52 protein-coding genes (1 of these 52 only partly in view) are annotated in these 56,739 nt (G+C 72.3%); 29 read left to right on the top strand and 23 right to left on the bottom strand.

Going from position 1 to position 56,739, the window contains the following annotated elements; genetic code table 11:
* Positions 1–154: the 5' end (the start) of a succinate dehydrogenase cytochrome b subunit gene (locus ASF37_RS16540; protein WP_055969297.1), read on the bottom strand. The gene continues 563 nt to the left of window position 1, outside the view; only the first 154 of its 717 coding nucleotides appear in the window; it begins with the start codon at positions 152–154; its stop codon lies off the left edge, out of view.
* A gap of 92 nt (positions 155–246) precedes the next feature.
* Between ASF37_RS16540 and ASF37_RS16535 the strand changes: the two genes are divergently transcribed.
* Positions 247–1,140, top strand: coding sequence for a LysR family transcriptional regulator (locus ASF37_RS16535; RefSeq protein WP_055969299.1), 894 nt, complete (start codon positions 247–249; stop codon positions 1,138–1,140).
* A gap of 24 nt (positions 1,141–1,164) precedes the next feature.
* On the opposite strand, the gene ASF37_RS16530 is transcribed toward ASF37_RS16535, so the two are convergent.
* Both ASF37_RS16530 and trpS read right to left on the bottom strand, forming a co-directional pair.
* Positions 1,165–1,713 (bottom strand): 2'-5' RNA ligase family protein, encoded by a 549-nt coding sequence (locus ASF37_RS16530; protein WP_055969301.1) that lies wholly within the window; start codon positions 1,711–1,713, stop codon positions 1,165–1,167.
* Entirely contained in the window at positions 1,706–2,728 is a 1,023-nt protein-coding gene (gene trpS, locus ASF37_RS16525) for a tryptophan--tRNA ligase (RefSeq protein ID WP_156364671.1), read from the bottom strand. The genes ASF37_RS16530 and trpS overlap by 8 nt, the downstream gene beginning before the upstream one ends.
* 43 nt (positions 2,729–2,771) lie before the next feature.
* On the opposite strand from trpS, the gene galK reads away from it, so the two are divergent.
* Genes galK through purU form a run of 5 tightly spaced genes read left to right on the top strand, consistent with a single transcriptional unit; the run spans position 2,772 to position 8,410 of the window.
* A complete protein-coding gene (galK, locus tag ASF37_RS16520) occupies positions 2,772–3,893 on the top strand; it encodes a galactokinase (protein ID WP_055969304.1) in 1,122 nt (373 codons plus the stop codon).
* 48 nt (positions 3,894–3,941) lie between these two features.
* Positions 3,942–4,787 carry a prephenate dehydratase gene (locus ASF37_RS16515; RefSeq protein ID WP_056581744.1) on the top strand — a complete coding sequence of 282 codons (846 nt, stop codon included), beginning with the start codon at positions 3,942–3,944 and terminating at the stop codon, positions 4,785–4,787.
* Positions 4,788–4,800: 13 nt separating this feature from the next.
* Positions 4,801–5,943 carry a GNAT family N-acetyltransferase gene (locus ASF37_RS16510; protein WP_056581743.1) on the top strand — a complete coding sequence of 381 codons (1,143 nt, stop codon included), beginning with the start codon at positions 4,801–4,803 and terminating at the stop codon, positions 5,941–5,943.
* Positions 5,944–5,997: 54 nt separating this feature from the next.
* Positions 5,998–7,533 carry a DHA2 family efflux MFS transporter permease subunit gene (locus tag ASF37_RS16505; protein ID WP_055969314.1) on the top strand — a complete coding sequence of 512 codons (1,536 nt, stop codon included), beginning with the start codon at positions 5,998–6,000 and terminating at the stop codon, positions 7,531–7,533.
* Between the two features lie 10 nt (positions 7,534–7,543).
* Positions 7,544–8,410, top strand: coding sequence for a formyltetrahydrofolate deformylase (gene purU / locus ASF37_RS16500; RefSeq protein ID WP_156368234.1), 867 nt, complete (start codon positions 7,544–7,546; stop codon positions 8,408–8,410).
* Between the two features lie 16 nt (positions 8,411–8,426).
* On the opposite strand, the gene ASF37_RS16495 is transcribed toward purU, so the two are convergent.
* Entirely contained in the window at positions 8,427–9,314 is an 888-nt protein-coding gene (locus tag ASF37_RS16495) for a hypothetical protein (RefSeq protein ID WP_055969317.1), read from the bottom strand.
* A gap of 352 nt (positions 9,315–9,666) precedes the next feature.
* On the opposite strand from ASF37_RS16495, the gene ASF37_RS16490 reads away from it, so the two are divergent.
* The 4 genes from ASF37_RS16490 to ASF37_RS16475 are packed head-to-tail and all read left to right on the top strand — an operon-like array spanning position 9,667 to position 13,417.
* Complete coding sequence (locus ASF37_RS16490) at positions 9,667–10,749, top strand: sulfate ABC transporter substrate-binding protein (protein WP_056552619.1); 1,083 nt, start codon at positions 9,667–9,669, stop codon at positions 10,747–10,749.
* 3 nt (positions 10,750–10,752) lie between these two features.
* A complete protein-coding gene (cysT, locus tag ASF37_RS16485; protein ID WP_056581741.1) occupies positions 10,753–11,601 on the top strand; it encodes a sulfate ABC transporter permease subunit CysT in 849 nt (282 codons plus the stop codon).
* Complete coding sequence (locus tag ASF37_RS16480; protein WP_055969327.1) at positions 11,594–12,424, top strand: sulfate ABC transporter permease; 831 nt, start codon at positions 11,594–11,596, stop codon at positions 12,422–12,424. The genes cysT and ASF37_RS16480 overlap by 8 nt, the downstream gene beginning before the upstream one ends.
* A gap of 36 nt (positions 12,425–12,460) precedes the next feature.
* On the top strand, positions 12,461–13,417 hold the full coding sequence (locus tag ASF37_RS16475; protein WP_055969330.1) for a sulfate/molybdate ABC transporter ATP-binding protein: 957 nt from the start codon (positions 12,461–12,463) through the stop codon (positions 13,415–13,417).
* Here ASF37_RS16475 and ASF37_RS16470 read toward each other — a convergent pair.
* Positions 13,414–14,595: an MFS transporter gene (locus tag ASF37_RS16470; protein WP_156368233.1), complete on the bottom strand. Its 1,182-nt coding sequence runs from the start codon at positions 14,593–14,595 to the stop codon at positions 13,414–13,416. The two genes, ASF37_RS16475 and ASF37_RS16470, sit on opposite strands and share 4 nt — an antisense overlap.
* 23 nt (positions 14,596–14,618) lie before the next feature.
* Here ASF37_RS16470 and ASF37_RS16465 point away from each other — a divergent pair, with 23 nt between their 5' ends.
* Positions 14,619–15,176: a TetR/AcrR family transcriptional regulator gene (locus ASF37_RS16465; RefSeq protein WP_055969336.1), complete on the top strand. Its 558-nt coding sequence runs from the start codon at positions 14,619–14,621 to the stop codon at positions 15,174–15,176.
* Here ASF37_RS16465 and ASF37_RS16460 read toward each other — a convergent pair.
* The 3 genes from ASF37_RS16460 to ASF37_RS16450 form a co-directional block, all read right to left on the bottom strand.
* The gene (locus tag ASF37_RS16460; protein WP_056574632.1) at positions 15,173–16,414 is read right to left on the bottom strand and encodes an MFS transporter; all 1,242 of its coding nucleotides are present in this window, start codon (positions 16,412–16,414) and stop codon (positions 15,173–15,175) included. The genes ASF37_RS16465 and ASF37_RS16460 overlap by 4 nt on opposite strands.
* 302 nt (positions 16,415–16,716) lie before the next feature.
* Entirely contained in the window at positions 16,717–18,933 is a 2,217-nt protein-coding gene (locus tag ASF37_RS16455; RefSeq protein ID WP_055969343.1) for an NADP-dependent isocitrate dehydrogenase, read from the bottom strand.
* Between the two features lie 114 nt (positions 18,934–19,047).
* Complete coding sequence (locus ASF37_RS16450; RefSeq protein WP_055969346.1) at positions 19,048–19,605, bottom strand: hypothetical protein; 558 nt, start codon at positions 19,603–19,605, stop codon at positions 19,048–19,050.
* 123 nt (positions 19,606–19,728) lie between these two features.
* Between ASF37_RS16450 and ASF37_RS16445 the strand changes: the two genes are divergently transcribed.
* The 3 genes from ASF37_RS16445 to ASF37_RS16435 all read left to right on the top strand — a co-directional run bounded on the left by ASF37_RS16445 (position 19,729) and on the right by ASF37_RS16435 (position 24,175).
* A complete protein-coding gene (locus ASF37_RS16445) occupies positions 19,729–21,375 on the top strand; it encodes a LuxR family transcriptional regulator (RefSeq protein ID WP_156366829.1) in 1,647 nt (548 codons plus the stop codon).
* A 66-nt stretch (positions 21,376–21,441) separates the two neighbouring features.
* The gene (locus ASF37_RS16440; RefSeq protein WP_056574637.1) at positions 21,442–23,040 is read left to right on the top strand and encodes a catalase; all 1,599 of its coding nucleotides are present in this window, start codon (positions 21,442–21,444) and stop codon (positions 23,038–23,040) included.
* Positions 23,041–23,188: 148 nt separating this feature from the next.
* Entirely contained in the window at positions 23,189–24,175 is a 987-nt protein-coding gene (locus tag ASF37_RS16435; RefSeq protein WP_056574640.1) for a malate dehydrogenase, read from the top strand.
* A 95-nt stretch (positions 24,176–24,270) separates the two neighbouring features.
* On the opposite strand, the gene ASF37_RS16430 is transcribed toward ASF37_RS16435, so the two are convergent.
* Positions 24,271–24,555 carry a DUF3017 domain-containing protein gene (locus tag ASF37_RS16430; RefSeq protein WP_055969355.1) on the bottom strand — a complete coding sequence of 95 codons (285 nt, stop codon included), beginning with the start codon at positions 24,553–24,555 and terminating at the stop codon, positions 24,271–24,273.
* Between the two features lie 7 nt (positions 24,556–24,562).
* Entirely contained in the window at positions 24,563–25,426 is an 864-nt protein-coding gene (locus ASF37_RS16425) for a bifunctional methylenetetrahydrofolate dehydrogenase/methenyltetrahydrofolate cyclohydrolase (protein ID WP_055970272.1), read from the bottom strand.
* A gap of 159 nt (positions 25,427–25,585) precedes the next feature.
* Here ASF37_RS16425 and ASF37_RS16420 point away from each other — a divergent pair, with 159 nt between their 5' ends.
* Together ASF37_RS16420 and ASF37_RS16415 are read left to right on the top strand one after the other, a co-directional pair.
* Positions 25,586–26,239 carry a TetR/AcrR family transcriptional regulator gene (locus tag ASF37_RS16420; protein ID WP_055969358.1) on the top strand — a complete coding sequence of 218 codons (654 nt, stop codon included), beginning with the start codon at positions 25,586–25,588 and terminating at the stop codon, positions 26,237–26,239.
* A gap of 91 nt (positions 26,240–26,330) precedes the next feature.
* Positions 26,331–26,951, top strand: coding sequence for a TetR/AcrR family transcriptional regulator (locus tag ASF37_RS16415; RefSeq protein ID WP_055969360.1), 621 nt, complete (start codon positions 26,331–26,333; stop codon positions 26,949–26,951).
* An 18-nt stretch (positions 26,952–26,969) separates the two neighbouring features.
* Here the strand turns inward: ASF37_RS16415 and purH are convergent, their stop codons facing one another.
* Genes purH through ASF37_RS17300 form a run of 3 tightly spaced genes read right to left on the bottom strand, consistent with a single transcriptional unit; the run spans position 26,970 to position 30,305 of the window.
* Positions 26,970–28,541, bottom strand: coding sequence for a bifunctional phosphoribosylaminoimidazolecarboxamide formyltransferase/IMP cyclohydrolase (purH, locus tag ASF37_RS16410; RefSeq protein ID WP_055969365.1), 1,572 nt, complete (start codon positions 28,539–28,541; stop codon positions 26,970–26,972).
* Complete coding sequence (gene purN / locus ASF37_RS16405) at positions 28,538–29,173, bottom strand: phosphoribosylglycinamide formyltransferase (protein WP_055969366.1); 636 nt, start codon at positions 29,171–29,173, stop codon at positions 28,538–28,540. The genes purH and purN overlap by 4 nt, the downstream gene beginning before the upstream one ends.
* A complete protein-coding gene (locus ASF37_RS17300; RefSeq protein ID WP_055969369.1) occupies positions 29,079–30,305 on the bottom strand; it encodes a DUF6350 family protein in 1,227 nt (408 codons plus the stop codon). The genes purN and ASF37_RS17300 overlap by 95 nt, the downstream gene beginning before the upstream one ends.
* Positions 30,306–30,375: 70 nt before the next feature.
* On the opposite strand from ASF37_RS17300, the gene ASF37_RS16395 reads away from it, so the two are divergent.
* Positions 30,376–32,196, top strand: coding sequence for a sigma-70 family RNA polymerase sigma factor (locus ASF37_RS16395; RefSeq protein ID WP_055969372.1), 1,821 nt, complete (start codon positions 30,376–30,378; stop codon positions 32,194–32,196).
* A gap of 208 nt (positions 32,197–32,404) precedes the next feature.
* On the opposite strand, the gene sucD is transcribed toward ASF37_RS16395, so the two are convergent.
* From sucD to ASF37_RS16380, 3 genes are all read right to left on the bottom strand, one after another.
* Entirely contained in the window at positions 32,405–33,298 is an 894-nt protein-coding gene (gene sucD / locus ASF37_RS16390) for a succinate--CoA ligase subunit alpha (protein ID WP_055969374.1), read from the bottom strand.
* A gap of 10 nt (positions 33,299–33,308) precedes the next feature.
* Positions 33,309–34,475, bottom strand: a complete 1,167-nt coding sequence (gene sucC / locus ASF37_RS16385) for an ADP-forming succinate--CoA ligase subunit beta (protein WP_055969377.1) — start codon at positions 34,473–34,475, stop codon at positions 33,309–33,311.
* A 141-nt stretch (positions 34,476–34,616) separates the two neighbouring features.
* Complete coding sequence (locus ASF37_RS16380) at positions 34,617–34,940, bottom strand: hypothetical protein (protein WP_056574662.1); 324 nt, start codon at positions 34,938–34,940, stop codon at positions 34,617–34,619.
* A 142-nt stretch (positions 34,941–35,082) separates the two neighbouring features.
* Here ASF37_RS16380 and ASF37_RS16375 point away from each other — a divergent pair, with 142 nt between their 5' ends.
* Positions 35,083–35,865, top strand: a complete 783-nt coding sequence (locus tag ASF37_RS16375; protein WP_055969383.1) for a M23 family metallopeptidase — start codon at positions 35,083–35,085, stop codon at positions 35,863–35,865.
* Between the two features lie 350 nt (positions 35,866–36,215).
* On the opposite strand, the gene pcrA is transcribed toward ASF37_RS16375, so the two are convergent.
* Positions 36,216–38,591, bottom strand: coding sequence for a DNA helicase PcrA (gene pcrA, locus ASF37_RS16370; protein WP_082480525.1), 2,376 nt, complete (start codon positions 38,589–38,591; stop codon positions 36,216–36,218).
* Between the two features lie 165 nt (positions 38,592–38,756).
* On the opposite strand from pcrA, the gene ASF37_RS16365 reads away from it, so the two are divergent.
* The 3 genes from ASF37_RS16365 to ASF37_RS16355 are packed head-to-tail and all read left to right on the top strand — an operon-like array spanning position 38,757 to position 40,371.
* A complete protein-coding gene (locus ASF37_RS16365) occupies positions 38,757–39,578 on the top strand; it encodes a hypothetical protein (protein WP_056581734.1) in 822 nt (273 codons plus the stop codon).
* Entirely contained in the window at positions 39,575–39,931 is a 357-nt protein-coding gene (locus ASF37_RS16360) for a GntR family transcriptional regulator (protein ID WP_082480526.1), read from the top strand. Before ASF37_RS16365 ends, ASF37_RS16360 begins: the two co-directional genes overlap by 4 nt.
* On the top strand, positions 39,928–40,371 hold the full coding sequence (locus ASF37_RS16355; RefSeq protein ID WP_056552647.1) for a GNAT family N-acetyltransferase: 444 nt from the start codon (positions 39,928–39,930) through the stop codon (positions 40,369–40,371). The genes ASF37_RS16360 and ASF37_RS16355 overlap by 4 nt, the downstream gene beginning before the upstream one ends.
* A gap of 35 nt (positions 40,372–40,406) precedes the next feature.
* On the opposite strand, the gene zwf is transcribed toward ASF37_RS16355, so the two are convergent.
* Positions 40,407–41,840 (bottom strand): glucose-6-phosphate dehydrogenase, encoded by a 1,434-nt coding sequence (zwf, locus tag ASF37_RS16350; protein ID WP_056581732.1) that lies wholly within the window; start codon positions 41,838–41,840, stop codon positions 40,407–40,409.
* Positions 41,841–42,002: 162 nt separating this feature from the next.
* On the opposite strand from zwf, the gene ASF37_RS16345 reads away from it, so the two are divergent.
* Together ASF37_RS16345 and ASF37_RS16340 are read left to right on the top strand one after the other, a co-directional pair.
* Complete coding sequence (locus ASF37_RS16345) at positions 42,003–42,932, top strand: ABC transporter ATP-binding protein (protein ID WP_056581731.1); 930 nt, start codon at positions 42,003–42,005, stop codon at positions 42,930–42,932.
* Positions 42,929–43,738, top strand: coding sequence for an ABC transporter permease (locus ASF37_RS16340; RefSeq protein ID WP_056581730.1), 810 nt, complete (start codon positions 42,929–42,931; stop codon positions 43,736–43,738). Before ASF37_RS16345 ends, ASF37_RS16340 begins: the two co-directional genes overlap by 4 nt.
* A gap of 6 nt (positions 43,739–43,744) precedes the next feature.
* On the opposite strand, the gene ASF37_RS16335 is transcribed toward ASF37_RS16340, so the two are convergent.
* The 3 genes from ASF37_RS16335 to ASF37_RS16325 all read right to left on the bottom strand — a co-directional run bounded on the left by ASF37_RS16335 (position 43,745) and on the right by ASF37_RS16325 (position 48,239).
* Positions 43,745–45,454, bottom strand: coding sequence for a sodium:proton antiporter (locus ASF37_RS16335; protein ID WP_056581729.1), 1,710 nt, complete (start codon positions 45,452–45,454; stop codon positions 43,745–43,747).
* A gap of 764 nt (positions 45,455–46,218) precedes the next feature.
* Complete coding sequence (locus ASF37_RS16330) at positions 46,219–46,905, bottom strand: response regulator transcription factor (RefSeq protein ID WP_056581728.1); 687 nt, start codon at positions 46,903–46,905, stop codon at positions 46,219–46,221.
* Positions 46,902–48,239 (bottom strand): ATP-binding protein, encoded by a 1,338-nt coding sequence (locus ASF37_RS16325; RefSeq protein ID WP_235500019.1) that lies wholly within the window; start codon positions 48,237–48,239, stop codon positions 46,902–46,904. Before ASF37_RS16325 ends, ASF37_RS16330 begins: the two co-directional genes overlap by 4 nt.
* A gap of 145 nt (positions 48,240–48,384) precedes the next feature.
* On the opposite strand from ASF37_RS16325, the gene ASF37_RS16320 reads away from it, so the two are divergent.
* Positions 48,385–49,656 carry a PspC domain-containing protein gene (locus ASF37_RS16320; protein ID WP_056581727.1) on the top strand — a complete coding sequence of 424 codons (1,272 nt, stop codon included), beginning with the start codon at positions 48,385–48,387 and terminating at the stop codon, positions 49,654–49,656.
* Between the two features lie 41 nt (positions 49,657–49,697).
* Complete coding sequence (locus ASF37_RS16315; protein ID WP_055969411.1) at positions 49,698–49,994, top strand: hypothetical protein; 297 nt, start codon at positions 49,698–49,700, stop codon at positions 49,992–49,994.
* On the opposite strand, the gene ASF37_RS17525 is transcribed toward ASF37_RS16315, so the two are convergent.
* Positions 49,952–51,019, bottom strand: coding sequence for a glycerophosphodiester phosphodiesterase family protein (locus ASF37_RS17525; RefSeq protein ID WP_056552654.1), 1,068 nt, complete (start codon positions 51,017–51,019; stop codon positions 49,952–49,954). The genes ASF37_RS16315 and ASF37_RS17525 overlap by 43 nt on opposite strands.
* A gap of 50 nt (positions 51,020–51,069) precedes the next feature.
* Entirely contained in the window at positions 51,070–51,711 is a 642-nt protein-coding gene (locus ASF37_RS17520) for a hypothetical protein (protein WP_056552657.1), read from the bottom strand.
* Between the two features lie 134 nt (positions 51,712–51,845).
* Between ASF37_RS17520 and eat the strand changes: the two genes are divergently transcribed.
* From eat to ASF37_RS16285, 4 genes are read left to right on the top strand one after another with little or no spacing between them, the layout of a single operon-like run.
* Positions 51,846–53,279: an ethanolamine permease gene (gene eat / locus ASF37_RS16300; protein WP_056581726.1), complete on the top strand. Its 1,434-nt coding sequence runs from the start codon at positions 51,846–51,848 to the stop codon at positions 53,277–53,279.
* On the top strand, positions 53,276–54,715 hold the full coding sequence (locus ASF37_RS16295) for an ethanolamine ammonia-lyase subunit EutB (RefSeq protein WP_369815241.1): 1,440 nt from the start codon (positions 53,276–53,278) through the stop codon (positions 54,713–54,715). The genes eat and ASF37_RS16295 overlap by 4 nt, the downstream gene beginning before the upstream one ends.
* Complete coding sequence (gene eutC / locus ASF37_RS16290; RefSeq protein ID WP_056574682.1) at positions 54,712–55,506, top strand: ethanolamine ammonia-lyase subunit EutC; 795 nt, start codon at positions 54,712–54,714, stop codon at positions 55,504–55,506. Before ASF37_RS16295 ends, eutC begins: the two co-directional genes overlap by 4 nt.
* A 28-nt stretch (positions 55,507–55,534) precedes the next feature.
* Entirely contained in the window at positions 55,535–56,374 is an 840-nt protein-coding gene (locus ASF37_RS16285; RefSeq protein ID WP_055969425.1) for a DMT family transporter, read from the top strand.
* Positions 56,375–56,739: the final 365 nt, after the last annotated feature.

Below are 56,739 nucleotides of genomic sequence, written 5' to 3'. Positions count from 1 at the left end.
AGGAGTCGAAGTACTCCTTGCCCTGGAAGAACTTGAGGTTGCCGTACATGTGGACGAGCAGGTAGCCGAGCATGATCAGCCCGGACACGGCCATCGTGTACTTGAGCACGACGGTCGACCTGCGCGCCGACGCGCGAGTCAGAGTAGTGGCCACGCACGCACCGTAACCCTGAAGCACACCTGAGCGCTAAGTCATGATGAGGGCAACCTTCATAGCCTCCGGCTATCACGTTGTAGGCTCGGCCCGTGCAGTTCCAGCAGCTCTCCTACTTCGTGGCGGTGGCGCGCACGCGCAACTTCACGCGCGCTGCCGAGCTGGTCGGGGTGGCACAGCCCAGCCTCTCCAAGCAGGTCCGCGTCCTGGAGAACTCCCTGGGCACGCCGCTGTTCGTCCGCCAGCCCGGCGGCATCGAGCTCACGAGCGCCGGCGAGGCGCTCCTGCCCCATGCCGAGCGCATCCTCATCGACGTCGAGTCGGCGCAGCGTGCGGTGCACGAGGTCGCCGGTCTGCGGCGCGGACGGGTGCGGCTCGGCGCCACCCCGTCGATCTGCGACGGGCTCCTGCCGGAGGTGCTCACACGGTTCCACGAGACCCACCCCCTCATCGAGCTCGAGGTCCACGAAGGGGGTTCACGGGTCCTGACGCACGAGCTGGCGCAGGGGCGGCTCGACCTCGCCCTGCTCATCACGCCGCTGTCCGAGACCCGCCCCGACATCGAGACGGTGCCCCTGCGGCGCGACCGGCTGGTGCTCGCCGCACCCTCCGACGAAACCGCCGACGACGCGCTCCCGTCCGCGGTCGACGTCGCGGCCCTGCGGGACCTGCCCCTCGTCATGTTCCGGACCGGCTACGACCTGCGCGAGACGACGCTGACGGCGTGCGCGCAGGCGGGCTTCTCCCCGCACATCTCCGTCGAGGGTGGCGAGATGCTGTCGGTCCTGCGGTTCGTGGAGTCCGGTCTCGGCTACGCGGTCGTCCCCGAGATGGTGCTGGCCAACCGACCGGGCCTGCGGCCCGTGGCGCTGCGCAACCCGTCCCTGTCGCGCCAGATCGCCCTGGCCCACCGCCGCGACACCCTCCAGCTCGCCGCGCTGGCCTTCCACGACGAGCTGCTGCTGTCGCTGCAGCAACCCGGCTGACGCTCGCCCGCGCACGGGCGGCGGTCAGTCCTGCGAACCGGTGAGCGGGAAGGACAGGTACGTCGACCAGCCCGCGTCCGGCTCGTGGAGGTACAGCGCGATCTCGCCCACCGTGAAGGTGCACGCGAAGTGCTCGAGCGTGGCGTAGGCGCGGTCGAGCGCCGCGTCGTCGAGGTGGTGGGCGACGGTGACGTGCGGGTGGTACGGGAACTCCGGCTCCGGCGCCGCGAGGGCCTCGCGCAGCTCCGCGACCAGCAGCTCCGCCTCGGAGATGCCTCGGCTCACCGCCACGAAGACCACGGGCGAGACCGGCCGGAAGGTGCCCGTGCCCTTGAGGTCGACCTCGAACGGAGCCGTCCGGGCGGCCACCGCGGAGAGCCGACCGGCGAGTCGGTCCAGCTCGTCACCGGCCACGACGTCGGGCGGCAGCAGCGTGATGTGGCTCGGGATCTGCTCCGCGAGCGGATCGCCGAACGCGGCCCGGTGCGCGCGCAGCTCCTCGCCGTGCGGCTCCGGGACCGAGATCGCGACCCCGAACGTGCGCGACGCGCCCGCCCCGCCCCGCTCAGGCACCGCGGACGAGCCCGACCTTGTCGTACACGTCGGCCACGACGGGCGCCGCCACCTCACGCGCCCGCGCCGCGCCCCGGGCGAGCACCCGGTCCAGCTCGGCCGGGTCGTCCAGGTACGCCCGCGTGCGCTCGCCGAAGCCGGCCACGAAGTCGGCCACCACGTCCGCGAGGGCCACCTTGAGGTGTCCGTACTGGCGACCCTCGAACTCGGCGACGACGTCGTCGACCGACGTGCCGGTCACGGCCGAGTACAGGGTGAGCAGGTTGGACACGCCGGGCTTGCCCTCGGGGTCGAACCGGATCTCGTCGCCGGAGTCGGTGACGGCCGAGCGGATCTTCTTCGCCGCCTTCTTCGGGTCGTCGAGCAGGTCGACGATCCCGTTGGGCGAGGAGCCGGACTTGCTCATCTTCGCGGTCGGGTCCTGCAGGTCGCCGATCTTGGCGGCGTCCTTGAGGATGTACGGCTCGGGCTGGCGGAACGTCTCGCCGTAGTGATGGTTGAACCGCTGCGCGAGGTTGCGGGAGAGCTCGAGGTGCTGGCGCTGGTCCTCACCCACGGGCACGTGGTGCGGGTTGTAGAGCAGGATGTCGGCCGCCTGCAGGATCGGGTAGGTGAACAGCCCGACGCTGGACTTGTCGGTGCCACCCTTGGCGCTCTTGTCCTTGAACTGCGTCATGCGACCCGCCTCGCCGAAGCCGGTGAGGCAGTTGAAGATCCACGCCAGCTGCGTGTGCTCGGGCACGTGGCTCTGGCAGAACAGTGCCGACCGCTCGGGGTCGACGCCGGCTGCGAGGAGCTGGGCCGCCGACGCGTGGGTCCGTGCCCTCAGGGCTGCCGGGTCCGGCTGCACCGTGAGCGCGTGCAGGTCGGCGATGAAGTAGAACGCGTCGTGGTCGTCCTGCAGGCCCACCCACTGGCGGATCGCCCCGAGGTAGTTCCCGAAGTGGAACGACTCGGCCGTCGGCTGGATGCCGGACAGCGAGCGGGGACGGGTGCTGCTGGACATGCTGTGCATTCTGCCAGTGAGGTTCTGCCGGTCAGGTCCTAGGCTCGGGCGGGTGGACGACGTACGCACGTGGCAGGTTCCGGGTCGGGTCAACCTCATCGGGGAGCACCTCGACTACAACGGGGGCCCGTCGGTCCCCTTCGCGATCGACCGCTTCCTCACCCTGAAGGTGCGCCGCCGTGACGACGACGCGGTCAACGTGTGGAGCACCCTGCCCGACGGTCGCCGTGAGCGCGCGGCGTTCACGGTCGACGTCGCACCGGGCGACGGCGCCGTCGCGGCGGACGGGTGGGCCGCCTACCCCGCGGGCGCGGTGTGGGCGCTGCGCTCCCAGGGCTCGCTGCCCGGCTGCGACCTGGTGCTCGAGTCGTCGCTGCCCCTCGGTGCCGGTCTCTCGTCGTCGGCCGCGCTCACCGTGGGGGTCGTGTCCGCCCTCGCCGACCTGGCCGGTCTCGACCTGGACCCGCTCACGGCGGCCCGCCTCGCCCAGCGCGCCGAGAACGACTTCGTGGGGGCGCCGACCGGCCTCATGGACCAGCTGGCCGTCACGTTCGGCCGTGAGGGCCAGGCCGTCGTGACCGACCCGCTCGGCGACGCCGAGCCCGAGCGCGTCCCGTTCGACGTGGCCGCGGCCGACCTCTCGCTGCTGGTCATCTCCACGGGCGTGGACCACTCGCACGTGGCCGCCTCCGGAGGCGGGGGGTACGCCGAGCGGCGCGCCCAGTGCGAGGAGGCCGCGTCGGCCCTGGGGCTCGACCACCTCGCGAAGGCCGGGCTCGACGCGCTCGTCCGGCTCGACGACCCCGTGCTGCGTCGTCGCACGCAGCACGTCTTCACCGAGACGGCTCGCGTCAAGGCCGCCCTGCGCACGCTGCGCGAGCAGGACTGGGAGCAGCTCGGGACGGTCCTCACCGCCTCGCACACCTCCCTGCGCGACGACTTCGAGGTCAGCTGCGCCGAGCTCGACGTCGCGGTCGAGTCCGCCCTCGAGGCCGGCGCCCTCGGCGCCCGCATGACCGGCGGCGGGTTCGGCGGCTCGGCCATCGCCCTGGTCCCGCAGGCCAAGGCGGGACCGGTGCGCGAGCTCGTGGAGCAGCGCTACGACGCCCTGGGCTGGAAGACGCCCGAGGTGTTCGCGGTCCGTGCCGCCGACGGGGTCCACCGCACCGCCTGAGGTCCCTCCTGGCCGCCTCGCGCCCACACGGGGTGGAAGACTGTCGGGGTGACCGTCCGCCGCATCGCGTACCAGGGGGAACCCGGCGCGAACTCCCACATCGTCTGCCAGCAGCACCACCCCGACGCCGAGGCCGTGGCCTGCGCGTCGTTCGAGGACGTGTTCGCGGCCGTCACCGGTGGTGACGCCGACCTCGCGATGATCCCGATCGACAACTCGATCGCAGGCCGGGTGGCCGACATCCACCACTTCCTGCCCACGTCGGGCCTGCACATCGTCGGCGAGCACTTCCTGCGGATCCAGTTCATGGTCATGGGCGTCCCGGGCACCACCCTCGACACCGTGCGCACGGTCCACAGCCACGTGCACGCCCTCGGGCAGTGCCGCAAGATCATCCAGCAGCACGCCTGGACGCCTCTCGTCTCCGGCGACACCGCCGGTGCCGCACGCGAGATCGCCGAGGCCCGCGACGTCAGCCAGGCGGCGATCGCCCCGCCGCTCGCCGCGCAGATCTACGGACTCGAGATCCTGGCGCGCGACGTCGAGGACGAGGACCACAACACGACCCGCTTCGTGGAGCTCTCGCGCGAGCCCGCCGTCCCGGCCGCCGGCGCGGGACCAGTCGTGACGACCTTCATCTTCAACGTGCGCAACCTGCCGGCGGCCCTCTACAAGGCCCTGGGCGGCTTCGCCACGAACGGCGTCAACATGACCAAGCTCGAGAGCTACATGGTGGGGGGCGAGTTCACCGCCACCCAGTTCCTCGCCGAGGTCGACGGGCACCCGGACGACCCGCACGTGGCGCGCGCCCTCGAGGAGCTCACGTTCTTCACCACCGAGACCCGCGTGCTCGGCGTCTACCCGGCCGACCCGTTCCGGGCCGAGTCCGCCTGAGCCGAGCCGACCGATGGACTCCCTGAGCTGGCCGCTGTCCGTGCCCGTCCTCTCCGACGGCGTGGTGACCCTGCGCGCGGCCACGCCGGCCGACGTCGCGTCGATGCACGAGATGACGCAGGACCCCGACATGCAGCGGTGGACCGCGGTCCCGGTGCCCAACACACCCGAGATGAGCGAGGCGTTCGCCCTGCAGATCGGCGCCGAGGCGTGGGACCAGGGCACGGCGCGGATGTGGGTGGTCGAGGCCGCCGACGACTCCGGACGGGCCCGGTTCGCCGGCAACGTCGACGTCCGGGGCGGACCGGTCGCCGACCTCGGCTTCTCCCTGCACCCGTGGGCGCGCGGCCGCGGACTGATGACCCGGGCCGTGCGCCTCGCCGTCGACCACGTGTTCACCGAGTGCGCGGTGGAGTCGGTCCACTGGCGGGCGCACGTCGGCAACGAGGCCTCCCTGCGGGTGGCGCACGCCTGCGGCTTCCAGCTCGTGGGCTCCTCGCCCGCCCTGCTGCACGAGCGGGGTCGCACCCTCGACGCCTGGACGGCGGTGCTGCGCTTCGGCGACGCCCCCGTGCCCAGGGGGCGCTGGCTCGACGCGCCCGTGATCGAGACGGACCGGTTGCGGCTGCGACCCTTCGCGGAGTCCGACGCCGCCCGGGTGGCCGAGGCGTGCGGCGACGAGACCGCGGGGCACTGGTTGAACACCCTGCCGCGCCCGTACACGCTCGACGTCGCGCGCGCGTACCTGGCCGACTGCACCTGGCAGGCGGCCATCGGGTCCAAGCTCACCTGGGCCGTGGCCGACCGCGAGACCGACGCGCTCGTCGCGAACCTCGCCCTCATGCACCTCGACGGCCCCAACCCCGGGACGGCCGAGGTCGGCTACTGGGCCCACCCCGACGCGCGGGGTCGAGGGTTCATGACCGAGGCGGTCCGCGCGGCCGTGCGCCACGCCCTCGCCGCCGACGGGCCCGACCACGAGCCGCTCGGCCTGCACCGCCTCAGCCTGCGGGCAGCAGCCGGCAACGTGGCCAGCAACCGGGTGGCCGAACGGGCGGGCTTCCGGCGCATCGGGGTCGAGCGCGAGGCCGAGCTGCTCGGCGACGGCTCGGTCGACGACCTGGTCTCCTACGACCTGCTGCGCGACGAGGTCTGAGACCTTCGCCACGAGACGGCGGTTCCGTCGGCGTCGACCTGCACACTTGGTTGCGTGACCCAACCGACACGTGCCCCCGTCGACGCCGCGACCTCCCCCTGGCCGGCGTTGTGGGCCATGGTCATCGGGTTCTTCATGATCCTCGTCGACAACACGATCGTCTCGGTCGCGACGCCGGCGATCATCGAGGACCTGCAGACCGACTACAACAGCGGCATCTGGGTCACGAGCGCGTACCTGCTGGCCTACGCCGTGCCCCTGCTCGTCACCGGACGGCTCGGCGACCGGTTCGGGCCCAAGCGGGTCTACCTCGTCGGACTCGCGATCTTCACCCTCGCCTCGCTCTGGTGCGGCCTCACCGACTCCATCGGCGGGCTCATCGCCGCGCGGGTCGTGCAGGGCGTCGGCGCGTCGCTCATCACGCCGCAGACCATGTCGGTCATCACCCGCACCTTCCCCGCCGCCAAGCGCGGCAGCGCCATGGCGCTGTGGGGAGCGACCGCGGGCGTCGCGACGCTGGTCGGCCCCATCCTGGGTGGCGTGCTCGTCGACGCGGCCGGCTGGGAGTGGATCTTCTTCGTCAACGTGCCGGTCGGGATCGTGGGGTTCGTGCTCGCGATGCGGCTCGTGCCCACCCTCGAGACGCACGCGCACAGCTTCGACTGGCTGGGCGTGGCCCTGAGCGCGGCCGGCATGTTCCTGCTCGTGTTCGGGATCCAGGAGGGCGAGCGGTACGACTGGGGCACGATCGCCGGTCCGGTCAGCGTGCCGCTGCTCATCGGCGTCGGGGTCCTCGTGCTCGGGCTCTTCGTGGTCTGGCAGAGCCGGGTGCGCACCGAGCCGCTCGTGCCGCTGGGCCTGTTCCGCGACCGGAACTTCTCGGTGGGCAACCTGGGCATCGCCATGGTCTCGCTCGCCATCACCGCGATGAGCCTGCCGTTCATGTTCTACGCCCAGGGCGCGCGGGGCTGGAGCCCCACGGAGGCCGCGCTGTTCATGGCGCCCATGGCCGTGGTGCTGCTCGCGCTCTCGCCCGTCGTGGGCAAGCTGTCCGACCGCGTCCACCCGCGCATCCTCACCCTCGTGGGGTTCGGCACGGCCGCCGTCGCCATGCGCTGGCTCGGCTCGCTCGTCGACCCGACCACACCCGGGTGGCAGCTGTTGCTGCCGATGGCCCTGTTCGGCGTCTCCAACGCCTTCCTCTGGGCTCCGCTCAGCGCCACCGCGACCCGGAACCTCCCCCTGGCGTCCGCCGGCGCGGGCGCGGGCGTCTACAACACGACCCGACAGGTGGCCGCCGCGCTCGGCAGCGCGGCCGTGGCCGCCCTGATCGGTGCGCGGCTCTCGGCCAACGGTCTCGACGGCGACGCGGCGGCGTTCCAGTCGGCGGGCGGCGCGGCGATGCCGGCGCAGGTGGCCGATGCGTTCTCGCGCGCCATGTCCGAGGCGTTCTGGCTGCCCACCATCGCGTTCGTCGTCGGGCTCGTCGTCGTGCTCTTCTTCGAGCGGCCGCGGCACCAGGGGGCCCCACCGGCGACGGCTGCGAGCGCTCGGGCGACCGCGGAGCCGGCGACGCCGCCCGCTGCCTAGACTTCGGCAGGTGACCAGCACCCACGTCCTGACGCTGTCGTGCCCGGACCGCCCCGGACTCGTCTTCGCCGTCACCCGGTGGATCCACGAGACCGGCGGCAACATCCTGGACTCCCAGCAGTACACCGACCCCAGTGATGACGCGGACGCGAGCGGTGAGTTCTTCCTGCGCCTCCACGTCGACTTCGGCCCCGGTCGCGACGCCGGCGAGCTCACGCTGGGCTTCGCCCCCGTCGCGGCCGAGCTGGCGATGGACTTCCGCCTGGTCGAGGCCGAGCGCCCCGCCCGCACGCTGGTGCTCGTGTCCAAGGAGGGGCACTGCCTCAACGACCTGCTCTACCGGCAGAGCTCGGGGAGCCTGAACATCGAGGTGCCGGCCGTGGTGTCCAACCACCGCGACCTCGAGCGGCTCGCCTCGTCCTACGACGTGCCGTTCCACCACCTGCCCGTCACCCGCGAGACCAAGCCCGACGTCGAGGCCCGCGTGCTGGACCTGGTCGACGAGCTCGACATCGACCTCGTGGTGCTCGCGCGCTACATGCAGATCCTGAGCGACGACCTCTGCCGCGCGCTCGCCGGCCGGGCGATCAACATCCACCACAGCTTCCTGCCGAGCTTCAAGGGCGCCCGGCCGTACCACCAGGCCCACGACCGCGGGGTCAAGCTCATCGGCGCCACCGCGCACTACGTGACGGCCGACCTCGACGAGGGGCCGATCATCGAGCAGGGCGTGCAGCGGGTGGACCACCGGATGAGTCCGGCCGACCTCGCCCGCGTGGGGCGCGACGTCGAGGCCCAGACGCTCTCGCGGGCGGTGCGCCTGCACGCCGAGTCGCGGGTGCTCATGAACGGTCCGCGCACCGTCGTCTTCGCCTGACGCACGGTCGGTCGGGTCACCACTCCCAGCGAGCGGTGCACAGCCCGGGACCGAAGTCCGTCTGCCGGTGCAGGAGCCCGGTGGCCCCGTCGAGGGCCACGGGCCACTCGTGGCCGAGCCCCGCCTCCTGGAAGCCGACCCAGCACCTGCTGGGCAGCTGGTCGGGGTGGAAGCGGACCCACACCATGCACTGCTCGAGACGCTGCTCGGCCACCGCGCCCCACTCGGAGTCGAGAGCCGAGTCGTCCGTGACCGGGCACAGGACGATCTCGGTCACCACCGATTCCCCCAGCGAGAGGGGTCGGTCGAACCTCAGGCGTGCGGCACTGATCCCGTCGATGATGTCGACCACGCCGTCGACCGAGCAGCCCGAGACGGCTCGCATGACCGTGTCGGTGGCGAAGTCCGTCAGGCCCTCGAACTCCGTCGTGCCCGTGCCGACGCCCGGCGCCACGAACATCGTGACGCCAGCAGCGCCCTCGACGGCCGCCACGAAGACCTGCGTCACCCGCACCTGGCTGATCCGACGGTCGGCGTCGACGTCCACGACGAGGTCGAACGCGATGCGGTCCACCTCGTCCTCGCCGACGAGGCCACGGTCCCTGCCGACCTGACGCGCCAGGCCCACCAGGTCGTCGAACGGTGCCGGTCCGGTCCGCCCACGACGACGCAGGTGCGATGACAACGCACCCGGGTGGAGGCCGAGCAGCTCCTCGATCGCCACGAGCGCCTCCAGGGAGATCCTCCGTTGGGGCTCCCGCTGACCGGAGCGCCAGTAGGACAGGGCGGCCAGCGACACCGCGTGCCCGCGGTCTGCCAGGCGCGACCGGAGCCACGACAGGCCGACCCCGCGCGCGTCCAGCGCGTCGGAGAAGGCGTCGGCGAACCGCCGGCTCTCGGTCATGCAGGGATCGTGGCATGCGCAGCGCCGGGTGTCCGACGGACGGTCCGATGGCGCGGGCTCGCGGGTGAGGCGTGATTCACATGCAATCTTCACACCGTTGGGAGCGCTGTGTGAAGCGCGGAGTCCTAGGGTTGATTCCAAGAGCCGCGGTTCCGTTGCATCCAGGGGGTGACGGGCCGCGGTTCTCGTCCGTGTGCGTGTCCCGGGTCCCGCACGACGCTCGCCCTGGCACGACGTCTCACTCCTCGGCCGAGAAGTCCGGATGTTGAGACCAGCGATCCTGGCCTGGAAATGTCCCTACGGTCGTCCCGACGCACGCCACACGCAGACGTGCCCCGACCCGAGGACGACCATGACGACCACCCCCCGCCGACGACTCACCGCCACCGCGCTCGCCGCCGCTGCCGCCCTGGTGCTGGCGGCGTGCGGCTCCGGCGGAGGTGAGAGTGACGAGACCATCAGCATCGTCGGCTTCGCCGTGCCCGAGGCCGCCAACAAGGCGATCGCGGAGAAGTTCAACGAGACACCCGAGGGCGAGGGCGTGCGGTTCAAGACGTCCTACGGTGCTTCGGGCGACCAGAGCCGCGCCGTCGTCGACGGCCTGAAGGCCGACTACGTGCACCTGTCCGTGGCGACCGACGTCGACCGGCTCGTCGACGCGGGCCTCGTCGAGGACACCTGGGACGACGGCGAGAACAAGGGCATCGTGTCGACCTCGATCGTGGTGCTCGGCGTCCGCGAGGGGAACCCGAAGAACATCCAGGGCTGGGACGACCTCGTGAAGCCCGGCGTCGAGATCGTCACCGCCAACCCCGCCTCCTCCGGCGCGGCCCGCTGGAACGCCCTCGCCGCCTGGGGCAGCGTCACCGAGAACGGCGGCAGCAAGGCCGAGGCCACCGAGTACATCGACCGGCTGTTCAAGAACGTGGTGTCGCTGACCAACAGCGGCCGTGACGCGACCCAGAGCTTCCTCGGGGGCACCGGCGACGTCCTGCTCGCGTACGAGAACGAAGCCATCCTCGCCGCGCAGCAGGGCCAGGGCTTCGACTACGTCATCCCCGAGACCACGCTGCTCATCGAGAACCCTGGCGCGCTCCTGACGAAGCACACCCCCGCTGCCGAGTCCTGGCTCGACTTCGTGCTCGGCGAGACCGGTCAGCGCGAGTTCGCCCTCAAGGGCTTCCGCCCGCTGAACCTCGAGGAGCCGGGCACCGCCGACCTCGAGTCGGTCGGCCTCGAGGCGTCCGACATCAAGGGCGCCCCCGACCCGGCCGACCCGTTCCCCGCCGTGAAGAACCTGCTCACCCTCACCGACAACTTCGGCGGCCCGGGCTGGGGCGGTGTGAAGGACGAGCTGTTCGGCGACGGCAAGGACGGCGCTCCCGTCGGCATCGTCACCGACGCCATCTCGAAGTCCGGCAAGGCCTCCCAGTAGTCCATGACCAGCACCCGCACCCCGACGGGCCGGCCGGAGCGACGACTCCGGCCGGCCCTGCCGAGCACCCTCACCCGCACCTCGGGCCTCGGCCTCGGCATCGCGATGCTGTGGTTCAGCCTGCTCGTGCTGATCCCGCTGTGCGCCGTGGTCGTGACCGCGTCCGAGGGTGGCTGGGCGAACTTCTGGCGCGCCATCTCCAACGAGCAGACCCGAGCGGCCATCGCCGTCACGCTGCAGGCCGCCGCCGCCGTGACGCTGGTGAACGTCGTCGTCGGGACGATGATCGCGTGGGTGCTCGTCCGTGACCGCTTCTGGGGCAAGGCCGCCCTGGAGGTCGTCATCGACATCCCGTTCGCGTTGCCCACGATCGTGGCCGGCCTCGTCCTGCTCTCCCTGTACGGCAACGACGAGAGCCCCCTGGGCATCAACGTGGCCAACAGCGGTGCGTCGGTGTACCTGGCGTTCCTCTTCGTCACGCTGCCGTTCGTCGTGCGCATGGTCCAGCCGGTGCTCGAGGAGCTCGACCCGGAGGTCGAGGAGGCCGCCGCCTCCCTCGGGGCGAGCCGGTTCACGACCTTCCGTCGCGTGATCCTGCCGGGACTGGCCCCGGCGATCGCGGCCGGCGCCGCCCTCTCGTTCGCCCGCGGCGTGGGCGAGTACGGCTCGCTCGTGCTGCTGTCGGGCAACCTGCCCTTCACCTCCGAGGTCGCGTCGGTGCGCATCCTCGGGGCCATCGAGAACGACAACCCGGCCGCGGCCGCGTCGATCGCCACCCTGTTGCTGCTCGTCTCGCTGCTGACGATCATCGTGCTCGACCTCCTGCAGAGGAGGATCAGCGACCGTGGCTGACGCACGCCTCACCCGGCACCCGAAGGGGCCGGTCACCTACCTGCTGCGCGTCGTCGCCGTCGTGTACCTCGGCCTCCTCGTGGTGTGGCCTGTCGCGCTCGTGGTGACGAACACCTTCGAGAACGGGCTGGACTCGCTGCGCAGCCTGTTCGAGGACCCCGACATGGTGGCCGCCCTGCAGCTCACCGCCGTCGCGGCGCTCTGCGCCACCGCGATCAACCTCGTGTTCGGCGTCGGCATCTCCCTGCTGCTCGTGCGCTCGGAGTTCCCGGGCAAGCGGCTGCTGAGCGCCGCGCTCGACCTGCCGCTCTCGGTCTCGCCGATCGTCGTCGGCCTCGCGCTCGTGCTCGTCTACGGCGGGCGCGGGGGGTGGTTCGGACCGTCGCTCGAGAGCTGGGGAATCCAGATCATCTTCTCGACGCCCGGCATCGTCATGGCCACCGCGTTCGTCGCGCTGCCGCTCGTGATCCGCGAGGTCGTGCCGGTGCTCCGCGAGATCGGCACGGAGCAGGAGCAGGCCGCCCGCAGCCTCGGGGCGAACGGCTGGCAGACGTTCTGGCGGATCACCCTGCCGGGCATCCGTTGGGCGGTCGTCTACGGCGTCGTCCTCACGCTCGCCCGCTCGCTCGGCGAGTTCGGGGCCGTCAAGGTCGTCTCCGGCAACATCCTCGGCGAGACGCGCACGGCGACGCTCGCGGTCGAGGAGAAGTACCTCAACTTCGACGCCGAGGGCGCCTACGCGATCGCGTTCCTGCTCGCCAGCGTGTCCGTCGTGTGCATCGTCGTCGTCCAGATCCTGCGCTCGCGTGCCGAGCGCCACTAGTCCTCCGTCCAGTCCCCAGACCCGGGAGAAGCACCCATGAGCATCGACGTCGCAGGCGTCAGCAAGAGGTTCGGCGACTTCGTCGCGCTCGACGACGTCGACCTCGCCATCCCCACGGGACAGCTGACCGCGCTGCTCGGTCCGAGCGGCGGGGGCAAGACCACGCTGCTGCGCATCATCGCCGGCCTGGAGTCGGCCGACACCGGGTCGGTCGAGATCGAGGGCGTGAACGCCACGGCGCTGCCGGTGCAGAAGCGCAACGTCGGCTTCGTGTTCCAGCACTACGCGGCCTTCAAGCACCTCAGCGTCCGTCGCAACGTGGCGTTCGGCCTCGAGATCCGCAAGCGGCCGAAGGACGAGATCGAGGCGAAGGTCGACGAGCTGCTGCAGCTCGTGCACCTGGAGCAGTTCGCCGACCGACGCCCGGCCCAGCTGTCGGGAGGCCAGCGCCAGCGCATGGCCCTGGCCCGCGCCCTGGCCATCCAGCCGTCGGTGCTGCTGCTCGACGAGCCGTTCGGCGCGCTCGACGCCAAGGTGCGCAAGGAGCTGCGCGACTGGCTCCGACGTCTGCACGACGAGATGCACGTGACCACGGTCTTCGTGACCCACGACCAGGAGGAGGCGCTCGAGGTCGCCGACTCCATCGTCGTCATCAACGAGGGTCGCATCGAGCAGATCGGCACGCCCGACGACCTCTACGACAAGCCCGCCAGTGACTTCGTGCTGTCGTTCCTCGGTCCGGTCACCACCCTGGGCGACCACCTCGTGCGTCCGCACGACATCGAGATCTCGCGGTACGAGCAGGCCGCGACCGCGGTGGGCACGATCACCCGGTGGACGCGCATCGGCTTCGAGGTGCGCCTCGAGGTCACGCCGGAGGACGCGCGCCACCCAGCGCCGATCCTGGTGACCCTCACCCGGTCCGACGCGAACGCCCTGGGTCTGCACCAGGGCGACCGCGTGTGGCTGCGCCCCCGGCCCGGTTCCTCCTAGCGGGCCGAGGCCACGGTCCTGGACCGCTGTCCGCGCCGGGACCGACGGACGTGGACCGCCACCAGGCCGCCCACCGCGCTGACCCCCGCGGCGGCGAGGAACGCGGCGGGGTACCCGGCGGCCGGGACGAGCACCCCGATCACCGAGGAGCCGACGGCCTGCCCCAGGACGAGCACCACGAACAGCAGGGCCGTCCCCGACGCTCCGCGGGCCTCGTCGATCTCGATCGTCCAGACGATGAGCGCTCCCGACGCGGCGACGAAGCCCCACCCGAAGGCGGCACAGGCCGCCAGCGCGACCGGCGTGACGGCGGGCAGCAGTGCGAGCGTGGCCGTGGCGAGCGCGACGACTCCCGCCGTGAGGACCCACGACGCCCGCGGTCCGATCCGCTCCATCCTCCGGCTCGAGGCCGCCACGAGCGTCCCCCCGACACCCACGGCGATCCAGGCGACCACGGACGCCGTCCGACCCGTCCCCGCATCGACGAGCATGGCCCGCCCGTAGCTCCAGACGGCCGCCGAGCCGGCTCCCAGCAGCAGGGCCGCCGCGACGACCCGGGCGTGGGCGACCCACCACGCCGCCGGCAGCACACCGCGCGCCGAGCCCCCTGTGGACCCGACGCCGTTCCTGGACGCGGCCAGCACGAGGCCGGCCACGAGCACCGTGAACAGTCCGGACCACGCCCATGCGGCACGCCAGTCCGGCAGGAGCAGCAGGGCCAGCGCCCCGGCCGCGACGAGTCCGGGGCCCGTGCCGGAGTTCACCGCGGCCTGGGCGGCAGGACGCTCGCGCGTGGACGGGTCCTGCTGGAGGAGGGCGACCATGGCCGGCGAGGTGAGCCCCGCACCCGCCGACGCCACGACGGCGAGGAGCGCGAACGTCGGCACGTCGGGCGCCAGTGCCATGCCGAACGCGCCGCCGCCGGCCGTGGCCGCAGCCCCGACGACGAGCGCTCGAGCGTGCCTCGCGGCGAGGAGCAGCCCGGCGAGCGCCCCGAGGCAGTAGACGACCGAGGCCCCGCTGGAGACGAGACCGGCGGTGGCGACCCCGAGGCCGAGGTCGGCCTGCACGTCGGGCAGGTACAGCCCCGACGCCAGGCGGACCAGACCGTAGGTGGCCGCCACGAGGCCGAGACCGGAGGGGACGAGGAGGAGGGATAACGAAAACGTACGTTTCACTTTGCCGAGTCTAGGCTGACCCCATGCCCCTGCGCACCTCCACGGAAACCCGGCTGCTCGACGCCGCCGACGAGCTGTTCTTCCGGCACGGCGTCGCAGCCACCCCGATCGATGCCGTCATCGAGCGCGCCGGCGTCTCGGCCGCCACCCTCTACCGGGGCTTCGCCAGCAAGGAGGCGCTGCTCGCCGCGGCGCTCGAGCGTCGGCACCGCGCCTGGCTGGAGACGTGGGACGACGCGATCGCGGCGCAGGAGACACCCGAGGGCAGGCTCCTGGCCGTGTTCGACGCGCTCGACGCCTTCCGGGCCGGCTCCCTCGGCTCGCGCTGGTGCGCCTTCCTCGGCTCGGCCGCCGAGCACGCCGACCCGCCCGCGGAGCTCGCGGAGGCACTGCGCCGCGAGTCCGACGACCTGCGCGGCCGCCTCGTCGAGCTGGCGCGCGACGTCGATCCCCGGCGCGGCGACCAGCTGGGCGAGCAGCTGCTGCTGGTCGTGACCGGAGACCTCGCGATGCGGCTCCGGTCACCCGGGTGGACCACGGACGTGGCTCGCACCACCGCCACGACGCTGGTCCGGAGCTAGCCCGCGGCGGGCGACGCCTCGGACGCTGCACCACGGCTGCGGCGCTGGGCGCCCAGACCCACCACGAAGATCACGAGCCCGGCGATCGCCAGGCCGGCCCCGACCAGGCTCGGGGCCCGGTAGCCGTACCCGGCGGCGATCACGACGCCACCGAGCCACGCACCCAGGCCGTTGGCGATGTTCAGGGCCGAGTGGTTCAGGGCGGCACCCAGCATCTGCGCGTCGCCCGCGGCGTCCATGAGCCGGATCTGCAGACCGATCGCCACGAGGCTGCCGAGGGCACCGATCGCGAAGACACCGAGCGCCGCCCAGACGGCCATGCCGGCGGTCTGGTGGAAGACCACGAGCACGACGACCGTCGCGATGAAGCCGCCGATCACGAGCCGGGGCACGTCCCAGTCGGCGAGCGGCCCGGCGAGCCAGGAGCCGAGCACCGAGCCGACGCCGAACGCCAGCAGGAACCAGGGGATCGTCGCGTCGGCGAGCCCCGTGACGTCGGTGACGATCGGGGCGACGTAGCTGTACATGGCGAACAGGCCGCCGAAGCCGACCATGCCGGCCGTGACGGCGAATAGCACCTGGGGCCGCTTGAGGGCCGACAGCTCGCCCCTCATGCTGGCCGTGCGGTCACCCGGCTGGTGCGGCACGAACAGCAGCATCATCGCGGCCGCGAGGACGGCGAGGACGACGACCGCCCAGTAGGCGGCCCGCCACCCGAACGCCTGCCCGAGCCAGGTGGCCGCGGGGACGCCCGCGACCGTCGCGACGGAGAGGCCGAGCATGACCCGGCTGACCGCACGACCGCGTCGGTGCGCCGGCACGAGCGAGGCGGCGAGCAGCGAGGCCACGCCGAAGTAGGCACCGTGCGGGAGCCCCGCGAGGAACCGGGCCGCGAGCACGGGCACGTAGCCGCTCGCGAGCGCCGTGACGGCGTTGCCCACGCCGAGCGCCAGGATGAGCCCCACGGCGAGCTCGCGGCGCGGGAGCCGCGCACCGAGCGCCACGATGATCGGAGCCCCGACGACCACGCCGAAGGCGTAGGCCGTGATCACGTGCCCCGTGGTCGGGATCGACTCGTCGATGCCGACGGCGATCTCCTTGAGCAGGCCCATCGTCACGAACTCCGTCGTGCCGATCGCGAACCCGCCGAGCGCGAGCGCGACGATCGCCGCCCCGACGTGCGTGGCACGGGGCGACGGGGTGGCGGTCTCGGCTGCGAGGTCGACGGAGGAGGTCACGTGAAGAGCCAAGCACCTGCCGTCGGCGTGTTGTTCCCGGTGTGCGCGACATCATGCCCGCCGGCGGGCCGAGGCCAGGGGCGAGCGTCCCACCCATCGGTGCCTCAGCAACCGCAGAGGCCCTCCTGACGTTGCAGATCCACCGATGAACCGCTCACTCGACCACGATCGGTGCTTCAGCAACCGCAGGAGCGGTTCTGACGTTGCGGATCCACCGATGGGGGCGAGGGCGGAGGGCTGCACCGCGCGAACGCACGACGCCCCAAGACCGGTGGCCGTGGGGCGTCGAGGAGCGTCTGCGGTCAGAGCGACAGCGAGCCCAGCACCTCGGTGAAGGTGGTGGACGGACGCATCACGGCCGTGGCCTTCTCGTCGGACGGCCGGAAGTAGCCACCGATGTCGGCCGGGGAGCCCTGCACCGCGAGCAGCTCGTCGACGATCGTCTGCTCGTTGCTGCGCAGCGCACCGGCGACGTCGGCGAAGGCGGACGCCAGCTCGGCGTCCTCGGTCTGCTTCGCCAGCTCCTCGGCCCAGTAGAGCGCGAGGTAGAAGTGGCTGCCGCGGTTGTCGATCGTGCCGAGCTTGCGGCCGGGCGAGCGGTTCTCGTCGAGGAACGTCCCCGTGGCGCGGTCGAGCGTGTCGGCCAGGATCTGGGCGCGGGCGTTGCCGGCCGTGGTGGCCAGGTGCTCGAAGCTGGCCGCCAGCGCGAAGAACTCACCGAGGCTGTCCCAGCGCAGGTAGTTCTCCTTGACGAGCTGCTGCACGTGCTTGGGTGCCGAGCCGCCCGCGCCGGTCTCGAACAGTCCGCCGCCGTTGATGAGCGGCACGACCGACAGCATCTTGGCGCTCGTGCCGAGCTCCAGGATCGGGAACAGGTCGGTGTTGTAGTCGCGCAGCACGTTGCCGGTGACGCTGATCGTGTCCTCGCCGCGACGGATGCGCTCCACCGAGTAGGTGGTCGCCTCCGTCGGCGCCATGATCTCGATCGTCAGGCCGTCGGTGTCGAGCGACGGCAGGTAGTCGTTGACCTTGGCGATGAGGTTGGCGTCGTGGGCGCGGGTCTCGTCGAGCCAGAACACCGCCGGGGCGCCCGTGGCGCGGGCGCGGGTGACGGCGAGCTCGATCCAGTTGCGGATCGGCACGTCCTTCGTCTGGCAGGCGCGCCAGATGTCGTGCGGCTCCACGTCGTGCTCGATGAGCACGGTGCCCGCGGCGTCGACGACCTGGACGGTGCCCGCGGTCTCGATCTCGAACGTCTTGTCGTGGCTGCCGTACTCCTCGGCCGCCTGGGCCATGAGGCCGACGTTCGGCACCGAGCCCATCGTGGTCGGGTCGTACGCGCCGTTGGCCTTGCAGTCCTCGACGACGGCCTGGTAGATGCCGGCGTAGCTGGAGTCGGGGATGACCGCGAGGGTGTCGTGCTCCTGGCCGTCGGCGCCCCACATGTGGCCCGACGTCCGGATCATGGCCGGCATCGACGCATCGACGATGACGTCGCTCGGGACGTGCAGGTTGGTGATGCCCTTGTCGGAGTCGACGTAGGCCAGGCGCGGCCCCTCGGCCAGGCGCTGCTCGAAGGCCGCCTTGATCTCGGCGCCGTTCGACACGGCGTCCAGCCCGGAGAGGATGCCGCCGAGGCCGTCGTTGGCACTGAGTCCCGCCGCGGCGAGGTCGTCGCCGTAGCGCGCGAACACGTCGGCGAAGTAGGCCCGCACCACGTGGCCGAAGATGATCGGGTCGGAGACCTTCATCATCGTGGCCTTCAGGTGCACCGAGAACAGCACGTCGAGGTCCTGGGCGCGCTGGACCTGCTCGGCCAGGAACGCGTCGAGCGCCGCGGCCCGCATGACGGTGGCGTCGACGACCTCACCGGCCAGCACGGGCAGGGAGTCCTTGAGCACGGTCACGGTGCCGTCGGTGGCGACGTGCTGGATCGTCAGGGTGTCGTCGGACCCGAGGACCACGGACTTCTCGTTCGAGCGGAAGTCGTCGGCGCCCATCGTGGCCACCTCGGTCTTGGAGTCGCTGCTCCAGGCGCCCATCGAGTGCGGGTTCTTGCGGGCGTAGGCCTTGACCGACGCGGGGGCGCGGCGGTCGGAGTTGCCCTCACGCAGGACCGGGTTGACCGCACTGCCCTTGACCTTGTCGTAGCGGGCCTTGGCGTCCTTCTCGGCGTCGCTCGACGGGTTGTCGGGGTAGGCCGGCAGGTCGAAGCCCTGCTCCTGCAGCTCCTTGATCGCGGCCTTGAGCTGCGGGATCGAGGCGCTGATGTTGGGCAGCTTGATGATGTTCGCCTCGGGCGTCTTGGCAAGTGCTCCGAGCTCGGCGAGCGCGTCGTCGACCTGCTGGTCGGCGGGCAGCAGGTCCGCGAAGACCGCCAGGATGCGCCCGGACAGGGAGATGTCGCGCGTCTCCACGTCGACGCCGGCCGTCGAGGCGTAGGCCTCGATGACGGGCAGGAACGAGTAGGTCGCCAGCAGCGGGGCCTCGTCGGTGTGCGTGTAGATGATCTTGGCCATCGCGGGCCACTCCTCGGGGTCGGCCGAAAGTCTCTCGACCTCAAGATATCCCTTCGGCGTCGGCGCGCGCCGCCCCGTCCCCCGCCCGGCCCCAGGACCGCTCCGTCCGGTCCCTCACTCGACGGCGGCCACCGCCAGGCGCAGCACGGCCTCGGCCCGCTCGGTGAGCCGGTCCTGGTCGCCGCCGAGCACGTTCGTCGTGACGACCACGCTGCCGAGGTCGGCGGCACCGGCCGCCTGCGTGCCGTACCCACCGGCGAGGCTGCCGAACGCGATCTCCGCCGCCCCGAGTCCGTCGACAGCGGTGACCTCGGGATCCTCCATCACCGACGTCATGCCCGAGCGGTAGGCCGCGTACCCGCCGTTGTCCTCGGCGGGGACGACCCCGTAGGAGCCGCTGACACCGCGCGGGTCCTCCTCGCCGAAGTCGCAGGTGTCGACCGGGCCCGGTTCCGTCGTCACGGTGACGCCGAGCGCGTCGCCGAGCTCCTCGGCCGAGACGAGCGAGCACAGGTCGTCCGGCACGTCGGCGCCCTTCTCGGGCGCCGCCCCGGCGGTGGCCCCGGACGAGGTGCCGGCCGCGGGGTCGTCGCCGGCAGGAGCCTCGCCTCCTCCGCAGGCTGCGAGGCCGAGCAGGGCGAGCGTGGCGAGGCCGACGAGGCACGTGCGCATGGGGGTTCCTCCAGGGTCGTGGGCGGCGGCCGGGAGCCGTGGCCCCAGGCTCGGCCCCCCGGGCTGTCGACGGCGATGGGGAAACGGCCTCATCCACCGGCCCGACGGCGGTACCGTCTGACGGTGGGTCGAGTCGACGACGTCTCCCGAGTGGTGGCAGCCCTCCTGTGCGGCGGCCAGGCCGAGGCCGGCAGCGAGGCGGACGAGGCCCAGGACCGCGACGCCTGGCGCGCGCTCGTCGCATTCTGGTTCGGTGGCACCGACGAGACGCTCCAGCACGCCGGCCGTGCCCTCGCGGCGGCCGAGGACCCGCTCGGTCGGGCCCTCGCCCTCGCGACCGTCGGGCTGGCTCGGGCGCGGAACCGCGACCCGGTGCTGACCGACCCGTTCGACGAGCTCGAGCAGGTGCTGCGCGGTCGCGACCAGCGCGATCCCGCCTGGTGGTTCGCCCGGACCCTCGCCGCGGAGGCCGCCCTCACCTGCGCGCAGGTCGACCGCGCCCTCGCCCTGCTCCCCGACTCACAGGTCCCGTCACCGTGGGAGGGCACGGCGGTCGAGGTCCTCCAGCGTCAGCTGCGGGTCCGTGCGCTCGCCTTCGGCGGCAGGATCGACCACGCGCGGCACGAGGTCGATGCGCTCGCGTCCGTCGCCACGACCCACGACCTCGCACGTCTCGCAGCCGGACTGCGCGCGCTCGTGCTGGGGAACGCCGAGCCCGCCGGCGCCGACGCCACCCACGCCCTCGTGGCCGACGTCGCCGCCAGCCCGGTCCGCGACGACCACGTCGGTCGGGGGTCGCTCCTGCTGGCCGCGTTCGGGGCGGTCGCCACCGGCGACGTGCGCAGCGCAGCCACCCTGGTGCTCCGTGCAGGCGGCGACGCCAGCCTCTCGGCGCTCACCGTGGTGGACCAGGCCCTCGGGCTCGAGCTGCTCGTGGCCGTCGGCGAGCTCGACGGCGACCAGGAGGCCGTCCGCGCCTGGGCCAGCCTCGCCGCCCCGCTCGCAGCACATCCGGCGGCGGCGTCCACGGTGCTCAGGATCCGCGCTCGCGAGGCTGCGCTGCTCGGAGACGCCGGTGCGGCGGTCCTGCTCGCCGAGCAGGCCGTCGAGTCAGCCGAGGCAGCAGGTCGGGCCGTCGAGGCAGCCGAGGGTCGCGTGGTGCTGGCCCGGTCCCACCTGCTCGCCCGGCAGGTCAAGGAGGCCACCCGCACGCTGCGTGAGGCCGTCTCCGTCGCCGACCCCGGCGGCCACGCCGCGGTGCGTCGCTCGGCGTCCCAGGTCCTGAGCACGGCAGGTCGGCGCCTGCCCCCGGTCAGCGCCGGCGGCTGGTCCGTGCTCTCGCCCCGTGAGCGCGACGTGGCCGACCTCGTGCTGCGTGGCCTGGACCAGCACGCCATTGCGCAGTCGCTGTTCCTCTCCCCCGGCACCGTGCGTTCCCACGTCTCCCGCATCCTCTGCGCCTTCGGCGTCGGCACCCGCGTCGGTCTGTTGTCCGCGGTCGGCCCACGCGGTGACGACCCCGGTCGCGACCCCGACGACCTCACGCCCCGTCAGCGCGACGTGGTCGGGCTGCTCGCGCAGGGGCGCAGCAACGTCGAGGTCGCCGCCGCGCTGGAGATCAGCGTCAAGGCGGTCGAGAAGCACGTCAGCGACGCCCTGGTCCGGTGGGACGCCGCCAGCCGATTCGAGCTGGCCCGGCAGTGGTTGAGGGCCGAGGCGGCAGTACCGGCCCCGCCCGCGGCGACGGAGCCCTCGCCCGCCGGCGCGTGACCTCGACTCGCGACTTCCGGGTTCCCGGGTGACGGTGGAGGGACACAGACTTCGAAGGAGCGGACCATGACGCACCACGTCCCCCAGCCCGACGACGGCACGGCCGTCGCGACCGCACCCACCCCCGAGGCCAAGAAGGGCTCGACCACCGAGACCGGCGCACCCGCCGGCTCGGACCGCAACAGCCTGACCCTCGGCGCCGACGGCCCGATCCTGCTCCACGACCGGCACCTGCTGGAGCAGATGGCCCACTTCAACCGTGAGCGCGTGCCCGAGCGCAACGTGCACGCCAAGGGCTCCGGCGCCTTCGGCACCTTCACGACGACCGAGGACGTGAGCGCGTACACCAAGGCCGCGCTCTTCCAGCCCGGCGTCGAGACCGAGATGCTGGCGCGGTTCTCCACCGTCGCGGGCGAGCAGGGCTCCCCCGACACCTGGCGCGACCCGCGCGGCTTCGCGCTGAAGTTCTACACGACCGAGGGCAACTACAACCTCGTCGGCAACAACACCCCGGTCTTCTTCGTCCGCGACACGATGAAGTTCCAGCACTTCATCCGCAGCCAGAAGCGACGCGGCGCCAGCGGGCTGCGCGACAACCACATGCAGTGGGACTTCTGGTCGCTCAACCCCGAGTCCGCGCACCAGGTGACCTACCTGATGGGTGATCGCGGCATCCCGCGCTCCTGGCGGCACATGAACGGCTACGGCTCGCACACCTTCCTGTGGATCAACGAGGCCGGTGACAAGCACTGGGTCAAGTACCACTTCCACAGCCAGCAGGGCGTGCAGGGACTCACCGGCGAGGACGCCGACACGATCGCCGGCCACGACGCCGACTTCCACCGTCGCGACCTGTTCGAGTCCATCGACGCCGGAGAGTTCCCGTCGTGGCGCCTGTCGGTGCAGCTCATGCCGTACGAGGACGCGAAGACCTACCGGCTCAACCCGTTCGACCTCACCAAGGTGTGGCCGCACGAGGACTACCCGCTGGTCGAGGTCGGGACCATGACCCTGAACCGGAACCCGGAGAACTTCTTCGCCGAGATCGAGCAGGCGGCCTTCGAGCCGTCGGCGATCGTGCCGGGCATCGGATTCAGCCCCGACAAGATGCTCCTGGGCCGAGTGTTCTCCTACTCCGACACCCAGCGCTACCGCATCGGGCCGAACTACCACCAGCTGCCGGTGAACCGGCCGAAGAACGTGGCGCACCACAACACCTACACGTTCGACGGTCCCATGGCCTACGACCACAGCGGCGACGAGGCGAAGTACGCGCCCAACAGCGCGGGGCGCGGCTACAGCGACGAGACCGGACCCGTCGACGACGGCTGGGAGGCCGACGGAGCGATGGTGCGCCAGGCCTACACCCTCCGCCCGGACGACGACGACTTCAGCCAGGCCGGCGCCCTCGTGCGCGACGTCTGGGACGACGCCCAGCGCGAGCGGTTCGTCGAGACCGTGGCCGGCCACCTGCTCGGCGGGGTGAAGGGCGACGTCCTGGAGCGGGCCTTCGACTACTGGAAGAACGTCGATGCCGACACCGGCAAGCAGATCGAGGAGCTCACGCGGGCCGGCCTCGGGGGCGACAACCCCGGCGGTGAGGACGACCAGGCCAAGGACCTGACCGCCAACGCCCTCGTCGAGACCCGCACCCACGCCGGCTGACCCTCCGTGACGTGACGGCCCCCCTGCACGCGCAGGGGGGCCTGCGTTACGTTCGTCACAGTGCCCTGGTCCGGGCGCCCCTCGGCTCATCCGCACCTCAGCTCATCCGTACAGACCTCCGTCGCCCCACCACCTCAAGGAGCATCGAGTGACCACTCCCGTCAAGGTCGCCGTCACCGGCGCCGCCGGCCAGATCGGCTACAGCCTCCTCTTCCGGATCGCCTCCGGCGCCCTGCTCGGACCCGACACCCCGGTCCAGCTGCGGCTGCTCGAGATCACCCCGGCCCTCAAGGCGCTCGAGGGCGTCGTGATGGAGCTCGACGACTGCGCCTTCACCACGCTCGACTCCGTCGAGATCGGTGACGACGCCGAGCACATCTTCGACGGCGTCAACCTGGCCCTGCTCGTGGGCGCCCGCCCCCGCACCAAGGGCATGGAGCGCGGCGACCTGCTCGAGGCCAACGGCGCGATCTTCACCGCCCAGGGCAAGGCCCTCAACGCGGTCGCGGCCGACGACGTGCGCATCGGCGTCACCGGCAACCCGGCGAACACCAACGCGCTCATCGCCATGAGCAACGCGCCCGACATCCCGCGCGAGCGCTTCAGCGCCCTGACGCGGCTCGACCACAACCGCGCACTCAGCCAGCTGGCCGCCAAGACCGGCTCGAAGGTCGGCGACATCACGAAGCTGACCATCTGGGGCAACCACTCCGCCACGCAGTACCCGGACGTCTTCCACGCCGAGATCGGTGGCCGTCCCGCCGCCGAGGTCGTCGACGACCAGGCCTGGATCGAGGACACCTTCATCCCGACCGTCGCCAAGCGCGGCGCGGCCATCATCGAGGCGCGCGGCGCCTCGTCGGCCGCCTCCGCCGCGTCGGCCACCATCGACGCCGCCCGCGACTGGCTGCACGGCACGCCGGAGGGCGACTGGGCCTCCATGGCCGTCGTCTCCGACGGCTCCTACGGCGTCCCCGAGGGCCTGATCTACTCCTACCCCGTCACCACGAGCAACGGTGACTGGGAGATCGTCCAGGGCCTGGAGATCGACGACTTCAGCCGGGCGCGCATGGACGCCACCGCGGCCGAGCTGGTCGAGGAGCGCGACGCGGTCAAGGAGCTCGGCCTGATCTGAGCTCCACCCTCAGCACGACGCACGGTCCCCTCCCACCCGGACGGGGACCGTGCGTCGTTCGTGTCCTGCCTCAGGCCGGCGGGCTGTTCCCTGCCTCAGGCCGGCGGGCCGGGCGGCACGATCAGGGCCAGCAGGCTCAGGCTCGCGCCCAGCACCGTCATCCAGACGATGTCGAACGTCCGGCCGCGCACCCGGAGCATCCCCACGTGGTCCGGTGGCACCACCACACGGGCGATCGCGCCCAGCACGAACGTCACGCCCACGACCATCAGGCCGGCCCGCCAGGCGCCGAACGCCACGAGGACGAGCCCGACCGCCACCCCCACGAGCAGGAGCAGGTAGATCTGCGATCCGCGGCTGCGCGGCAGAGGCACCTTCACCGCGCCGTCATCCCCGGCTCGCGACGATCTTCTCGGCCTCGTCGACCACGTTGCTCAGCAGCATCGCCCGCGTCATCGGACCCACGCCGCCGGGATTGGGGGCCACCCAGCCGGCCACGTCCATCACGCCGGGGTGCAGGTCGCCGACGATCTTGCCGGCCTCGTCGCGGCTGACCCCGACGTCGAGCAGGGCGGCACCGGGCTTGACCATGTCGGCAGTGATGATGCCCGGCACGCCGGCCGCGGCGACGACGATGTCGGCGCGCCGCACCTCGGCGGCGAGGTCGCGCGTGCCCGTGTGGCACAGCGTGACGGTGGCGTTCTCCGAGCGTCGCGTGAGCAGCAGTCCCATGGGACGGCCGACGGTGATGCCGCGACCGACGACCACGACGTTCGCCCCCGCGATCGGCACGTCGTGGCGGCGCAGCAGCTCCACGATCCCGCGGGGCGTGCACGGCAGCGGGGCGGGCTCACCGAGCACCAGCCAGCCCAGGTTGGTGGGGTGCAGCCCGTCGGCGTCCTTCGCCGGGTCGATCCGGCCGATCACGGCGTTCTCGTCGATCCCGCGCGGCAGCGGCAGCTGCACGATGTAGAGGGTGCAGTCGGGGTCGGCGTTCAGGCCGTCGACCGCCGCCTCGATCTCGGCCTGCGTCGCCGACGCCGGGAGGTCGACGCGGATCGACTCGATCCCGATCTGGGCGCAGTCGCGGTGCTTGGCGTCCACGTACCAGCGGCTACCCGGGTCGTCGCCGACCAGGATGGTGCCCAGACCCGGCACCAGCCCACGCTCCCGCAGGGCTGCCACCCTGCCGGTGAGCTCCGTCTTGATGGCCGCGGCCACCGCCTTGCCGTCGAGGATCTGCGCCGTCACGCGCACGAGTCTGTCACGGCTCGGCGCCCGCGAGGAACATGACCCGATGGACACTCCCCCTACACTCAGGTCCGGGAGAGTGACCCGCCTCGGTGGTCACGCTGCAGATCGGCAGGACGGTCCCGGTGCCGCACGGCACCGCACGGGAGAGGGTGACGGATGACGACGCGGGCACAGCTGTCCCAGGAGCGCAGTCGGCAGCGACGCGACGAGCTCGTCGCCGCCGCCATCGAGCTGTTCGCCGAAGGCGGCGCACGCGCCGTCACGCACCGCGCGGTCGCACGACGAGCCGGGCTCCCCCCGGCCACCACCACCTACTACTTCGCCTCGATCGAGGAGCTGCTCCGCGAGGCCCTGCGCGACCACATCGGACGGTGGCGGGCCTCGCTCGACACGCTGGCCGGCTTCGACTCCGGGCCCCGGACGCTGCGGGTCTGCGACGTGACCCCCACCATCGTGGGCGTGTTCTCGGCCCGCGGTCCCGAGGTCGCCGCCCTCGAGCTCTCGATCTACCTCGCCGCGACCCGCGACGAGGCCCTGCGCGACGAGGCCGCCAGCGCGCTTCGCAGCTTCGAGCAGCTCACCATCGGCTGGCTCACGGCTCTCGGCGTCCCCGCCCCCGAGCGACTCGCCGGCGCCCTCCTGACCGCGGTGGCCGGCACCGCTCTGCGCCGCCAGTCGGGCCTCTACTCCGAGACCGAGGAGGCCGAGCGCATGAGCGAGACCTTGCGCGACCTGGTCGGCGCCCACCTCCTGGGACGAGACGTGATCGACGGGGCTCTCGCCAAAGCGACCGGTGCGTCATTAGACTGACGATCAACAGTCTCGGGGTACACGAAGCGAAGGACGACGCGATCATGCTCGTTGGTGCCTTGGACGTCCCCAGCCCCGGACGCGGCCGTTCATGACCGACAGCACCCCTCCTGGGGGACGTGCCCGGCTCAGCCAGGAACGCAGCCGGGTCCGCCGTGACCAGCTCATCACCGCCGCGGCCACCCTCTTCGCCGAGGGTGGCACCAAGGCCGTGACCCACCGGTCCGTGAGCGAGGCCGCCGACGTGCCGCTCGCCACGGTGTCCTACTACTTCGCCTCGATCGAGCAGCTCGTCGACGTGGTGTTCAGCCAGACCCTCGCGTCCTGGAACGAGACCTGGAACGCGCTGCAGCCAGAGCCCGGCACCGTCCTCACCCCCGACGAGGTCGGGGCCATCTTCGAGCGGCTGCTCTCCGACCACACCTCGACGTCGGCTGCGCAGCAGATGCAGGTCTACCTGGCGACGTTCTCCCGGCCCCACCTCATGGACGACCTGCACGCCATGCGGGCCAACGTGGGTGCGTCGATGATCTCGCTCGTCCAGGCCGCCGGCGTGGAGGACAGCGTCGAGTGCGTCCGGGCGCTGTCGGTGCTCTACACCGGAGCCCTCGTGTCGATCACCGACCCGTCGGACGACATCGCCTCCGTGGCCGCGCTGCTGCGCCGCCAGGTCGTGCGCGTCCTCGAGGACGGTCTGCGCACGAGCTCCTGACGCCGCGCCGACCGCGCGTCAGTGGAAGAAGTGACGCGTCCCGGTCACGTACATCGTCACGCCCGCAGCCTGCGCTGCGGCGATCGTCTCGTCGTCACGCACCGACCCGCCCGGCTGGACGATGGCGCGCACGCCCGCGTCGATGAGGATCTGCGGACCGTCGGCGAACGGGAAGAACGCGTCCGACGCGGCCACGGCACCCCGGGCCCGATCCTCGCCCGCTCGCTCGACGGCCAGACGGCACGAGTCGACCCGGTTGACCTGTCCCATGCCGATGCCCACCGACCCGCCGTCCTTGGCCAGGAGGATGGCGTTCGACTTGACCGCTCGGACCGCCGTCCAGGCGAAGGCCAGGTCGGCGAGGAGCGCGTCGTCGGCCGGATCGCCGGACACCAGCGTCCAGGAGGCGGGGTCGTCACCTGCGGCGTCGACGTGGTCGACCTGCTGGACCAGTCGCCCACCCGAGATCGGGCGCACCTCCGTGTCGGTCGCGGCGCCGTCGGTCTGCGCCGGCGCGGGTGACCGCAGGATCCTGATGTTCTTCTTGCCCTGCAGCACCTCCACGGCGCCCGGCTCGTAGTCGGGGGCCACGATCACCTCGGTGAAGACCTCGGCCACCTGCTCGGCCATCGCCACGCTCACCGGCCGGTTGGCGGCGATGACGCCACCGAAGGCGGACACCGGGTCGCACGCGTGGGCGCGGGCGTGCGCCTGCGCCACGTCGGCGCCGACGGCGATCCCGCACGGGTTGGCGTGCTTGATGATCGCCACGGCGGGCTCGTCGTGGTCGAACGCCGCGCGTCGCGCCGCGTCGGTGTCGACGTAGTTGTTGTAGCTCATCTCCTTGCCGTGCAGCTGCTCGGCGGAGGCGAGACCACCGGTGCCGTCGGCGTAGAGAGCGGCCTGCTGGTGCGGGTTCTCGCCGTACCGCAGCACCGACGTCAGCGTGCCGGCGGACCCTGCGAAGGCCGGCCAGCCCCCGTCGACCGACTCGTCACGCGTGTACTCGCCGGCGAACCACTCGGCGACGGCCACGTCGTACGCGGCGGTGTGGGCGAAGGCCTGGGCCGCGAGCCGCTTGCGCTGCTCGAGCGTGAAGCCGCCGCCGGCCAGCGCCTGCGAGACGTCGGCGTAGGCGTCGGGCGAGGTCACGATCGCGACGCTCGGGTGGTTCTTGGCGGCCGCGCGCACCATCGAGGGACCGCCGATGTCGATCTGCTCGACGCACTCGTCCGGCGTGGCGCCCGAGGCCACCGTCTCGCGGAAGGGATAGAGGTTGACGACGACGAGGTCGAACGGCTCCACGCCCAGCTCGGCCAGCTGGGCCGTGTGGGACTCCAGCCGGGTGTCGGCCAGGATGCCGGCGTGCACGCGCGGGTGCAGGGTCTTGACCCGGCCGTCGAGGCACTCGGGGAAGCCGGTCAGCTCCTCGACCGGTGTCACGGGGACGCCCGCGGCCTCGATGGTGCGGGCCGTCGACCCGGTCGAGACGATGGCGACGTCGGCGGCGTGCAGCGCCTGGGCCAGCTGCTCGAGCCCGGTCTTGTCGTACACCGAGACGAGGGCGCGCTTGATCTGTCGTGTGCTCATGCAGGGTCTCCGAGCTCGATGGTGCGGTCGTTGAGGGTGAAGCCGCGGCGCGCCAGCTCGCCGACGGAGTCGACGAGCATGCGACGCTCGCTGGTCTTGATGCGTTCGTGCAGCGTGGTCTCGTCGTCGTCGGGGAGCACCGGCACGGCCACCTGGGCCACGATCGGCCCGGTGTCGACCCCGGCGTCGACGACGAACAGCGTGGCCCCGGTGATCTTGACGCCGTACGCGAGCGCGTCACGGGGGCCGTGCATGCCGGGGAACGACGGCGAGAGCGCCGGGTGCGTGTTGAGCGTGCGACCGCCGAAGCGGGCCAGGAAGTGGGGTCCGGCGAGCTTCATGAAGCCGGCGAGGACGACGAGGTCGGGTTCGTGGGCGGCGACCTGCTCGGTCAGGGCAGCGTCCCAGGAGTCGCGGTCGGGGTGGTCGCCGAGCCGCTCGACGAACGTGGGGACGCCTGCACGCTCCGCGCGGGCGAGTCCCTCGATGCCGTCGCGGTCGGCGCCGACCGCGACGATCGTGGCGCCGTAGGTCGGGTCAGTCGTCGCGTCGATCAGGGCCTGGAGGTTGGTGCCGGAGCCGGAGACGAGGACGACGAGGCGAGCGCTCTGACGTCGCGGACTCTGGGGCACGGGCGCCACGATAGTGCGACGCCAACGCACCGAGCGCACCGCCCAGGGCCATGACGGGCACCGCGACGAGCAGGGGCGTGAGTGCGGGCGGGCCCGCCTCCGCGAGGCGTCCGGGACCCACGGCGCCCCCGGAGATGCCCACCACGACCCCCACGAGCAGGCCCGCGACGCCGCCGGCCACCGCGCCCTGGGCGCACCGGGCGAGCACGGGCCGGTCGTGGATGCCCAGCAGCGGACCGGACGAGCGCGGCAGCCGCCACCCGGCCACGAACCCGGCGAGCACGGGCAGCAGACCGAGCGCGACCACGACGTCGCCGAAGGCGCCGGGCGCGGGCAGGGCCGCCAGCACCGGCAGCCCCGGGACGGCACCGAGCTGGGACCCCGTGAGGTCGACCGACGTCTGGGACCCGAGGACGAAGCCGGGGCCGAGCAGGACCGACGTCGCCCAGGCGACCATGGTCGGCACGGCGAGCAGGCAGAGCAGCGCGAGGGCCGGAGCACCCGCGAGACCCGGATCGAGGAGGGCCCACAGCTGCGACGCCCGGTCGACGTGCAGCACCAGCAGCGCGAGCACCACGACCGCGGCCGCGGCGAGCAGGACGAGCGCGCCCAGGGCGCCGGCGCGCACGGCCTGGCGGACGTCGGCCCGACGCCACGCGTCGGGCCAGAGGTCACGGCCGCGTCCGTGCGGGAGCGTGGCCCCGAGCGCGGCGCCGACACCGGAGACCACGAAGGCCGCCGCTGCCGCGCGCACGGGGTGCACGACGATCGAGGGAGTGCTGGCCACGCTGGCCAGGACGGCGGCGAGCACGCCGCAGGTCCCCGCGACGGTGGCGGCGAACGCGCCCGGCGAGTCCACCGGGTCCGGCGTCATGGCGTGCGCCACCCGAGCGGTCAGCGCCACGCACAGCAGCACCCCGCCGAGCGGCACGAGACCGAGCGTGGCGCCCTGGAGCTCGAGGCCGGAGCCTTGGAGGACGAGCCAGGCGCGGGCGCCCGTGCGCAGCGCCGGGACGAGGTCGGCCCCGCTCAGCAGCGCCACCCCCGAGCCCAGCACCAAGGCCGTGATCACGGTCAGGATCGCGGTGAGGAAGCCCGGACGCAGCGGTGCGGTCGCGACGGTCGGGTTCACCCCACCATCCTCCCGGTAAGGTCGTGGCGTTCCGACAAGCCACGCCGACACCCCCGAGGAGGCGAGCTCGATGACCCGCGTCGACGAGTTCACCAGCTTCTACGAGGCGACCTCGGCGACCTGTCTGCGTGCGGTGTACGCCATGTGCGGCGACCGCCAGGTGGCCCAGGAGGCCACCGTCGACGCCTACCGTCGGGCCTGGCGCGACTGGTCGAAGATCCGCCAGCGCGACCCGCTCGCCTACGTCCGCACCGAGGCGTGGAAGCTCACCGCGCTCAGCCGTGGCACCCATCCCCTGCGACGCCGCCACGAGGAGGACGCCGACACCGCGCTCCTCGAGGCGCTGCACGACCTGTCGGCCGACGACCGCCGTCTCATCGTCCTGCTGACCCTGGGCGACACAGACCTCGACCAGGCCTCGCGCGAGGTCGGGGTGAGCGCCGAGGAGGGCATCGAGGCGGTCACCACGGCGCTCGACGGCCTCGAGAAGCGCCTCGACCTCTCGCTCGCCGACCTCGAGGACCGGCTCAAGGGCCTCGGCGCCGTCACCGGGCAGCTCAGCATGCCCGGAGCCGACGAGGTGCGGACGGCAGCGCGTCGAGGTCGACGCCGCAACACCGTCGCGCTCGTCGCGGCGAGCGTCGTCGCCGTGCTCGCCGGCGGGCTGGTGGCCACCGACGGCGACGCCCTGGCCACGCAGAGCGACCTGCCGTACCGCGAGAAGCTCGGCGCGGAGCGCCCCGACCTGGTGCTCGAGGCACGCAAGATCACCGCCGAGAACCTGCTGTCCCCGGCCCAGGTGGCCCGGCTCGACCCCGACCAGCGGTGGTCGTCGTCGGGAACCGACGAGGACCCGAAGAACGAGACCCCGTACGCCACGTGCCCGCCGCAGCGCTTCGCCGACTCCGATCCCCTGCGGGTCTTCGTGCGCACGTTCGCCGGCAGCGGCGACGCCGACGACCGGGTCGCCGAGTCGATCGAGGTCTCGCGCGACACCGCCGCCGCGGAGAAGGCCTACGACACCACGCTGGGCTGGTACGCCGACTGCAGCCACCCACGCGTCCAGCTGGTCGGCTCCTACGTGGTCAAGCGCCCGTTCGGCGACTTCCAGATCCTGCGCCTGCGGTCCCACCGGTCGCCGCAGAAGGTCTTCACCGTCGGCCTCGCGCACTCCGGCCGCGTCACCAGCACGCTGGTCCACGAGCGCACCGGAGCCTCGGGCCCGGACATCCAGGCGTTCGCGACGGCGCTCAACGCGTCCGTCGAGAAGGTCTGCCGTGACAGCGGCGGACGCTGCACCGACGACTTCGAGGTCGTCCGGACCATCCCGCCGCGCACGTCGAGCTCGGTGGCCTTCCTGGGCACCGTCGACCTGCCGCCGATCGCCGACATCGACAAGGTGTGGTCGGGCACCCGACCGCTGCGACCGGAGACCAACCCCGCAGCCACCCAGTGCGACGAGGCCGACTTCCGCCGCAAGGGCCTGGAGTCCACCGCCTCGCGCGTCTTCGTCATCCCCGACGCCGTCGGCGTCCCCGCCGAGTTCGGCATCACCGAGACGGTCGGGCGGTACTCCAGCGACGACGCGGCGAAGAAGCTCGTCGACAAGGTGCGCGACGACATCGACGACTGCCCCGACGCGAACCTCTCCGCGGAGGTGACCCAGGAGAAGAAGATCGAGGGCTCCGGCTTCAGCGGCCGGTCCTGGAAGATCAGCCTCGAGGTCTCCGAGGGCGACCGCGTCGTCATCCGCACGGGCATCGTGCGGCGGGGCAAGGCCGTCGCCCAGGTGACCATGACGCCCGTGGGCGACTACGACGTGGACCGCAAGACCTGGGAGGCCCTCGTCAAGCGGGCCGGTGAGCGCCTCACCTACGCCCCGACCTCCTGAGCCCGACCTCCTGAGCCGGGCCCCCTGAGCCGAGCCTCCTGAGCCGGGCCGTCCGCTCTCGTCCCACCTGTCCCGGGGCGGGCTTCCTGCGCCGACCATGCGGGGGCCGACCGTGCGGTCCCGACGGCCGCTCGGTGCGGAGCACCGCGGGCACGCAGAACGGGCCCCGACCTGTCGGTCGGGGCCCGTTCGTGCAGCAGACGTGAGGTCAGCCGTTGAGGATCTCGCGCATGAGCTCGGCGGTCTCGGACGGCGTCTTGCCGACCTTGACCCCGGCGGCCTCGAGGGCCTCCTTCTTGCCCTGCGCCGTGCCCGCGCCGTCGGACACGATGGCGCCGGCGTGGCCCATCGTCTTGCCCTCGGGAGCGGTGAAGCCGGCCACGTAGCCGACGACGGGCTTGGTGACGTTGGCCTTGATGTAGGCCGCCGCCTTCTCCTCCGCGTCGCCACCGATCTCGCCGATCATCACGATCGCCTTCGTCTCGGGGTCGGCCTCGAACGCCTCGAGGGCGTCGATGTGGGTGGTGCCGATGATCGGGTCGCCGCCGATGCCGATGGCGGTCGAGAAGCCGAAGTCGCGCAGCTCGAACATCATCTGGTAGGTCAGCGTGCCCGACTTCGACACCAGGCCGATGGGGCCCTTGCCCGCGATGTTGGCGGGCGTGATCCCGGCGAGCGCCTCGCCCGGCGTGATGATGCCGGGGCAGTTCGGGCCGATGATGCGCGTCTTCTTGCCCTGGGCGTAGGCCCAGAACTCCGCGGAGTCCTGGACGGGGACGCCCTCGGTGATGATGACGAGCAGCCCGATCTCGGCGTCGATGGCCTCGATCACGGCGTCCTTGGTGAACGCGGGCGGGACGAACGCGACGCTGACGTCGGCGCCCGTCTTCTCGATGGCCTCGGCCACGGTGCCGAAGACCGGCAGCTCCACCTCGGCGCCGGAGGCGTCGGTGTGGGTGACGGTCGTGCCGGCCTTGCGGGCGTTGACGCCGCCCACGATGTTCGTGCCGGCCGCCAGCATGCGGGCGGTGTGCTTGGAGCCCTCGCCGCCGGTGATGCCCTGGACGATGACCTTGGAGTCCTTGGTCAGGAAGATCGACATGTCAGCCCCTTCAGCCGTTCGCCAGCTCGGCGGCCTTGTCGGCCGCACCGTCCATGGTGTCCACCTGCGTCACGAGCGGGTGGTTCAGCTCGTCCAGGATCGCGCGGCCCTCGTCGACGTTGTTGCCGTCGAGACGGACCACGAGCGGCTTGGTGGCGCCGTCGCCGAGCAGCTCGAGCGCGCCCTTGATGCCGTTCGCGACGGCGTCGCACGACGTGATGCCGCCGAAGACGTTCACGAAGACGCTCTTGACCTGCGGGTCACCGAGGATGACGTCGAGACCGTCGGCCATGACCTGCGCCGACGCTCCGCCACCGATGTCGAGGAAGTTCGCCGGCTTCACGTCGCCGTGCTTCTCGCCGGCGTAGGCGACCACGTCGAGGGTGCTCATGACGAGTCCCGCGCCGTTGCCGATGATGCCGACCTCGCCGTCGAGCTTGACGTAGTTGAGGCCCTTCTCCTTGGCCTTCGCCTCGAGCGGGTCGGCCTCCTCGTGGATCACGAAGTCCTCGTGCTCGGGGTGGCGCACCTCGGAGGCGTTGTCGTCGAGCGACACCTTGCCGTCGAGCGCCTCGAGCTTGTCGCCGTCGAGACGGGCGAGCGGGTTGACCTCGACGAGGGTGGCGTCCTCCTCGACGAAGACCTTCCAGAGCGACTGGACCATGGCCACGGCCTGGTCGGCGAGCTCGGCGGGGAACTTCGCGTCGGCCACGATCTCGCGGGCCTTGGCCTCGTCGACACCGGCGTCGGCGTCGATCGGGATCTGGCGCACGGCCTCGGGGTTGGTCTTGGCGACCTCCTCGATCTCCACACCACCCTCGACGCTCGCGATGCACAGGTAGCTGCGGTTGGAGCGGTCGAGCAGGAACGAGAAGTAGTACTCCTCGACCGGGGGCGTGGCCGGCGTGACGAGCACGCGGTTGACCGTGAGGCCCTTGATCTCCATGCCCAGGATGTTGGAGGCGTGCTCGTAGGCCTCGTCGGCCGTCTTGGCGAGCTTGACGCCGCCTGCCTTGCCGCGACCGCCGGCCTTCACCTGAGCCTTGACGACGGTCACGCCGCCCATCTGCTCAGCTGCTGCCTTGGCTTCGTCGGCGGTCTGCACGACCGTGCCGAGCGTCGTCGCGACGCCATGCTTGGCGAAGAGCTCCTTCGCCTGGTATTCCATCAGATCCACGGTGATGACCGTCCTTGGTTGTCCAGGTCCTCTGAGGTAGGTCAGAGCCTCTCGGGACTCTAGCCTCTGCGCGGCCGGTCCGGGCGATGGGGTGCGTCACAGGGCCACGGCCACGAACGGCTCCCGACCCGCCGTGAGCCATCACCGTGACGCGACGCGGGAGACCTGCACCTCGTGGAGCCCCATCGCGTCCAGCGCCTCGCGGAGCTGCTGCGCGGACGCGTCGTCGGCCACGACCAGCGCGGTGGCCGCGTCCTCGGCCCTGACCGCCCACGCCGTGGCCTGCGGGTCGCTGCGGCCCAGGTACACGACCTCGTGCCCCTCCGCGCTCGCCGTCCGCGCGCTCCGCAGAGCGGTGTCGGAGGCGGTGTCGGGGGCGGTGTCGGTGTCGGTGTCGAGGGCGGTGTCGAGATCGAGGATCGCGACCACGACGCGGGAGGACTGCACGTCGAGATCGTCGCCCATGCGCGTGAACCTGCTCACACGGGGCCTGCCTTCCACGCGGGGAACCCGGCGTTCGGCCCTCGATCGTGACCTTTGCTCCTTGACCAGACCCATGCGTCCTCTAGACTCGTCAGGTCCCGCCCTGCCGCCCGGAGGTTCCTGCGTGTCTTCGTCTGCCCCCAAACGTCGCCTCGACGTACGGCAGCAGACCCCTCGCGACACGCTCCCCGGCGGACGTCGGGCCGTCAGCCGCCCGCAGCGCCGTCGTCGGAGCTTCCGGCTGACGCCCGCCGCAGCGGGTGCCTTCGCCCTCGTCGTCGCAGGCATCGGAGCCGGCGCCTTCTCGTCGCAGGCCGACCGCGGTGCGCTGCAGTCGGGCTACCAGACGATCTCGGCCAGCTACACCGGCACGCAGGACGTCGACGTCACCCCCGAGATCGACAAGGCGACGCTCCAGCGCCAGACGGAGCAGCAGGCCTCGCAGAAGCTCAAGGTCGACGAGGAGCTGCGCGACAAGGCGCAGAACGTCGCCGACGAGTACAAGTCCAACCAGTGGGTCCTGCCCGTCACCGGCTACCGCCTCACGGCGCGCTTCGGCCAGGCCAGCTCGCTGTGGTCGAGCACCCACACCGGCCTCGACTTCGCCGGGCCGTCCGGCTCGACGATCGTCTCGGTCGCCGCGGGCACCGTGACGTCGGCCGGCTACGAGGGTGCCTACGGCAACCGCACCATCGTCACGCTCGACGACGGCACCGAGATCTGGTACTGCCACCAGAGCCGGGTCTCCGTCAACGTCGGCGACAAGGTCGGCGCCGGCCAGACGATCGGCTACACCGGCTCCACGGGCAACGTCACCGGCCCGCACCTGCACCTCGAGGTGCACCCGGGCGGCGGCGGACCCGTCGACCCCGACGCTGCGCTCCGCGAGCACGGCGTCACCCCCTGATCCTGCCGGGTCCGAACGGCCGGTCTCGAGCCGCGCTGCGTTGATCGGTCGGCCTGTCTGTTGTGCCGAGCGTGGACCTGCGGCTGCGCTTCCGCGCGTCGGAGCGAGGTCGGCCTTCGAGCGGCCCCGACGGAGCGGTTCACGCGCCGCGCCCGAGCCCGCCGCCAGAGGTAGGTCTCGCACCGAACCACGCCGTCAGAGGTAGGTGACGCTCCCGACGACGCCGTCAGAGGTAGGTCTCGCACCTCAAACGACCCGGATCCGGTGCGTCACCTACCTCTGACCCGCCGGTCAGGTGCCACACCTACCTCTGACGGTGCGGACCCGGCCAGGACGGCGGGGCCGATCGGTCAGAGCTTCTCGACGGGGGCGTAGCGCAGGAGCAAGCGCTTGACGCCCTGGGAGCCGAAGTCGACGCTCGCGACGGCGTTGTCGCCCTGGCCGTCGAGGGCCACGACGGTGCCGAGGCCGAAGCTGTCGTGGGTGACGCGGTCCCCCGGGTCGAGCGAGGGGATGTCGCGCTTGCGCTGCGACCGGGCCGCCGCGGCCTTGGCCGTGAAGGCCGGGGCGCTGGACGTGGACCGACCGCTGGACGACGCGGCTCGGGTCCAGGCCGTGGGCGACTGCGCCTCACGACGCCAGTCGAGCAGGTGGCCGGGCAGCTCGTCGAGGAAGCGTGACGCCGGGTTGTACGAGGGGGCGCCCCACGCCGCCCGGCTCATGGCGCGCGTGACGTAGAGCCGCTCGCGGGCCCGTGTGATGCCGACGTAGGCGAGACGCCGCTCCTCCTGCAGCTCGGAGGCGTCGCCGAGGGCCCGAAGGTGCGGGAAGACGCCGTCCTCGAGCCCGGTCAGGAACACCACGGGGAACTCCAGGCCCTTGGCGGTGTGCAGGGTCATCAAGGTGACCACCCCGTCACCCTCGTCGGGCACGGCGTCGGCGTCGGCCACGAGCGCGACCTGCTCGAGGAACGCCTCCAGGGAGCCGCGCGTCAGGTCGCCGTCCTCGCGGCCCGTCTCCTCGTCGGTGACCGTCGAGGCGTTCACGACGAACTCGCGCGCGACGGCCACCAGCTCGGCCAGGTTCTCGACGCGGGTCTCGTCCTGCGGGTCCTTGCTCGACTCGAGCGCGGTCAGGTAGCCGGTGCGGGTGAGCGCGGCCTCGAGCACGACGTCGGCGGGTTCGCCCGACAGGGCCAGCTCGCGCAGCTCGGCCATGGTCTCGGCGAAGGTGGTGACGGCGTTGAGCGAGCGCGAGGCCAGGTCACCGGCCTCCTTCGCGCGCTGCAGACCGTCCCAGAACGAGATCTGCTCGCGTGCGGCGAACCGCTCGACCGCGGCCTGCGCGCCGTCGCCGATGCCGCGCTTGGGCTCGTTGACGATGCGTCGCAGCGAGACCGTGTCGCGGGGGTTGATCAGCGCGCGCACGTAGGCGAGCGCGTCCTTGATCTCCTTGCGCTCGTAGAACCGCACCCCGCCGACGACGCGGTACGGCAGGCCCACGCGGATGAAGACCTCCTCGAACACGCGCGACTGCGCGTTGGTGCGATAGAAGACGGCGACGTCAGAGGCCTTGGCGTCGCCGGCATCGGTCAGCCGGTCGACCTCGTCGGCGATGAACTGGGCCTCGTCGCGCTCGTCGTCGCCGACGTAGCCGACGATGCGCTCGCCCTCGCCGGCCGCCGACCACAGGTTCTTGTCCTTGCGTCCCTCGTTGCGGCTGATGACGGCGTTGGCGGCGTTGAGGATGGTCTGGGTCGAGCGGTAGTTCTGCTCCAGCAGCACGGTGGAGGCGTTCGGGTAGTCCTCCTCGAACTCCAGGATGTTGCGGATGTTGGCACCGCGGAAGGCGTAGATGGACTGGTCGGAGTCGCCCACGACCATGAGGTCGAGGTCCGGGTCGGTCTCGGGGTCGCACAGCTCGCGCACGAGGGCGTACTGCGCGTGGTTGGTGTCCTGGTACTCGTCGACGAGCACGTGCCGGAAGCGGCGGCGGTAGGTCTCGCGGACGTCGGGGAACGCCTGGAACAGGTGGACGGTCTGCATGATCAGGTCGTCGAAGTCCATGGCGTTGGCCGCGCGCAGCCGCTGCTGGTAGAGCCCGTAGGCCTCGGCGTAGAGCTCCTCGGTGCCGTTGGTGGCGTGACCACCCGCGGACTCGTGGTCGACCAGGTCGTTCTTGAGGTTGGAGACCCAGTGCAGGACCGCGCGCGGGTTCACCCGCTTGGGGTCCAGGCCCATGTCGCGGCAGACCATGGTCATGAGGCGTCGGGAGTCGGCCGCGTCGTAGATGCTGAACGTCGACGTGTAGCCGAATCGGTTGGCCTCGCGCCGCAGGATGCGCACGCACGAGGAGTGGAACGTGCTCACCCACATGGCTCGCGACGGCCCGCCCACCAGCTCGGCCACGCGCTCGCGCATCTCGGCGGCGGCCTTGTTGGTGAAGGTGATGGCCAGGATCGAGCCCGGATGGGCGCCGCGTGCGGCGATCAGCCAGGCGATGCGTCGGGTGAGGACGCGGGTCTTGCCGGACCCGGCACCGGCCACCACGAGCACCGGACCGGGAGCGTGGGACACGGCAGCCCGCTGGGCGTCGTTCAGTCCCTCGAGCAGCGTCTCCGAGCGCGCCGCGCGTCGCCCGGACCGCCCGCTGCCGGCACCACCTCCGGTGCCGTCGGAGGGAGACGGGGGGCGGGCACCTTGGGGCACGGGGAACGGCAGCGTCATGACCGGTCCAGCCTAGACGGGAGGCCTGACACCCCGATCCCGCCACCTCCGGCTCGCCTGCCACCGAGGCGGCCCGCCCCGGCTCGCCCGCAGACTTGATTGTGTCACTACAATGCGATACAAAGGTTGAGACAAACCGTCGTCGAACCGGATCGGGGACCGACCATGAGCATCACCACCCTCGTCATCGTCCTGCTCGCACTCGCCGTCGTGCTGTACTGCACGGCACCGCGCCAGGCAGTGGCCCACGCCGCCGTCTGGGCACGGCGCACCCGGGTCGACGTCGACCGCGACGCCCTGGTCGCCGAGCTGACCCACCGACTCCAGGTCGGGGCCGTGGGTGCCGGCATCGGGACTCTCCTCGGCATCGTGCCGCTCGTGGCGGGGGTCGGCGCGGGCGACACCTCCGGGCCCGACGGCCTCGCCGACGTCGCGATCGTGCTGACCTCGACCGTCGTGTGCGCCGTCGCTTCCGAGGCCGTCAACGTCGTGCGCCGGACCCCGTCACCCCGCGGCCGCCGAGCCGCGTCGCTCGTGCCGCGCACGGCTCACGGCAGCACCGCTGAACGGATCGGCGAGCTGGCCCTCGTCGTCGCGGCCGTCGCCGGGTTCGCGCTCGCCGTGGCCACCCTCGTCGACGGCGTCGACGGCGGGAACGGCGCCGTGGCCGCCGCGAGCGGGGCCCTCGTCGTGATGGTCGTCTGCATCGGCGTCCGAGCCCGCATGGTGCGGCAGGCGCTCGTCGCGGAGGACGATCAGACCCTGGCCGTCGCGACCGTCGCCGGTGCCGTGAGCATCGACCGGTTCACCGAGAACCTGCTCGCCAGCGGTGGCGTCCTGACGCTCACGGCTCTGCTCGCCCCCGCGATCGCCGCCGGTCCGGGGGCGCTGCGCACGACGGCCCTCGTCCTCGGCGCACTCGTGGTCGTCCTCGTCGGCGGGCTCGTCGCCGTCCGGCGGACCAACCGCCAGGCGGTGGCCGCGTGATCGCCCTCGTGGTGGACCCGGCCACGGCCGAGCCCCCGTTCGAGCAGGTGCGTCGGCAGGTGGCCGCCGGCGCGGCCGACGGCTCCCTGCCGCCCGGGCACAAGCTGCCGACCGTCCGCCAGCTGGCCGCCGACCTGGGGCTCGCGGTCAACACCGTGGCCCGCGCCTACCGCGAGCTCGAGGCAGACGGCGTGATCGAGACCCACGGCCGACGCGGCACCTTCGTCGCCGCCGCGGTCGCCGTGGACGAGGACACCCGGGCCTCGGCCACCCGCTACGCCGCCGACGCCCGCCGGGCAGGACTCTCCCGCGACCAGGCGCTGCGGCTCGTCGAGGACGCGTGGGGCCGATGAACGCCGACCCCGTGTCCGTCCGGCTCGCCGGGGAGCGCGACCTCGACGAGCTGACCGACCTCTGGGAGCGGGCGGCTCGGACCAGCCACGGGTTCATGTCCGACGACGACTTCGCCGAGGCCCACCCGTACCTGCGCGACGCCCTGCTGCCGTCCATGGACGTCTGGGTGGCCGAGGACGACACCGGGCGCCCGCTCGGACTCGCCGGCGTGCGGGGGCCGCACCTGGAGCTCCTCTACGTCGAGCCCGCCGTGCACGGCACCGGCATCGGCACCCTGCTGCTCGACCACGTGCGCCCCACCAGCGTGGAGGTCTATGCGGGCAACACCCACGGCCTCGGCTTCTACACCGCACACGGCTTCAGGCGTCTGCGCACCCACACCACCGACGCCTTCGGCCGCCCGTTCCCGGTCGTGCACCTGGTGCGCGACGCGCCCTGACCCCGCTCGGGTGGTCCGGCGCCCGAGCTGCTGGGCTACTGGGCGAACTCGTTGGGGTTGCGCCACGTCCGCTCGAACGGCAGCCGCCAGGCACGCGGGGCGATCAGCTGGTGCACCGAGTTCGGACCCCAGGTTCCCGGCGGGTACGGGCGCACCGGCGGCGGGTCGTCGAGCAGCGGCTGGGAGATCTCCCACAGCCGCTCGATGCCCTCCGCGGTGGTGAACAGGGTCCGCTCCCCCTTCATCGCGTCGAGGATGAGCCGCTCGTAGGCCTCGAGCACCTCGTCGGCGCGGGCCGTGTCCTGCATGGCGAACTGCATGGACAGCTTGTCCAGACGCATGCCCGGCCCGGGTCGCTTGCCGTAGAACGACAACGACATGCGCGAGGAGTCGGCGAGGTCGAAGGTCAGGTGGTCCGGACCCGACAGCCCCACGCCCGAGCCGGCGGGGAACATCGACTTCGGCGGCTCCCGGAAGGCGATCGAGATGATGCGCGCCCCCTCGGCCATCTGCTTGCCGGTCCGCAGGTAGAACGGCACCCCGGCCCAGCGCCAGTTGTCGATCTGCGCGCGGAGCGCCACGAAGGTCTCCGTCTCGGAGTCGTGCTGCACCCCGGGCTCCTCGCGGTAGCCCTGGTACTGGCCCCGCACGACGTCGGACGGCCGCAGCGGCAGCATCGACCGGAAGACCTTGTTCTTCTCCTCGCTGATGGAGTCGGAGTCGAGCGACGTCGGCGGCTCCATCGCCATGAACGCGAGGATCTGGAACAGGTGCGTCACGACCATGTCCTTGAACGCGCCCGTGCCCTCGTAGAAGCCCGAGCGGCCCTTGAGCGACAGCGTCTCGGGAACGTCGATCTGGACGTGGTCGATGAACGTGCGGTTCCAGATCGGCTCGAACAGGCCGTTCGCGAACCGGAACGCGAGGATGTTGAGGGCCGCCTCCTTGCCCAGGAAGTGGTCGATGCGGAAGATCTGCTGCTCGTCGAAGACCTCGTGGATCCGCGCGTTGAGCGAGCGGGCCGAGGCGAGGTCGGTGCCGAACGGCTTCTCCATGATGATCCGCGAGCGGTCCACCAGGCGTGCCTGCGCCAGCGTCTGCACGACGTCGATCGCGGCCTTCGGCGGCACGCTCAGGTAGTGCAGGCGCCGCGGCTCACCACCCAGCTCCGCCTCGAGGGACGCCGCCATCTCGGCCAGCCGCTCGGGGCCCTCGGACACGTTGACGTAGTGCAGCTTGGGGGCGAAGTCGTCCCACTCCGCGTCCGGGACGGGACGTCCGAACTCCTGGCAGGCCTGCTGCGCGAACGCCCGGAAGCCGTCGTCGTCGAGGTCGTCCATGGACACCGCGATGATGCGCGAGTCCGCGACCAGCCTCGAGCGCAGCAGGTGCAGCAGCCCGGGGAGGAGCTTGCGTCGGGCCAGGTCGCCGGTCGCGCCGAACAGCACGATCAGGTGCGGGTCACTCATGGTCCGAGGCTAGACCCGGTTCGTTGCGGACGGGTGAACGTCGCTCGATCGCCGCACCGAGCGACCCAACGGAGCGCCAGGGTCGACCCGGGGTGCCCCCAGGGTCGCGACCAGCGTGCTCCCCGATGCCCCAGGACGTCCTGCAGGACGAGGCTGGCCGTCATGATCACGATCGAATCCCTCACCAAGTCGTACGGGCGGTTCACCGCCGTCGACGACGTCACCCTCACCGCCCGCCCGGGGCGCGTGACCGGCTTCCTCGGCCCGAACGGCGCCGGCAAGTCGACCACGTTGCGCGTGCTGACCGGGCTCACCCCTGCGACGTCCGGCAGCACCGAGGTGTGCGGACGTCGCTACGTCGACCTGCCGAACCCCGGCCTGGAGGTCGGGGTCCTGCTCGACGCCTCAGCCCAGCACGCCGGCCGCACCGGTCGCGAGATCCTCACCCTCGCGGCCCGCACCATGGGACTGTCGCCCCGACGCGTCGACGAGATGCTCGACCTCGTCTCGTTGTCGGAGGCCGAGTCGGCGCGCCGCGTGCGTCACTACTCCCTCGGCATGCGCCAGCGCCTCGGCCTGGCGACGGCCCTGCTCGGTCGGCCCGAGGTCCTCGTGCTCGACGAGCCGGCCAACGGGCTGGACCCCGCCGGCATCCGGTGGATGCGCGACGTGCTGCGTCGCTACGCCGACGACGGCGCCACCGTGCTGCTGTCGTCGCACCTCCTGCACGAGATCGAGGTGGTCGCCGACGACCTCGTCGTCATCGGGCAGGGCCGCATCGTGGCCCAGGGCACGAAGGCCGAGCTGCTGGCCTCGGCCGGCACCGTCGTGCGCGGCCCCGACCTCCTCGCCCTGCGTGGGGCACTCGCCGCGGCGGGCCACCGCACCACCGACGTCGGCGACGGGCTGCGCGTGGACGCCGACCCCGCAGCCGTCGGCCACGTCGCCGTCACGGCGTCGATCCACCTGACCGAGCTGCGCGCCGCCGACGGCGCCGGCCTCGAGGAGATGTTCCTCGAGCTGACCGCCGGGACGCAGCGCGAGGCCACGCCCAGCCGCGGCACCACGACACCGGCAGGAGCCGCAGCATGAGCACCGCCACCCACCCCGCCACCGCTCCCGCTCGACCTGGCTCGCGCGCCGTGCCCGAGCCGATCCCGTTCGGTCGCGTCGTCGGGGTCGAGATGCGCAAGACGTTCGACACCCGGGCCGGGACGTGGCTGCTGGCGAGCATCGGCATCGTCGCGGTGCTCGCCACGGCCGCCGTCATGCTGTGGGCACCCGACGACGCCCTGACCTTCGAGACGTTCGGCTCGGCCGTCGGCACGCCCATGGCGGTGCTGCTGCCCGTGGTCTCGATCCTGCTCGTGACCGGTGAGTGGTCCCAGCGCAGCGGGCTCACCACCTTCACCCTCGTCCCACGTCGGGGCCGGACCATCGCGGCGAAGGCCGTCGTCACGACGATCATCGGCGTCGGCGCCATGGCACTGGCGCTCGTGGTGGCGCTCGGCGGGGCCTACCTCGGACCCGCGCTGCGTGGCACCGAGCCGGTGATCGACCTGACCGTCGGCCAGGTCGGCACGCTGGTGCTCGCGCAGGTGCTCGGCATGTTCGTCGGGTTCATGCTCGGCGTCGTCACCCGCAGCTCGGCCGTGGCGCTCGTGGCGTACTTCGTGTTCTGGGGTCTCCTGCCGACCTTCAGCCAGCTGCTCTACGCGACGCAGGACTGGTACCGCGACGTCGTGGGCTGGGTCGACTTCGGCTGGGCGCACGGCGCGCTCTACGAGGGCGGGCTCTCGGCCACCGAGTGGGCCCAGCTGGGGGTCACCGGGACGGTGTGGCTGCTCCTGCCGACCCTCGCGGGACTGTGGCTCGTGATGCGTGCCGAGATCTCCTGACGTCCGTCAGGGATGCGGCCGGCGGACCGCGGCGATCTCGGCGACGTCGAGCCGGGACAGGACGCTGTCGAGCACCTGGGAGTCGTACCGGCCCTCGGCACGCAGGTCGAGCAACGCCTCGCGCTGGTCGTCCAGCACCACACGCCTCAGCCGGGTGAAGTCGTCGAGACGCCGGTCGCGCTCGGGCCCGTCGTCGCCGGCCCACTCCCACTCCGCAGCGGGGGTGCGGCGCCGGCGCACCTGCTCCACCGCCTCGGGATCGATCGTCCGGCCGTCCAGGCCGGTCTCCCGCACCTCCGTGCAGCGGGCGTCGGCCACCTCCCCCAGCGCGTCGAGGAGCGCCCGGAGCTGCTCGCGGCGCTGCTCCGTGCGGTCGGACTCGGCGCCGAGACGTCGGACCACCCACGACAACGTGCCACCCTGCACGAGCAGCGAGAGCCCGGCCACGCAGAACGCAGCGAGCACGAGCAGGCTGCGCTGCACCGTGTCGGGCGGGAGCGTCTGGGCGGCGGCGAGCGTGATGCACCCGCGCATGCCGGCCCACACGAGGACCACACCGTCGCGACGGCCCAGCCGCTGCTCCTCGTAGAAGGTGAGGTCGGCCTCGCGACGGGCGATCGCCTGGAGCGCCCTCTCGCGACGCCGCTGGGAGTGCCGTTGGGCGTCGTCGGACGCCAGGTACTCACGAAAGGTGGCCAGGCGTGGGGCATGACGTGCCGACGCCTTCCGGTCACGACGCAGCCCGAGGAACAGGAGCCCGACGTAGAGCGAGCGCCCCACCCACAGCACGGCCAACGCGATGGCCGTCACCGTCGCGAGCCGGCTCCACGGCTGGCCCGAGGCCTCGAAGTCGGCGATGAGGGGCCGCAGCTCCAGGCCCATCACGAGGAACACCGCACCCTCCAGCAGGAAGGCGATGGTCCGCCAGTTGACCTCCTCCGCGATCCGGTCCTCCGCCCGCAGCTCCACCAGGCCGCGGGCCCCGATCGCCAGCCCGGCCACGACCACGGCCACGAGACCGGACCCGCCCAGGTGCTCGGCCGGCGCATACGCCAGGAAGGGGACGACGAACGAGATCGACGTGGCGACGGTCGCGTCCTCCACGAGCGAGCGCACGAGCAGGCTGACCGCCGCGACCAGGGCGCCGACGAGCACGGCCACGACGACCGCCTGCACGAAGTCGAGCCCGACCTGCCAGATCGACACCGAGGCCCCCGTGGCGGCGACCGCAGTCCGCAGCAGCACGAGCGCGGTGGCGTCGTTGAGCATGCTCTCGCCGTCGAGCACCGTGACGAGGCGGGGCGCCACCCCGGTGCGACGCACGATCGACGTCGCGACGGCGTCGGTCGGGCTCACGATGGCACCGAGGGCGAATGCCTCGGCGAAGCCGAGCCCCGGCACCACGAGCGGCAGCAGCCAGCCGAGCGTGGTGGCAGACGCGAGCACGAGCACCACCGACAGGCCGCTGATCGCCTTGAAGTCGCGACGGAAGTCCACCGTCGGCATGTTCACCGACGCCGCGTAGAGCAGCGGTGGCAACACCCCCGCCAGGATCACCTCCGGAGCGATCTCGAACCGGGGCACGCCGGGGACGTAGGAGATCGCGACACCCACGAGGACGAGGATCAGCGGCGCCGCGACCCCCAGACGTCCGGCGAGCGAGGTCGCAGCGACGATGACCAGCACGCCGATCACGGTGAGGAGCAGGAGATCCATGGGGACCAGTCTCCACGTCGGTTCTCCGATGGGCGTTGGCCCGCTGCTGCGTCGGTGTGGCTGGGGCTTCGCTCGCTCCTGCGTCGCTGTGGCCGCGAGTGGACCTGCGCTCCGAAAGGGCCTCGACCGGGGCGGTGGGTCTCGGCTCCGTCGGATGTGCGGGGCGGCTGGGTCTCCGCCCGCGGCTGCGTCGCTGTGGCTCCGAGTCGGGGCGGTCTCCGGAAGGGCCTCGACCGGAGCGGCGGGTCTCGGGTCGGCTGGGTCTGCGGGGCGCGGCCACGATTCTCCATCTGCGGCGGGATCCACGCACAATTCGCCCTTCGCGTGGACCGTGCCTCGCGAAGGAAGCATCGTGGCGACGACTCGGGCGCCGTAGGGGCAGGGATTCTCCCTTCCCGTGGAACGGTCCGCGAGAAGGGAGAATCCCTGCCCACCCCGCGCACCGGGGACGCACGATTCTGCCTTCGCGTGCTGAAGCCCGAACGATGCTGCGTTGGTGACGGGATCCCGTAGCAAAGGCAGCATCGTTCGACCCCTCACGCACGAACGCAGAACCTTGCGTCCCCTCGAGCCACGCTCCGAGAACCCAACCGGACCCAGACCCCTCCGCCGGCCGAGGCCCACTCGGAGAACGCCCCGACTCGGCGCCGCAGTAGCGCAGCAGCGAGCGAAGACCCAGGCGAGGCGACGCACCGGCGAGCGGAGCCTCAGCGGAGGGCGCGCACCGACGACCGAAAGCCCTTCGAAGGACGCGCCCTCGGACCTCAGATCAGACGCCGGTCGCTCGCCCACTTGGTGAGCTCGTGCCGGCTCGAGAGCTGCAGCTTGCGCAGCACGCTCGAGACGTGCGTCTCGACGGTCTTGACGGAGATGAACAGCTCCTTCGCGACCTCCTTGTAGGCGTAGCCGCGGGCGATGAGCCGCATGACCTCGCGCTCGCGCTCGGTCAGTCGGTCGAGGTCCTCGTCGACCTGCGCCACCTCGATCGTCCCCGCGAAGGCGTCGAGCACGAAGCCGGCGAGGCGAGGGCTGAACACGGCGTCGCCCGAGGCAACGCGGTGGAGGGCGTCGACGAGGTCGCTGCCGGAGATGTTCTTCGTGACGTAGCCACGCGCGCCGGCGCGGATCACGCCGATGACGTCCTCGGCGGCGTCGCTGACCGACAGCGCCAGGAACCGCACGTCCGGTGCGGTGCGGTCGACCCGCCGGATCACCTCGGCTCCCCCGCCCCCGGGCATGTGCACGTCGAGCAGGACCACGTCGGGACGCAGCTCCAGGACGGCGGGGACGGCGGTGTCGACGTCCTCGGCCTCGCCCACCACCTGGAGCCGGGGGTCCTTCTCGAGCTCGGCGCGCACCCCGGTGCGGAACATGGCGTGGTCGTCGACGATGAGCACGCGCAGGGGCGCGCTGCCTCCGGGCCGGCCGGTCGGGGGACGGTCGTCGGTCATGGGGCCTCCTCGGCCTCGGGTCGAGCAGGGTCGCGGGGTGCCGGATCGGGTCGCACCGAAGAGGTCTCGCCCGCAGCGGGCGCCGCGCGTCGGGCGAGGGTGAGCGCCACCTCCGTGCCCTCCCCCGGCGTGCTGCGCACCCGGGCGGTGCCGCCATGACGCTCCATCCGGCCCACGATGGAGCCCCGGACGCCCATCCGGTCGTCGGCGATCAGGTCGGGGTCGAAGCCGGTCCCGCGGTCGCGCACGAACACCTCGACCTGCGTGCTGCCGACCTCGGCGTACACGTCGACGCGATCCACCTGGGCGTGCTTGGCGGCGTTCACGACGGCCTCGCGCGTGGCGCGGACGAGCGCCACCAGGTCGGCGTCGAGCGCCGTGTCGCCCACCACCACCAGCTCGACCACCAGCTGGTGCGTCTGCTCCACCTCGCTGCGGACCTCCCGCAGGGCCGCAGCGAGGGAGTCGCCCGGGGACTCCTCGTCCCCGTAGAGCCAGGACCGGAGCTCGCGCTCCTGACGTCGCGCCAAGGTGGCGACGGCGGCGGGGTCGTCGGCGTTCTTCTGCAGCAGCGCCAGCGTCTGGAGGACGGAGTCGTGCAGGTGCGCGGCCACGTCGGCGCGCTCCTGCGTGCGGATGCGCTCGCGGCGCTCGCTCCCGAGGGCCGTCACGAGCGAGATGATCCAGGGCCCGAGGAGCAGGAGCAGACCCACGACCGCGATGGCGAGGGCCGACCCGAGGTCGCGCACCGCGGACAGGCCACGCTCCTGCGTCACGAGGTACACGGCGCCGAGGGCGACCAGGCCGAGCCCGACCGCGACGCGGGCCACGAAGCCCCACCCTGTCGTGCGGGTGAGCCAGGTCTGCCAGGCGGCGTCGTCGATCTGGCGCCAGACGACCGCCACCCCGACCACCACGATGAGCAGCGGGATCAGCAGCGACCCGGTGAGCCGACCTCCGCCCTGCACGAGGAAGAGGACCCCGACGCCCACGGCGAGCACGGCGACGGTCTGCACGATCTCGAGGACGCCGGGGCGGCCCGCGGCGCGCATGCCACGACGGCTCGCGGACTCCAGCCCGGGCGACAGCTCCGGTCGGCGCAGTGGCATGAACCGCCACAGCAGCAGGTAGGCCAGGACGCCGACGCCGTTGAACCAGGTGGTGACCACGAAGCCGACGCGCACCCACAGGACCGGCACGTCGAGGTGCTCGGCCAGCCCCATCGCGACCCCGCCGACGACGCGATGGTCCGCCGGACGGTAGGCGCGCCGCACCCGAGGGCGGTCGGAGGACGGACCAGGAGGGGTCCTGGCTCCGAGGGCGGTCTGGCTCACCTCGGCATCGTCACACGTGCGCGCGAGCCGGCGCCACCAGGTGTCGCACCCGTGGTCCCCCGAGGTCCCCCGGGTTCGGGAACCAGGGTCGGACCAGGGTCGCGCCCGATGGTGCCGCACGCCCTGCCCGGCCGACGATGGAGCCATGACCACGCAGCCCCCTCCCACCGACCAGGCGCCCGACCCGGGCGCGAGTCCCCACGCACCCGGCCCGCGTCGCGGCTTCCGTGCCTTCTCCGAGGTGCGCCGCAGCTCCGACGACCGGATGCTCGCCGGCGTCTGCGACGGCGTCGCCCGCCGCTTCGACATCGACCCGGTCGTCGTGCGGGTGCTCACGGTCGTCCTGTGCTTCGTGGGACTCGCCGGCGTCATCCTCTACGTCGCAGGGTGGTTGCTGCTGCCCGCCGACGACGAACCGCGCAGCCACGTCGGTGAGTGGTTCGGGCTCGACACCAGCGAGGCGCAGGTGCGCGACACCGGACTCGTGGTGGCCGCGGTGCTGGCCGTGCTCGGTGTGCTCGGCGACGGTGGCTGGGGCTGGGGCGGGGACGGGCTGTTCTGGGCCGCGCTCGTCATCGGCGGACCTGTCGCCCTGGTCGTCTGGCTGGTCCGGCGCGGGGGCCGGCGGCGCGGGCACGAGGGCCACGGCGTCGACACCGGGTCGGACCCCGCAGGCTCCAACCGCCCGACCGTGACCGATCCCGCCACCGCGTGGTCGTCGACCCCCACCGACACGGTCGTCCTCGACACGGCCTCCGGCGAGCACCCGACCGCGGGCCTCCCACCCACTCCTCCGTCGGAGCCGCGCCGCTCGATCCAGCCCCCGCCCCCGCGGGAACCACGTGAGCCGTACAGCTGGATCCCGACGCTGCTCACCCTGTCGTCGATCGCGATCGCCCTCGCCGTGGTGCGCCTCGTGGCCGACCCGACGTGGCCGACCTACGTGGCCCTGGCCCTCGCGGTCGTCGGTCTGGGCCTCGTGCTCTGCACCTTCGCGCGAGGAGGTCTCCCGCTCGTGCTCATCGGGCTGCTCCTGCTGCCCGTGCTCGCGCTGGGCACCCTGGTTCCCACGCTTCGCGGCGGGGAGCTGGACGTCGCCCCGCAGAGCGCGTCGCAGGTCCGCGACAGCTACTCCTTCGGCTTCGGCCAGTTCGAGCTGGACCTGACCGACGTGTCCGACCCGGAGGCCCTGCTCGGGCGGACGATCGAGATCGAGACCGGCATGGGCCAGACCGTGGTCGTCGTGCCCGACGGCGTGCCCGTCGTGGTCGACGCGTCGGTCCGCGCCGGTGACCTCGTGGTCCTCGGGGAGCGCGACAGCGGGGTCGACCGGCGACTGCGGGCCTCCGCCACAGGTCCGGCCCTCACGATCGACGTCGACCACTCGCTCGGTCAGGTGGAGGTGCGTCGCCCATGACCGCCGCGCCCACCCCCGACCCTCTTTCCGACAGGAGCACCATGACCACCTCGCCGACCTCGACCCGACGCCCCCGCGTGCGGCCCTTCAACACGCTCTTCGGCCTGTTCTTCCTCGCCGCGGCCGGCCTGTGGGCTGCGCGGGGCCAGGACGTGCTCGACGGTGACCAGATCGGGCGCGCCGTCGCGGTCGGACTCATCGTCCTGGGCGTCCTCGGCCTGGCCGCGACGCTCGTCGTCAGCCGGCGCGGCCGTGCGCCGCGGGCCGCGGCGCCTGTCGCCCCGGACGTCGCGGACTACGACGAGACCGACGACATCGATCCCGACCGCCGCGACTGACCCCCGGCGACGAGCCAACGGTCACGCGCCGCCACCGCGGTGGCGGCGTAGTCGGTGAACACCCCGTCCACCCCGGCATCGAAGAACGCGAGGTACTCGGCCTCGGCGTCGCCGCGGGCGGCCACGTCGGCGCTGGAGCGGAAGTCGGCGGGCAGGAAGTTGTTCTCGTCGCGCATCGTCCAGATGTGCACGAGCAGACCCGCGGCGTGCGCGCGCTCCACCAGGCCGGTCTCCCCGTCCAGCCAGTGACCCCGTCGCCGCGCGATGACCAGCGTCTTGTTCGGACCGATGCCGTCGACGTGGCGGGCGAGCTCGGCCAGCTGGTCGCTCGTGGTCAGGTCCGCGTAGGTACGCGGGTCACCGGCCGCCACCAGGTCCCACGGCGCGTCCTTGCGGTCGAGCAGCTGGACGAGCGTGAGCGGTGTGCGCGGCCGCAACCCGCGCAGGTTGGCGGTCTCCATCGACTGGATCACCACCGGGACGTCGGCGTCCGGACGGTTCAGGTCGGCGGCCTCCAGCGCGTCGATCAGCCGGTCGTCCAGGTCGAGACCCAGCCCGCGGAAGTAGGTGGGGTGCTTGGTCTCCACGTAGACCCCCACCCGACGATCGGCCCGGCGGGCGATCTCCAGGACCTCCTCGAACGTCAGCACCTGCTGCGTGCCGGCGAGGGGGAGGTTCTGCGGGCGCAGCTGCGGGAGACGCTCGCGCACGCGCAGGGTCTTGACCTCCTCGAGCGTGAGGTCCTCGGTGAACCAGCCACTCAGCCACACGCCGTCGATCCGCTTCGTGGTGCGCCGGTCGGCGAACTCCGGGCGCGCGGCGATGTCGGTGGTGTGCCCGATCTCGTTCTCGTGCCGCACGACGAGGTGGCCGTCGCGCGTGGCGACCACGTCGGGCTCGATGTAGTCGGCCCCCTGCTCGATCGCCAGCTCGTAGGACGCGCGGGTGTGCTCCAGGCGGAGGCCCGGCACACCGCGATGACCGATGACGGCTGGGACGGGTGGCCAGGGCGCCGGACCGCTCATGACATCCAGTGAAGCACTCCCGACGAGCTCGTCGGGGGACCTCGCTGCGGTCAGAGCGTCCCGGCGATGGCCGCGACGAGGGCGAAGAAGGCCAGCAGCGCCGAGATCGGCACGGTCCAGAGCGTGGCGACGACCAGGCTGACCGAGGTACCGATCTTGGGCGGCACGAAGTAGCGGGCGCGCGGGAGGTCGCCCACGCCCTCGATCCACCGACCGGTCATGCCGACGCCCGACCACACGCCCTTGAGCCGGGACAGCACCCGCCAGCCCCCGCCGCCGGCGATCGAGGTGAGTGCGCCGCGCGTCTCGTCGACCTTGTCGCTCAGGCTCACCGCGATGCCGAGCTCGGTGGCCAGCTGCTCGGGCTCCTCGACCGCCCGGAGCACACGGTGGCGACGCGCCGCGAAGGCCGCGGGCACCAGGGCCAGCAGGACCGCGGCCACCACGAGCACCGTGCCGACGGTGCTGCCGGACGCCAGGCCGAGCGCGAACGTGGCCGCCAGGAACGGCAGGGGTGCGACCGCCAGCAGGAGCGACGGGATCCGCAGCAGCCGCACGGCCGGGACGATGACGGCGACCGCACGGTGCGCGGCGTCGGCCGTCTGCCCGTCGACGCGGGTGGTCGCCCCGTGCACGGCGCGGTTGGTGCGCGCGCTCCAGCTCTCGCGTCGTGGTCCGCCGTCGTGCGTCATGGCACCAGCGTAGGTCCCGCGCCCCAGCCGTCCACCGACTGCCGCGGGGATCGCGCACGGTGGCAACGGGACGCACACGCGGTCGAAACATCGTCTCGTTAGCGTCGCGACCCTCACGCACACGAGGAGGGGACATGGCCCAGCAGGAGAAGGCTCCCACCGGAGCCTCCGGGACGGACGCGACCGCCCAGGAGTACCTGGAGAAGCGTCAGCTGAAGCAGGGAACGGCGGGATGGGTCCTGCTGGCCGGGCTGGGCGTCAGCTACGTCGTCTCGGGTGACTACTCGGGCTGGAACTTCGGCCTCGCCGAGGGCGGCTTCGGCGGCCTGCTCATCGCGACGGTGATCGTCGCCGCCATGTACCTGGCCCTCGTCCTCGGCATGGCCGAGCTGTCGTCGGCGCTGCCCGCCGCAGGTGGCGGCTACACGTTCGCCCGGCGTGCGCTCGGGCCCTGGGGCGGCTTCGCCACCGGGACCGCGATCCTCATCGAGTACGCGATCGCCCCTGCCGCCATCGCGACCTTCATCGGCGCCTACGTCGAGTCGCTCGGCCTGTTCGGCATCACCGACGGCTGGTGGGTGTACCTGGCGGTGTACGCCCTCTTCATCGGCATCCACCTCGCCGGGGTGGGCGAGGCGCTCAAGGTCATGTGCGTCATCACCTCCGTCGCGCTCGTCGGCCTGCTCGTGTTCGCGATCGCGGCGATCGGCGACTTCGACGCCTCGCGGCTCACCGACATCGCTCCGACCGACGCCGCCGGGGCCTCGGAGCTCCTGCCCTTCGGCTACCTCGGCATCTGGGCGGCGATCCCGTTCGCCATCTGGTTCTTCCTCGCCATCGAGGGCGTCCCGCTCGCCGCCGAGGAGGCAGCCGACGCCGAGCGCAACGTGCCACGCGGGATCATCGCGGCGATGTCGGTCCTGCTCGTCACCTGCGTCGCCGTCCTCGTGCTCACGCCCGGCGCCGGGGGCGCGGAGGCGATGTCGTCATCGGGCAACCCCCTCGTGGAGGCCCTCGGCGACGGGACGGCCGCGACCGTCGTCAACTACGTGGGCCTGGCGGGGCTCGTCGCGAGCTTCTTCTCGATCATCTACGCCTACTCGCGCCAGCTGTTCGCGCTGTCGCGGGCCGGCTACCTGCCGACGGCGCTGTCGGTCACGAACCGCCGCAAGGCGCCGGTGCTGGCGCTCGTCGTCCCGGGCATCGTCGGGTTCGGGCTCTCGTTGACCGGCCAGGGTGCGCTCCTGCTCAACATGGCCGTCTTCGGCGCGGCCCTCAGCTACGTGCTGATGATGGTGAGCCACGTGGTGCTACGGGTCCGCGAGCCCGACATGCCCCGGCCCTACCGGACGCCGGGCGGCATCGCGACCACCGGCTTCGCGCTGGCCGTGGCGGCGCTGTCGGTCGTCGCCACGTTCCTCGTCGACAGCACCGCAGCCCTGTGGTGCGTGGCGGTCTTCACCGCGTTCATGGTGTACTTCGCCCTCTACAGCCGTCACCACCTCGTGGCCGCCTCCCCCGACGAGGAGTTCGCCGCACTGGCCCGCGCCGAGCAGGAGCTGGAGTGAGCGTGGCCGGTCCGGGGGCAGGGGGACCGATACGCCGTCAGAGCCTCGGCGGCACGACCTACCGTTTCGACGGTCTCGTCGACCTCATGGCGAAGGCCACCCCCGCTCGCTCCGGGGACCAGCTCGCCGGGTGTGCCGCCGAGTCCGACGCCGAGCGCGCGGCGGCCGCGTGGGCACTGGCCGACGAGCCGCTGCAGACGTTCCTCGACGAGCACGTCGTCCCGTACGAGAGCGACGAGGTCACCCGCCTGATCATCGACTCCCACAACGCCTCCGCGTTCGCCCCGGTGGCCCACCTCACGGTGGGCGGGCTGCGCGACTGGCTGCTCGAGCAGTGCACCCGCCCCGACGCCGCGACCACCCTCGCGGCCCTGGCTCCCGGACTGACGCCCGAGATGGTGGCCGCCGTCTCGAAGCTCATGCGCAACCAGGACCTCGTGCTCGTCGCCCAGGCCGCGCAGGTCGTCTCGGCCTTCCGCACGACGATCGGCCTGCCGGGGCGGATCGCGACCCGCCTGCAGCCCAACCACCCCACCGACGACCCTGCCGGGATCGCTGCTGCGACGCTCGACGGGCTGCTCATGGGGTCCGGTGACGCGGTCATCGGCATCAACCCCGCCACCGACTCCCCGCAGACCACGGCACGTCTGCTGCACCTGCTCGACGAGCTCCGTCTGCGCTTCGACATCCCGATGCAGTCGTGCGTGCTCTCGCACGTCACGACCACGCTGGACCTCATCGAGCAGGGAGTGCCCGTCGACCTGGTGTTCCAGTCCATCGCCGGGACCGAGGGGGCGAACGCGTCCTTCGGCGTCACCGTGCCGCTGCTGCTCGAGGCCAGCGCGGCCGGACGGTCGCTCGGCCGCGGGACCGTGGGCGACCAGGTCATGTACCTCGAGACGGGGCAGGGGTCGGCTCTCTCGGCCGGCGCCCATCTGGGCACCGGTGGGAGGGCGGTCGACCAGCAGACGCTCGAGACCCGTGCCTACGGGCTGGCCCGGGCGCTCGACCCCCTGCTCGTGAACACCGTCGTCGGCTTCATCGGTCCGGAGTACCTCTACGACGGCAAGCAGATCATCCGGGCGGGCCTGGAGGACCACTTCTGCGGGAAGCTGCTGGGGCTGCCGATGGGCGTCGACGTCTGCTACACCAACCACGCCGAGGCCGACCAGGACGACATGGACACGCTGCTGACGCTCCTGGGCGTGGCCGGCGCCGCGTTCGTCATCGCGGTGCCCGGTGCCGACGACGTGATGCTCGGGTACCAGAGCCTGTCGTTCCACGACGCGCTCTACGTGCGGCAGGCGCTCGGACTACGACCTGCGCCGGAGTTCGAGGCGTGGTTGGCCGGTCTCGGCATGGTCGACGACGCGGGACGGGTGCTCCCGGTCGACCTCGGTGCCTCGCCACTGCTCTCGATCGCGGGACCGTCGTGACCGGCACTCCCCCACCGTCGCGGCCCGGGGACGACCCGTGGGACGGTCTGCGGCGCACCACGCAGGCCCGCATCGGTCTCGGACGGGCAGGCAGCTCCCTGCCCACACGACGGGTGCTGGAGTTCCGCGCCGCCCATGCCGCCGCACGCGACGCCGTGCACGAGCCCCTCGACGTCGACGCTCTGGCGGCCCGGGTCAGCGAGGTCGGCCTCGGCGAGCCGTTGTGCGTGCGCAGCCTGGCGGAGGGGCGCGCCGAGTACCTGCGCCGGCCCGACCTGGGGCGTCGGCCCGCCGACCTCGAGCACCTGCGGCAGCATCGCGGCGCCGACCTCGCGATCGTGCTGGCGGACGGCCTGTCCCCCCGCGCCCTCACCGACCACGCCATCGGTGTGCTCACGACGCTCGTCGACGCGCTCGGGGGGCTCTACCGGATCGCCCCACCGGTGATCGCCACGCAGTCGCGCGTGGCGCTCGGTGACCACGTCGGCGAGGCGCTCGGCGTGCAGTCGCTGCTCGTCGTCATCGGTGAGCGGCCGGGTCTGTCGGTGGCCGACAGCCTCGGGATCTACCTGACGCACGACCCCAGGCCCGGCCGCAGCGACGCCGAGCGGAACTGCATCTCCAACATCCACCCGCCCGAGGGGCTGGGCTACGACGCGGCCGGGCGGATCGCCGTGGCGCTCGTGCAGGGCTCGCGGCAGCTCGGGCGGTCGGGGGTGGCGCTCAAGGACTCCTCCGCCGCGCAGGCGGTGGAGGCGGCCGAGGCAGCCGCCGTCGAGCACGTGCCGTAGACCTCGCCCCGTGCCCTAGGGTGCTCGCGTGGCCGTCGTCCTGTCCCTGATCTCCGCGCTCGCGTACGGCGTCTCGGACTTCCTCGGTGGGCTGTTCGCCAAGCGGTCGGGCCCGTGGCAGACCGCCGTCGTCGGGCAGCTGTCGTCGACGGTGTGCGTGGCCGCCGCCGCAGCGGTCGTCGGGGGCGCCGCGGTCGGGTCGGACTGGGCCTGGGCGTCGGCCGGCGGCGTCGGGGCCGGCGTGGGTGCAGCGGTGCTGTACCGCGGTCTCGCCGGCGGACGGATGAGCGTGGTGGCCCCGTTGTCCGCGGTCGTCTGCGCCCTGCTGCCCGTGGCGGTCGGTCTCGTCACGGGTGACCGGCCGAGCGCGCTGGCCCTGGCCGGGATCGTGGTGGCCTTCCCCGCGATCGCCCTCGTGTCGCGCGTGGTCGAGGAGGACGCGGTCGCGGCGGCCGCGCACCGCGGGGGCGTCGTCGACGGCCTGCTGGCCGGCGTCGGCTTCGGCGTGCTGTTCGTCGCGCTCGGGCAGGTGGGCGACGACGCCGGGCTCTGGCCGCTCGCCCTCGCCAACGCCGTGGCCATGCTCGCCGTCGTGGCCGTCGCCGTGACGGTGCGTCAGCCGTGGGTCCCCCGCGAGCCCGCAGCGTGGCGCGCACTGGCGATGGGACCTCTCGGGGCCACCGCCACCGCGGCCTTCCTGCTCGCCACGCGCGAGGGCCTGCTGTCGGTGGTCTCGGTCATCTCGGCGCTCTACCCGGCCGCGACCGTGCTTCTGGCCACGCTGGTGCTGAAGGAGCGCATCCAGGCCTGGCAGGGCGTCGGCCTGGCCCTGGCCGCCACCGCGGTCACCCTCGTCGCGCTGGGCTGACCGAATCGTCCGTCGGCAGCGTCGGCAACGGGCCTTCGCGTGCTGCTGCGTCGCTGCCGCTGGGCTTTCGCCTGCTGCTGCGCCGCTGAGGCTGCGAGTCGACCTGCTCTCCGAAGGGCCTCGACCGGAGCGGTGGGACTGGTCCCGGCTGGGTCTGCGGGGCGCGGCCACGATTCTTCATCTGCGCGTGATCCACGCACGGTTCTTCCTTCTCGTGGACCGTGCCTCGCGAAGGAAGAATCGTGGCGACGACCAGGGGCCCCGGAGGGGCAGTGATTCTCCATCGTCGTGGGACGGTCCACGAGTAGGGAGAATCTCTGCCCACCCGGGACGGTCCACGAGTAGGGAGAATCTCTGCCCACCCG

The organism is Aeromicrobium sp. Leaf289, from assembly GCF_001423335.1.
Classification (GTDB): Bacteria; Actinomycetota; Actinomycetes; order Propionibacteriales; family Nocardioidaceae; genus Aeromicrobium.
The sequence above is the reverse complement of the archived record's forward strand: the minus strand, read 5'-3'. Positions and strand labels throughout refer to the sequence as shown.

Bases quoted from the DNA above. Each gene is read 5' to 3' on its own strand.
- purH (WP_055969365.1), bottom strand. From the start codon at position 28,541: ATGAGCACACGACAGATCAAGCGCGCCCTCGTCTCGGTGTACGACAAG.
- ASF37_RS16330 (WP_056581728.1), bottom strand. From the start codon at position 46,905: ATGACCGACGACCGTCCCCCGACCGGCCGGCCCGGAGGCAGCGCGCCC.
- ASF37_RS17520 (WP_056552657.1), bottom strand. From the start codon at position 51,711: ATGACGCACGACGGCGGACCACGACGCGAGAGCTGGAGCGCGCGCACC.
- pcrA (WP_082480525.1), bottom strand. From the start codon at position 38,591: ATGACGCTGCCGTTCCCCGTGCCCCAAGGTGCCCGCCCCCCGTCTCCC.
- ASF37_RS16340 (WP_056581730.1), top strand. From the start codon at position 42,929: ATGAGCACCGCCACCCACCCCGCCACCGCTCCCGCTCGACCTGGCTCG.
- ASF37_RS16455 (WP_055969343.1), bottom strand. From the start codon at position 18,933: ATGGCCAAGATCATCTACACGCACACCGACGAGGCCCCGCTGCTGGCG.
- ASF37_RS16380 (WP_056574662.1), bottom strand. From the start codon at position 34,940: ATGGGCGACGATCTCGACGTGCAGTCCTCCCGCGTCGTGGTCGCGATC.
- cysT (WP_056581741.1), top strand. From the start codon at position 10,753: ATGACCAGCACCCGCACCCCGACGGGCCGGCCGGAGCGACGACTCCGG.
- ASF37_RS16495 (WP_055969317.1), bottom strand. From the start codon at position 9,314: ATGACCGAGAGCCGGCGGTTCGCCGACGCCTTCTCCGACGCGCTGGAC.
- ASF37_RS16440 (WP_056574637.1), top strand. From the start codon at position 21,442: ATGACGCACCACGTCCCCCAGCCCGACGACGGCACGGCCGTCGCGACC.
- ASF37_RS16315 (WP_055969411.1), top strand. From the start codon at position 49,698: ATGACCACCTCGCCGACCTCGACCCGACGCCCCCGCGTGCGGCCCTTC.
- ASF37_RS16335 (WP_056581729.1), bottom strand. From the start codon at position 45,454: ATGGATCTCCTGCTCCTCACCGTGATCGGCGTGCTGGTCATCGTCGCT.
- sucD (WP_055969374.1), bottom strand. From the start codon at position 33,298: ATGTCGATCTTCCTGACCAAGGACTCCAAGGTCATCGTCCAGGGCATC.
- ASF37_RS17525 (WP_056552654.1), bottom strand. From the start codon at position 51,019: ATGAGCGGTCCGGCGCCCTGGCCACCCGTCCCAGCCGTCATCGGTCAT.
- ASF37_RS16475 (WP_055969330.1), top strand. From the start codon at position 12,461: ATGAGCATCGACGTCGCAGGCGTCAGCAAGAGGTTCGGCGACTTCGTC.
- ASF37_RS16450 (WP_055969346.1), bottom strand. From the start codon at position 19,605: ATGCGCACGTGCCTCGTCGGCCTCGCCACGCTCGCCCTGCTCGGCCTC.
- ASF37_RS16395 (WP_055969372.1), top strand. From the start codon at position 30,376: ATGACCCGCGTCGACGAGTTCACCAGCTTCTACGAGGCGACCTCGGCG.
- ASF37_RS16510 (WP_056581743.1), top strand. From the start codon at position 4,801: ATGGACTCCCTGAGCTGGCCGCTGTCCGTGCCCGTCCTCTCCGACGGC.
- ASF37_RS16420 (WP_055969358.1), top strand. From the start codon at position 25,586: ATGACGACGCGGGCACAGCTGTCCCAGGAGCGCAGTCGGCAGCGACGC.
- ASF37_RS16345 (WP_056581731.1), top strand. From the start codon at position 42,003: ATGATCACGATCGAATCCCTCACCAAGTCGTACGGGCGGTTCACCGCC.
- ASF37_RS16415 (WP_055969360.1), top strand. From the start codon at position 26,331: ATGACCGACAGCACCCCTCCTGGGGGACGTGCCCGGCTCAGCCAGGAA.
- ASF37_RS16365 (WP_056581734.1), top strand. From the start codon at position 38,757: ATGAGCATCACCACCCTCGTCATCGTCCTGCTCGCACTCGCCGTCGTG.
- ASF37_RS16490 (WP_056552619.1), top strand. From the start codon at position 9,667: ATGACGACCACCCCCCGCCGACGACTCACCGCCACCGCGCTCGCCGCC.
- trpS (WP_156364671.1), bottom strand. From the start codon at position 2,728: ATGCACAGCATGTCCAGCAGCACCCGTCCCCGCTCGCTGTCCGGCATC.
- ASF37_RS16465 (WP_055969336.1), top strand. From the start codon at position 14,619: ATGCCCCTGCGCACCTCCACGGAAACCCGGCTGCTCGACGCCGCCGAC.
- eat (WP_056581726.1), top strand. From the start codon at position 51,846: ATGGCCCAGCAGGAGAAGGCTCCCACCGGAGCCTCCGGGACGGACGCG.
- ASF37_RS16320 (WP_056581727.1), top strand. From the start codon at position 48,385: ATGACCACGCAGCCCCCTCCCACCGACCAGGCGCCCGACCCGGGCGCG.
- ASF37_RS16355 (WP_056552647.1), top strand. From the start codon at position 39,928: ATGAACGCCGACCCCGTGTCCGTCCGGCTCGCCGGGGAGCGCGACCTC.
- zwf (WP_056581732.1), bottom strand. From the start codon at position 41,840: ATGAGTGACCCGCACCTGATCGTGCTGTTCGGCGCGACCGGCGACCTG.